Raw genomic sequence first — 57155 nt, 5'->3', positions numbered from 1 at the left:
AGGACGCCCGCGCGGCGATGCAGGACATCGTCGCGCGCGTCGACCAGGTGCGCGCGATCATCGCCGAGATCAGCGCGGCGTCGCGCGAGCAGTCGAGCGGCATCGAGCAGGTGAATCTCGCGGTCACGCAGATCGGCGCGGCGACGCAGCAGAACGCGACGCTGATCGCCGACGCCGAGCGCGCGGCCGCCGCGCTGCGCGACGAGGCCGCGCAGCTCGCGCATGCGGTCAGCGTGTTCAAGCTCGCGGCGGAAGAACGCGCGCATGCGCGAGACGAAACGCGCGCGGCATCGGCCCGCGTCGCCGCGCATTGAGCGCGTACGCCGTTCGTAAGCTTTCGGGCGCATCGTCAGGCATCCGAAAGCTCGCGCATCCGTCTCATGGATAACGCCGACTGACAGACGGCGCGCGGCTCCCTTACCTTGTGCTCGCGGCATGGATGCACGGCCAGATGCGATCGCACCGGAGGGAACCGATGACCTCGCTCGACAAGATGTGGCAATTCCTGTTCGGCAAGCCGCTCGATCCGCTCGACCCGCGCACGCGGCACGCGATCGCGGTCACGCCGATTCTCGCGTGGGTCGGGCTCGGCGCGGACGGCCTGTCGTCGTCGTGCTACGGCCCGGAAGAGGCGTTCCTCGCGCTCGGCCAGCACACGCCGCTCGCGCTCTTTCTCGCGCTCGCGACCGCCGCGACCGTGTTCATCATCGCGCTCGGCTACAACCAGGTGATCGAGCTGTTCCCGACGGGCGGCGGCGGCTACCGCGTGTCGACCGCGCTGCTCGGGCCGAAGCCCGGGCTCGTGTCCGGCGCGGCGCTCCTCGTCGACTACGTGCTGACCGTCGCGACGTCGCTCGCGAGCGGCGTCGACGCATTCTTCAGCCTGCTGCCCGTCGGCGCGCAGGCGTTCAAGCTCACGACCGAGCTCACGCTGATCGTGCTGATGACGGGCCTGAACTTCCGCGGGATGAAGGAATCGATCATGGTGCTGCTGCCGATTTTCGTCGGCTTCGTCGTGCTGCACTTCGGCCTCATCGTCTACGGCGTCGCGGCGCACGGCAGCAACCTCGCGAACGTCGTGCCCGACGCGTTCGGCGAGGCGCGCGGGATGTCGCACACGCTCGGCCCGCTCGTGATGATCGCGCTGCTGATGCGCGCGTTCTCGCTCGGCGGCGGCACGTACACGGGCCTCGAAGCGGTGTCGAACAACGTCAACATGCTCGCCGAGCCGCGCGTGCCGAGCGGCAAGGTGACGATGTTCTACATGGCGACGTCGCTCGCGTTCACCGCCGGCGGCATCATTCTGCTCTACATGCTGTGGCACGCGAAGCCCGTCGAGGGGCAGACGCTCAACGCGGTCGTGTTCGGCAGCGTGATCGACCACCTCGGGCTCGGCTCGTCGTTCGCGCGCCACGCGCTGCTGGCCGCCGTGCTCGCATTCGAGGCGGGGCTCTTGCTGGTCGGCGCGCAGACGGGCTTTCTCGACGGGCCGGCCGTGCTGTCGAACATGGCCTCCGATTCGTGGGTGCCGCGCCATTTCCGCGATCTGTCGACGCGGCTCGTGCGGCAGAACGGGATCGTCGTGATGGGCGTCGCGAGCTTTCTGATCCTGCTCTGGACGCACGGCAACGTCGACGTGCTCGTCGTGCTGTACAGCATCAACGTGTTCCTGACGTTCAGCATGTCACTGCTCGGCCTCTGCACGTACTGGTGGCGGCGCCGCCGCGACGACGCCGGCTGGCTCAGGCATTTCGCGCTGTCGGCGCTCGGGCTGTCGGTGACGAGCGTCGTGCTCGTGATCACGCTTGTCGAGAAGTTCACGGCGGGCGGCTGGCTGACGGTGCTCGTGACGAGCGCGGTGATCGCCGCGTGCCTGCTGATCCACCGCCACTACTCGGACACGCGCGCGCAGCTCGCGAAAGAAGACGCGCTGTTCGCCGGCGAGCCGCCCGCCGTCGACGAGGGCGCCGCGCCCGGCAAGCCCGATCCGGCGCAGCCGACCGCGGTGCTGCTCGTCGGCAAGCATCGCGGCGCGAGCATGCACGCGCTCTTGTGGGTGAACCGGCTCTTCCCCGGGCACTTTCGCAACGTGATTTTTCTGGCGGTCGGCGAAGTCGACGCGAAGAGCTACGACGGCGAGGAGCATCTGGAACGGCTGCGGCACGCGATCACGTCGTCGCTCGACTACTACGTCGCGCACTGCCGGCGCCACGGGATCGCGGCCGACTACCGGATCGCGTTCGGCACGCATCCGATCGTGGAATTCATGCGCCTCGCCGACGAGACGATGGACGAGTTTCCGAACAGCGTCTGCTTCGCGAGCAAGCTGATCTTCCGGCGCGTGAATTTCCTGACCGCGTGGCTGCACAACCAGACGCCCGTCGAATTGCAGGCGCGGCTGCATCAGCAGGGGCGGCAGATGGTGTTGTTGCCGATGAATGTCGGGTAAGCGGCGCGCCCGGGAGCGTCGCCGCGCCGCGCGTCAGGGCTTCTTGCCGGCGCTCCCCGCCAGATCGATCGCCGAGCTCGAGCCGACCTGCGCGCGCAACTGGAACTTCTGGATCTTCCCGGTCGACGTCTTCGGCAGCTCGCCGAACCGCACCGCCTTCGGGATCTTGAACGCGGCGAGCAGCAGCCGGCAGTGCGCGATGATCTCCTCCTCGGTCGCGCTCATCCCTTCGCGCAGCTCGACGAACGCGCACGGCACCTCGCCCCACTTCGGGTCCGGCAGCGCGACGACCGCCGCGACCGCGACGGCCGGATGCCGGTACAGCGCGTCCTCGACCTCGATGCTCGAAATGTTCTCGCCGCCCGAGATGATGATGTCCTTGCGGCGGTCCCTGATCCGGATGTAGCCGTCGGGCGTGAGCACGCCCAGGTCGCCCGTGTGGAACCAGCCGCCCGCGAACGCCTCGTCGGTCGCGTGCGGGTTCTTCAGATAGCCCTTCATGCAGATGTTGCCGCGGAACATGATCTCGCCGAGCGTCTCGCCGTCCGCCGGCACGGGCGCCATCGTGTCGGGATCGAGCACCGTCGCGCCCGCCTGCAGGTGGTAGCGCACGCCCTGCCGCGCGTTCAGCTGCGCGAGCTCCTCGTCGGGCAGCGATTCCCAGTGCGACTGCTTCGCGCAGACCGTCGCCGGGCCGTACACCTCGGTGAGCCCGTAGACGTGCGTGAGATCGAAGCCGATCTCCTTCATCTTCGCGATCACCGCGGGCGCGGGCGCCGCGCCCGCGACGAACGCATGCACCTTGTGCGCGATCCCCTCGCGCCATTGCGCGGGCGCGTTCGCGATCGCGCCCTGCACGATCGGCGCGCCGCTGTAGTGCGTGACGCGCTCGCGCCGGATCAGGTCGAGCACGAGCTTCGCGTCGAACTTGCGCAGGCACACGTTCACGCCCGCGCGCGCCGCGACCGCCCACGGAAAGCACCAGCCGTTGCAGTGGAACATCGGCAGCGTCCACAGGTAGACCGCGTGCTTCGGCATGTCCCATTCGAGGATGTTGCTGATCGCGGCCAGGTACGCGCCTCGGTGGTGATAGACGACGCCCTTCGGATCGCCCGTCGTCCCCGACGTGTAGTTCAGCGCGATCGCCTCCCATTCGTCGGACGGCGGCTTCCATGCGTACGCGGGATCGCCGCCCGCGAGGAACGCCTCGTAGTCGGTCGCGCCACGGAAACGGGCCGGATCGGCGGGCATCGCGTCGGCGACGCTGACAATCGCGAGCCCCGGCACCTCGAGCGCCGCGCGGTGCGCGAACTCCGCGTACTCGGTATCGACGATCAGCACCTTCGCCTCGCCGTGGCGCAGCATGAACAGCATCGACGGGATATCGAGCCGCGTGTTCAGCGCGTTGAGGACGGCGCCTGCCATCGGCACGCCGAAGTGCGCCTCGATCATCTGCGGAATGTTCGGCAGCAGCGCGGCGACCGTGTCGCCCCGCCCGACGCCCGCGCGCTCGAGCGCGCTCGCGAGCCGCCGTGCGCGCGCGTAGGTTTCGCTCCATGTGCGGCGCACGTCGCCGTGCACGACGGCGAGGCGAGCGCCGTACACCTCGGCCGCGCGCGCGATGAAATCGATCGGCGTGAGCGGCACGTAATTGGCGTCGCGCTTGCCGAGTCCCTCCTCGAACCTCTGCGTCATGATGTCGTCTCCTGCAAGGCTCGCGCCTCGATATCGTTGGTTTGTGGTCCAATTGGACAAGCCTACTCGCGGCCATTGTGAGCCGTCTGTCACCCAAGCGACAGACTCCCCGCCGGCGACCGCGCGTATTCCCTATCCTCGCAAACCCTGTGTGATGCAAGACGACGCTCGAGCCGAGGTTCAAGCCGACGCTCAAACGATTCGCCGCGCGCCGCCGCTCGACGCGCCGCCAGCCGATACGGCCGGCGCGACCGGGCCCGGCGATCTTCGCGCGCTCTTCTCCCACTGCGGCTGGTTCAACGCGCTCGGGCCCGAGCACCAGGCGCTCGTCGTCGCGCAGTCGCACGCCGAGCATCGCGACGCGGGCGAGTGGGTCGCGCGCCGGCAGGCGCCCACCGAATACTGGATCGGCGTGCATCGCGGGCTCGTGAAGCTCGCGATCTACAACGCGTCCGGGCGCGGCTGCACGTTCTCCGGCGTGCCGTCGGGCGGCTGGTTCGGCGAAGGCAGCGTGATCAAGCGCGAGCTGCGCAAGTACGACGTGATCGCGGTCCAGCGCTCGCTCGTGCTGTTCGTGCCGACCGCGACGTTCCATGCGCTCCTCGACAGCAGCCTGCCGTTCACGGGCTTCGTGATCCGCCAGTTGAACAACCGGATGGGCGAGTTCATCGCGTCGATCCAGAACAGCCGGCTGCTCGACGTGAACGCGCGCGTCGCGCAATCGCTCGCGCAGCTCTTCAATCCCGACTTGTATCCGGACACCGGCGCGACGCTCGCGATCTCGCAGGAGGAACTCGGGATGCTCGTCGGCGTGTCGCGGCAGCGGATCAATCAGGCGCTCCGGCACCTCGAGCGGCTCGGCGCGCTGCGTGTCGCGTACAACCAGATCGACGTGCTCGATCTGCCGAGGCTCGCGGCGTTCGGGATGGAGCAGATCTGACGAAGGGCCGCCGCGACGCTCGGGCGGCCTGTGGGCGGCCCGAGGGCGGCTGAGCCGTGCGTCGACGGGCGTCGCACGCACGCGCTGCCGCTCGACGACATCTATCTGTGCGGCGGCCGGGTTGTCGCCGTCATATCTGGTCCGCGCGTTCGACGCGCGATACGGGATGAATCCGCATGCGTCTCTCGCGAACCGGCGCATTCGATACGGCGGTGCGCGGTTGAAGCTCGGCCGGCCGATCGCCGACGTCGCGCTCGATGCCGGCTTCGCCGATCAGGCGCATGTTCAGCGGGCGTTCTGGAAAGTGGTCGCGGCGATGCCGGGGCAGTATCGGGGGTGATGCGGGATGTTCGGTGGTGTTTGAACGGAAGCCGCTTTCTCAATCACGTTCGTTTTCGGGCTCACCGAGTAGACGCGCTTTCAGTGATATTTCAGGATTTCCGAGCCCTGCCATTGAAATGTCATGGCACCGCGCAGCGAAGACGAAATAACTTGCCGATTGCCGCTGAGCGGCCATCAAGCATCGTCGCGATCCAGCGTGAAACCGCCGCTGCCGCACTCACAGCCGGACACGTGGAAGCCCGAACGCGGCACGACCCTGTCTGGTGGCCGACGCGAAATCGATCCAGCATCGAGTGAGCGGGCGGCACGTACGACGATCGATTTGCCGGCGCTCCCTAACGCCCCGCTAGAACAGTTTCGGCCGAGGCGTCTCCCGCTTGATTCGCGCGCGCTGTCTGGACACAGCACTTGCCATTTTCCGCTTGCGCTCGGCGGTCGGCTTCTCGTAGAAGCAACGGGCGCGCAACTCCTGAATCAGTCCGGCTTTCTGGATTTCCCTGCGGAACCGCCGAAGCGCGACATCGACGGGTTCATTGAGCTTCAAAACGATTTTGGTCATATCTGCCTTGTGGAAAGTCGCGCGGGGGGCTTGCGGCGCGAACCGTCGCCCGGTATCGCAACGCGCTTCGCCCGCGAAATCAAATGTTCGACCCGGCTCCTCACGCGGGAGGAATATGCGCGGCGCGTTCATCATCGATGCGCCGCGTATCACGCAAGCGCGCTGTCGATCGATAGCTGCTACGGCAGCATCCAGTTCTCGCCGCCGTGCCGATCGATGAGGCCTTTGGCGTATTCGAGCGACGCGCGTCGCGCGGCACCGGCGGTCGAAAACGGTGGGCTCTCGTCCAGCTTGTACGTATCGCTGCACGTCAATGCCGTATCGGTGTCGCGCAGGCAGATCTTCACGGCCGCGTCGAAACCGTCGTCGTAATTGCGGCTCGCGCCGTCCGTCGTTTGCGTGTGAGCGTAGATCAATGGATAGATTTCGAAGCCGCGATACAGGTGCATGCTCATGTCCGACTCCTGACGATCATTTCGGAATGTTGTCGCTGATGGTGACGGACCGCCGTTGCACGCCATGCGCATGGCAGTTCGGAATGGGAGGGAGGTCGAACGATCGACGGCGGGAACGGGCGTACGAAGAACGTAGCGATCGATATGGCCTGTCGTCGGGGAGCGCGGTGTTCCGGCCCGACGTGCGAACCATGATACGCCAATTGCACAGCGAGCCTGCAATTTATATTTCATTTCGGCCGTCGACTCCGTCAGCGCCCGGCATCGCGAGCCGAGCGCGGGAACCGGGCGCACCGCGCATCGAATCGATGCGGCATAAGCGTTCGCGCACCGCCCCTCAATTCGTCGGCGGATGGTCAAGGCTGCGCTGCCTGAGTCTCGCCAGTAAAATCGCTTGACCGAATCAGCAACAGCACGTACAGTCCGCCCCAGAAGTCTTCAAGAAGCGCGATTGCTGCTCATCATTAACCGCACACTGCGGTATTCGTTGTCCTCTCCCTCCTTGATTCTTTTTCGTGCCCAAGTCGAGGTGCGCGTCTTCGTTCGTCTACATCAAAGGATTTTCATGGATACCGGTATCGTCAAGTGGTTCAACGACAGCAAGGGATTCGGTTTTATTACGCCCGACAGCGGCAAGGACGACTTGTTCGCCCACTTCTCCGAAATTCGCGGTGATGGCTTCCGCACGCTCGTCGAAGGCCAGCACGTGAGCTTCGAAACGAAGCAGGGCCCGAAGGGTCTGCAGGCATCCAACATCAAGCCGCTCTGATTCGCATCGGTACGTACCTGCCTGCCGTGCAGGAAACCATTCCCCGCGGCGCACGGCCTTGACCGGCTTGGCCGGTGCGGTCGGACGCCTCCGGCCTTTGCGCATGCGGCCTCCCGCGATTCATCAGCCATTGCCGCACGTGACGGACATCGCCTGTCGGCGCTCAGGCCCGATGGGCAGGCCAATCGCATCGTGCACGATGCCTGCCGATTCATCGTGATGCCGCGGTCGAAACACTGGAGCGACATGAGCCGGCAACGTTCGCGCAACACCAAGGCGGCGAAGCGAGCCAGGACGACACCGGCGCTCGGTGCCACCCTCAATTGGGGGCCGCCGAAAGCGGCGACACCCGTTACGTCGCGCACGGACGCGCCCCCGACCACGAAACGCTAGCAGTCGACGTCGGAAGCCGGCACGTAGCATCGCATCCGCGCGACGCGCGTGTTTGCGCGCCGTCTCAACGTCAAGCCCGTATCCCCGTATCCCCGTTGCCCGTTGCCGTTACCCGGCAGCCCGCAACGCGGCCGCACCAGTGAATTCGGTGAGTTATTGGAGACATCAATTTGGCAAAGGAAGATCTACTGGAACTGGACGGCGTCGTCGACGAGGTCCTGCCCGACAGCCGTTATCGTGTGATACTGGACAATGGGGTAGTCGTCGCCGCTTACGCGTCCGGGCGCCTGCGAAAGAACCGTATCCGCATTCTCGCGGGCGACCGCGTCAGACTCGAGTTGTCACTTTACGACTTGACGAAAGGCCGCATCAATTATCGACACAAGGACGAACGCGCTGCGGTCGGCGCATCGCGATCGCGAATTCACCGACGCTGATAACGGCGTCAATGACGCTTCTGTCCAAACAGACGGCCGCACGGAGCTTCCGCGCGGCCGCGACAATGTGTAGCGCGTAACGGCGTCGACGACGCCGATCACCGGCAATCGAATGCAAGCGACTCGCACACGCGCATTCGCCGTCACATGCACGAAAGCGAGCGTGACGCTACGTCCCGCGCGCCCTGTCAATTTGTCTCGCCCCATCCTTCCGTCCTTCGTTCCGTATCGGGCATGCCGGCACCATTCGTGGCACCGCGACGGCCGGGTTCAGGGGAGCGCACCCAGCATGCATGCTGGAACAGCACTACACGCGACCATGCTATCCAACACATCAATTTGTTATGCGAAGTTCAATCATCAAACATTACCGCGGTTACGCGATCTCGCCATCCGCTCACCGCTTGCCTGACGGATGCTTTTCGTCCAATCTCACGCTCCGTCGATCCGACGTGAGTAACGGGGCGACATCCTATGAGTTCTACTCGCTAGAGTACTTTGGCAGTGAAGAGGCCGCGCTCCGCCATTCGGATCGCTGGGCCCGCGAATGGATCGACAACAGGGGTTGATCCTCCTCGCGTCGCGCGCCATCTCCTTTATTCGGCTTGCCGCCCCTTCAGCCCGGCCGCATTGCACTCATCATCCGTCCGCCGGCGCGCATATCGTCAGCCGAAGTGCGCAAGCAACCATTGCTGCGCCCAGCGCTGCGCATAGCCGACCGCATCCTCGCGCAGGTCGAAGCCGGCAAGATCGCCGCTCAGATGAACATCGTATTCGTCTCCGTTCGCACGATTCGCACTGATGCGCGCATGAGCGATATACTCGCCGTCGGCGCGGCGCGGCGTCGGATCGATACGGAATCTCGTGGTCGTGAATTGCATAAACGCTCCTTCTTCGTCACGCCCGAATCGCACCACATCCAGGACGCAGCAGGGTTGTATCGAGCCCGTCAATCGCTTTCCGTGCTCAGAAGCACCATGATTTCGCCGGCTTCGCGGGCCGTCTCTCCGTCTTCCGCACCGCCCTCGCTCAATCTTGCGCGAATCGATGCGAACATCCGGAATGCACTCGCGTCGACTTCATAGCGCCGTTCGTCGATCAGGCGTTCCAGTTCCACTTACGCGTCGGCCGGCAGGTACCGCTCGACAAAACGGGCACCGTCGCCCCGGATCGAGCGCAACAGGTCAAATCTCTTCATATCGCCACTCCGGTGTCACCGGCATGTCGCAGGCATGAAACTGAAAATATGTCGCCGCTATCGTGTGACACCGGTTTCGCAGGGCGGGCAGCGGTGAGCGTAGTTGAGTAGAAGCGCAGGACCGAAGGAACGACCGGAAACACGTGATGTGGCCGATCTGACGCGGATCGCCCACGTCGAATGTACTTGCCACGGGCCCGCTCCATAGCACCGCCCTGTCAGCGAATTTCAGATTGCACGGCCACGCCGACATCGGACGTACATTGTCGATGCAGCCTTATGCTACGCGCATCGCCACGCATGTACAGCGAAATCTATGGGGCGGGCACAGGTTGGGAATCGATGCGCGCGGCCGCTAAACCTCAAGCCAATACGCCCCCGCCCCGCCCAGCTCGCCACCGACAGAGAACAAATCGCCAGTTAGATCGCCGCGAAGCGCCAGACGAGCGCGGCGTCGCCGTCCGCCGAATAGCCCCCCATCCCCGCGACGGACGCGAGCCACGCCTTCGTGTTGAGCCGCTGCATCGCCGCGCCGCGCTCGGCCAAAGGCCTGCCCGCGCCGCTCGTTGTTTCGCCGGCGTCGATGCGCCCATCATCGATCGCGAGCCGATACGCGAGATACAGCAGAAACGCCGCGACGCCGCACTGAATCGCCTCCGCGACGAACGGCCCTCGTTCGAGCATCGCGTGCATGCCGCGGCCGATCGCGACGAAGCCGAGCGCCGCGCCCGCCACGTGGCGCAGACTGGCCGCGACGCCGTAACGCGCGCCCGCGCTCAGCGCGACGCGATTGACGGGGTCGGGTCGGAGGTGATCGACGCGGCCAGCGCGAAGGCTGCCATCGAAAGCGGAACGCCCATGTGGATTCATCGAATGCACTCGTTCATCGATAGGGACGGCACGAACGCGCGTATTGAGCGGAACCGCCCATGCGCCGGCGAAGCGGCCGACTTGGTGACTTGGTGACTGTGCGCCGAAGCCCGAGCCAAAACCAACGTCGACGCCGACAAAAAAAACAGAAAAACGGCACGGCGAATGGACGTGCCTTCACGACGCGCGACCTGCGATGCCGAGCCCGCAACCACAGTTGGCATCGGCAATCGCCGTGAGCGGCGAGCCGGAGACCGGCGAGCGACGACCGACCACCAGCGACCAGCGATCGCAACGCGACAAACCCGCCGCAATCGCCATCGATCAGAACGAGCATCGATCGCAACCTGCAACTCGTCCCCATGCCGCACCCAAGCCCGCCAATCATCGGCCGGATGCCACACCCCGATCCGGCCGGTCCGGCAAAGCCTGCGCGCCGACGCCCGCCCCGCCCGATTCCTCCGACGATCCCTTCCTGACAAATCCGCCATCTTCGCGTCAGCGACACGTCCGGCGCGCTTTTTTATCATGCGATCCCGACCACCGACGCAACACCCGCCCGTCTGAGCACCCGCCCTCCATGTGGATCGTCAATCTCGCGCTCAAGCGCCCGTACACGTTCATCGTGATGGCCATCATGATCCTGCTGGCCACGCCTCTCGCGCTGATGCGCACGCCGACCGACGTGCTGCCGTCGATCGACATTCCGGTCATCAGCGTGATCTGGAATTACAACGGCCTGTCCGCGCGGGAGATGACCGACCGGATCACGTCCGTCCACGAGCGCACGCTGACGACGACCGTCAGCAACATCCAGCACATCGAATCGCAGACGCTGCCCGGCATCGCGATCATCAAGATCTTCCTGCAGCCCGGCGCGAGCACGCAGACGGCGATCGCGCAGACGGTGTCGGCCGCGCAGGCGATCGTGCGGCAGATGCCGCAGGGCGCGACGCCGCCCCTCATCATCAGTTACTCGGCGTCGAGCATTCCGGTGATCCAGCTCGGGCTGTCGAGCCAGTCGATGAGCGAGCAGCAGCTCGCCGACGTCGCGATGAACTTCCTGCGCCCGCAACTGATCACGATTCCCGGCGCGCAGGTGCCCTACCCGTACGGCGGCCGCACGCGCGTGATCTCCGTCGATCTCGACACGCAGGCGCTGCTCGCGAAGGGCATGACGCCCGCCGACATCGTCAATGCAGTCAACGCTCAGAACCTCGTGCTGCCGACCGGCACCGCGAAAATCGGCCAGACCGAATACCGCGTCGGCACGAACGCGTCGCCGGACACGCTCGCCGAGCTGAACCGGCTGCCCGTGCGGACGACGGGCGGCGCGACGATCTATCTGTCAGACGTCGCGCACGTGCGCGACGGCTTCACGCCGCAGACGAACGTCGTGCGCAAGGACGGCGAGCGCGGCGTGCTCGTGTCGGTGCTCAAGAGCGGCGACGCGTCGACGCTCGCCGTCGTCAACACGCTGAAGGCGCTGCTGCCGTCGGTCGAGAACACGCTGCCCGAGGATCTGAAAATCACGCCGCTCTTCGATCAGTCGGTGTTCGTCGACGCGGCGATCCAGGGCGTGATTCACGAGGCGCTGATCGCCGCCGCGCTGACCGCGATGATGATCCTGCTGTTCCTCGGCAACTGGCGCAGCACGCTCATCATCGCGATCTCGATTCCGCTGTCGATCTTCACGTCGCTGCTCGCGCTCGCCGCGCTCGGCGAAACGATCAACATCATGACGCTCGGCGGCCTCGCGCTCGCGGTCGGCATTCTCGTCGACGACGCGACGGTCACGATCGAGAACATCGAACGCCATCTGCATCTGGGCTCCGACCTGCGCACGGCGATCCTCGAGGGCGCGGGCGAGATCGCAGTGCCCGCGCTCGTGTCGACGCTCTGCATCTGCGTCGTGTTCGTGCCGATATTCTTCCTCACGGGCGTCGCGCGCTATCTGTTCGTGCCGCTCGCCGAGGCGGTGGTGTTCGCGATGCTCGCGTCGTACGTGCTGTCGCGCACGCTCGTGCCGACGCTCGCGATGCTGCTGTTCGGCAAGCACCGCCCGGGCATCGGCCCAGCCGCGCCCGCCGCGCGGCCGTCGCGCTTCGCGCGCTTTCATCATGCGTTCGAGCGCGCGTTCGAGCGGCTGCGCGCGGGCTACATCGTGCTGCTGAGCGTGCTGCTCGTGCGCCGCCGCTTCCATGCGTCGCTCTTTCTCGGCTTCTGCGTGCTGTCGACGGGCCTCGTGTTCGCGCTCGGCCGCGACTTCTTCCCGAGCGTCGACGCGGGCAACCTCCGCCTGCACATGCGCGCGCCGACCGGCTACCGGATCGAGGAAACCGCGCGGCTCGCCGACCAGGTCGAGCAGACGATCCGCGAAGCGGTGCCGGCCGCCGAGCTCGGCACGATCGTCGACAATCTCGGGCTGCCGGTGAGCGGCATCAACCTGTCGTACAGCAACGCGGGCACGATCGGCACGCTCGACGGCGAGATCCTGATCGCGCTCAAGCCCGGCCACGCGAGCGCGCAGCGCTACGTCGAGCAGTTGCGCGGCCTCTTGCCCGCGCGCTTTCCGGGCGTCGAGTTCTTCTTCCAGCCGTCGGACATCGTCACGCAGATCCTGAACTTCGGGCAGCCGGCCGCGATCGACGTGCAGGTGCAAGGCGCCGACCTCGCGTCGAACATGGCGATCGCGAGCCGGCTGATGAAGCGCGTGCGCGCGATTCCCGGCGCCGTCGACGCGCACGTCCTGCAACGCAACGACGAGCCGAGCCTCACGGCCGACATGGACCGCACGCGCATGCAACAGCTCGACCTGTCCGCGCAGAACGTCGCGCAGAACCTGCTGATCTCGCTCGCCGGCACGTCGCAGACCGCGCCGTCGTTCTGGGTGAATCCGAAGACGGGCGTGCAATATCCGCTGACCATCCAGACGCCGCAATACCAGGTCGGCTCGGTCGGCGACCTGCTCGCGACGCCCGTGTCGGCGAGCGGCCGCGCGGGCGCGCCGTACCAGCTGCTCGGCAATCTCGTCGACATCGTGCCGGGCGTGTCGCCCGCCGTCGTCACGCATTACAACATCCGCCCGGTGATCGACCTGCTCGTGAGCGTCGAGGGCCGCGACCTCGGCTCGGTCGCGACCGAGATCGGCCGGGCGATCGACGACGCGCGCGCGACGCTGCCGCGCGGCACGACGATCACGATGCGCGGCCAGGTGGAGACGATGCGCACGTCGTATCTCGGCCTCGGCGCGGGCGTCGCGATGGCGATCGTGCTCGTCTATCTGCTGATCGTCGTGAACTTCCAGTCGTGGCTCGATCCGCTCATCATCGTGAGCGCGATGCCCGCCGCGCTCGCCGGCATCGCGTGGATGCTGTTCATCACCGGCACACACCTGTCGGTGCCGGCGCTCACGGGCGCGATCATGACGGTCGGCGTGGCGACCGCGAACAGCATTCTCGTCGTCGCGTTCGCGCGGCAGCGGCTCGAGGCCGGCGCGCCGCCGCTCACGGCCGCGCTCGAGGCGGGCGCGACGCGAATCCGCCCGGTGCTGATGACCGCGCTCGCGATGATCATCGGCATGATCCCGATGGCGCTCGGCCTGGGCGTCGGCGCCGAGCAGAACGCGCCGCTCGGCCGCGCGGTGATCGGCGGCCTGCTGCTCGCGACCGTCTCGACGCTGCTGTTCGTGCCGCTCGTGTTCGCGGGCGTCCACCAGCGGCTCGCGAAGCGCCGCGCGCGCCGCGCCGCGGCCGAGCGTGCCGGCGACGCCGCGCCCCGCTCCGTTGACCCGAATTGAGAACCGGTTGAATCCATGGAAGAGAAACATCACAGCTCCGTCGGCATACACGTAGACGAATCCGGTCTCGATCTGCCCGCGCGCGCGCAAATGTGGAAGCGCGCGCAATGGGCGCTCGCCGCCGTCGGGCTGCTGCTCGCGGCGGGCGGGCTCCGCACGCTCGTCGCCGACTGGAGCCGCGCGAACCGGCTCGACGCGCTCGCCGCGCAGAACGCGCGCCAGTACGTGAGCGTCGTGCAGCCGAGCGCGGCGACGGGCGCGAGCCGCCTCACGCTGCCCGGCACGCTGCGCGGCTACGTCGAGGCGCCGATCTACGCGCGCGCGAGCGGCTACGTGCTGCGCTGGCGCGCGGACATCGGCGCGCGCGTGAAACAGGGCGAGCTGCTCGCCGAGCTCGACACGCCCGAGCTCGATCAGGAGCTTGCGCAGGCGGTCGCGCAGCGGCAGCAGGCCGAATCGACGCTCGCGCTCGCGAAAACGTCGCTCGATCGCGCGAGGCAGCTGCGCGAGCGCGATGCGGTGTCGCAGCAGGAGCTCGACGATCGGCAAGGCGCGTACACCCAGGGCGTCGCGAACGTCGCCGCCGCCGCGGCGAACATGCGGCGCCTCACCGAGCTGAAATCGTTCCAGAAGATCGTCGCGCCGGTCGACGGGATCGTCACCCAGCGCAACATCGACGTCGGCGATCTCGTCAACGCGGGCAACAGCGGCGCGGGCCGCGCGCTCTTCACGGTCGTGCAGGCGGACCGGCTGCGCCTCTACGTGCAGGTGCCGCAGGCATATGCACAACAGGTGCGGCTCGGCCAGCACGTGGGCGTCGCGCAGCCCGAGCTGCCGGGGCAGACGTTCGACGGCACGATCACGCACACCGCGCAGGCGATCGACGTTGCAACGCGCACGCTGCAAATCGAGATCACGCTGCCGAACGGCGACGGCAAGCTGATGCCGGGCGCCTACGTGAAGGCGACGCTGCCGATGGCGCCGGCCGGCAACCTGACGATTCCGGCGAACACGCTGCTGTTCCGCGCGGAGGGGCCGAGCGTCGCGGTGGTCGAGGCGAACGGGCAGATCCGGCTGCATCGCGTGACGATCGCGCGTACGCTCGGGCAGACGCTCGAAATCGACGGCGGCCTCGCGCCGGCCGACCGGATCGTGCTGAATCCGAGCGATTCGCTCGCGAACGGCGACGCGGTGATCATCGCGCAGCCGCCGAAGAGCGGGCGGGCCGCGCCGATGCCCGCGCAGGCGGCCGGAGCGCGGACGTGAGCACGCGCATCGCGTTCGGCGCGCGCGGTCCGCGCGGGGGGCTTCGGCCGTTCGCGTCGTCGGGATCGATTCGGGCGGTTCGGGCGGTTCGGGCGGTTCGGGCGGTTCGGGCGGTTCGGGCGGTTCGGGCGGTTCGGGCGATGATCCGGGCGGTCCACTCGATCAGGACGGCAATCCGGGTGGTCCCGGTGATCCCGGTGATCCCGGTGATCCCGGTAATCTCGCCGATCTCGCCGATCGGTGCGGTCGACGCGGTCGATGTGATCGATACGATCGGCGCGGTCGGCGCGGTCGGCGCGGTCGATGTAATCGATACGGTTAATACGTCTGTCGCGATCAAGCCGCACGGATCGACCGGCGCGCGAAAACCGTCGCGAGCGCCGGACTTCGCCCTTTCGTCGGCTTGCACCGATTCGTCCGCCTTTGCCAATTCGTTCACCCTCACCGGTTCGCCCACCTTCGCCAATTCGTCCACCCTCGCCGGTTCGTCCGCCTTCGCCAATTCGTCCACCCTCGCCGGTTCGCCCACCTTCGCCAATTCGTCCACCCTTGCCGATTCGCCCACCCTCGCCAGTTCGCACACCTTCGCCGATTCGGCCGCGCTCACCCGTTCGCGCACCTCCGCCGATTCAGCCACCTCCGCCAGTTCGCCCGAAATTCGCTGCTCGCTTCAATCGCCGTATACAAGCGGCGCGCCGAATTCGCCGAATTCTCCCGATCTGCCGCCGCCCAAATCGCGTTCACGCCGGCCGCACCGCCCGCTCGCGTTGCTCGCGCTAGCCGCGTTCGCGCTCGCCGGCTGCACGGTTGGCCCGGACTACCGCCGCCCGCCCGTCGACACGCCCGCCGCCTGGTCCATCGACCCGGCCGATTCGTACTGGCGGCCCGCCGCGCCCGCGCGCGCGTCGCTCGCGCCCGACTGGTGGCGCGCGTTCGGCGATCCGCTCCTCGACGAGCTCGAAACCCGCGCGCTCGCGCACAACCCGAGCGTGCAGGCGATCGCCGCGCGCTACGACCAGGCGCAGGCGACGCTCGCGTCGGTCGCGTCCGCGCAATGGCCGAGCGCGGGCCTCGCCGCCGGCGCGTCGCGCGCGCGGATCTCGGCCGACCGCCCGCTCACGAACTACGCGCAGGCGAATCATTCGACCGTGCAGAACGACATGCAGATCGGCGCGACGGTCAGCTACGAGCCGGACCTGTTCGGCCGGATTCGCCGCTCGGTCGAGTCCGCGCAGGCGTCGACGGACCAGGCGCGCGACGACCTCGCGAACGCACGCCTCGTGATGACGGCGAACCTCGCGACAAGCTACCTCGCACTGCGCGAGACCGACGCGGAGATCGACGTGCTGAACCGCTCGGTCGCGCTGCAGCGCAAAGCGCTCGACTTCGTGTCCGCGCAGCATGACCTGGGCGCCGTGTCCGGCCTCAATCTGATGCAGCAGAAGGCGCAGCTCGACGCGACGCGCACGCAGACGCAACTGCTGCTCAATCAGCGCGCGCAGCTCGAGCACGCGATCGCGACGCTCGCCGGCACGCCCGCGCCGGCGTTCTCGATCCCGCCGCGCGTACAGACGCTCACCGCGCCGACGCTGCCCGCCGGGCTGCCGAGCGAGCTGCTGCAGCGCCGGCCGGATGTCGCTTCGGCCGAGCGCGCGATGGCGGCCGCCAATGCCGAAATCGGCGTCGCGCGCGCCGCGTATTTCCCGCGCATCACGCTCTCGCCCGCGCTCGGCTGGGACGCGACCCGCTTCGCGAGCCTCTTCACGGCGCCGAGCCTGCTGTGGTCGGTCGGCGCGTCGCTCGCGCAGCCGCTGTTCGAGGGCGGCCGGCTCGCGGCAGGCGTCGCGTACGCGCAGGCGGGCTACGCGGCCGCGCAGGCGAACTACCGGCAAACCGTGCTGACCGCGTTCGAGGAAGTGCAAAACGCGGTAACCGGGCTGTCGGTGCTCGACGAGGCCGAGCGCCGCGCGCGGGCGGCCGTCGACGATGCGCAGCGGCTCGTCGGCCTCGCGCAGGACCGCTACGCGGGCGGCCTGACCGCGTACATCGACGTGATCGGCGCGCAGCAGCAGTTGCTCGCGAGCGAGCGGCAGGAAGTGCAGATTCGCGGGCAGCGCGCGGCGCTCGTCGTGTATCTGGCGAAGGCGCTCGGCGGCGGGTGGAGCGCGGTGGAGACGGAAGAGGCGCAGCGGCCGGCAGGCGGCGCTCCGATGCCGGCCGCTGCGTCGCGGGATGCCGCGACGCGCGCGGCGGCGAACGGAGCCGGAGCCGGGGCCGGGGCCGGGGCCGGGGCCGGGAACGAGGCTGGAACAGGCGAAGCCGCCGCGTCGACCGCCTACGTGCCGGCTACTGCCGCGTCGGCCACTGCGACATCGGCCGTTTCCGTGTCGGCCGCATCCACGTCGGCCGCGTCCACGTCGGCCGCATCCGCATGGCTCGCCGTCACGCCAGCCGAATCCGCACGATCCGCCGGGATGGGCGCACAATCTACGGCGAACGCCGGGGCGACGCCGGCCGCCGCCCCGCCCCGGCGGCCGGCCGGCGCGGCATAGCGGCACGCGACCGGCACAACGGGACAGAACATGAAAGTACTGATCGTCGAAGACGAAGCGAAAGTGGTCGATTACTTGAAGAGCGGCCTCGCCGACGAGGGCTGGGTCGTCGATGCCGCGACCGACGGCGAGGAAGGCGCATGGATGGCGCTCGAGTACGACTACGACGTCGTCGTCCTCGACGTGATGCTGCCGAAACTCGACGGCTTCGGCGTGCTCGGGGCGCTGCGCGCGCACAAGGACACGCCCGTCATCATGCTGACCGCGCGCGACCGCGTCGACGACCGCGTACGCGGCCTGCGCGGCGGCGCCGACGACTACCTGACGAAGCCGTTCTCGTTCCTCGAGCTCGTCGAGCGGCTGCGCGCGCTCACGCGCCGCGCGCGCGTGCAGGAATCGACGCTGATCTCGATCGGCGATCTGCGCGTCGACCTGATCAGCCGCCGCGCGACGCGCAACGGCGTGCGGCTCGACCTCACCGCGCAGGAATTCCAGTTGCTCGGCGTGCTCGCGCGCCGGCGCGGCGAGGTGCTGTCGAAGACGACGATCACCGAGCTCGTCTGGGACGTGAACTTCGACAGCAACGCGAACGTCGTCGAGACCGCGATCAAGCGGCTGCGCGCAAAGCTCGACGGCCCGTTCGCGGACAAGCTGCTGCACACGATCCGCGGAATGGGCTACGTGCTCGAGGAACGCGCGGAAGAGGACGCGGAGGCCAAACGCTCATGACGCGCTCGATTTCCAGGCGGCTGTCGGTGCTGTTCGGCGTCGCGTCGCTGTTCGTGTTCACGCTCGTCGGCGTCGGCCTGTTCGCGATGATGGAGCGGCAACTGTTCGCCGAGCTGCGCGCGACGCTCGACACGCGCACGAAGATCGCCGCGATGATCGTGTCGCACGGCACGACGGCCGCGCGCTTCAAGATCACGCAGGACAAGCTCGCCGATCTCGAGCCGCCCGACGGCTCGACCCGCTATCACGTCGACAGCGCCGATCCGGCGTTCCGCTTCGGCAAGCCGGTCGAAGGCGAGCCCGACGGGCCCGCCGCGGACGGCTTCCTGCGGCTGCGCCCGCCCGGCAGCGAATACGACGTGATGACGAAGACCGTCGCGCTGCCCGCGAGCGGCGAGCGCCCGGCGCTCACGCTCGTCGTGTCGACCGCGTGCGAGCGCACGCAGAAGATGCTGCGGCACATCATGCTGACGCTCGCCGCGCTGATCGCGGCGGCGACGCTCGCGACGCTGCTGCTGAGCCGCGCGGTCACGCGCGTCGGGCTCGCGCCGCTCGCGCGGCTGTCGCGCGAGGCCGCGTCGCTCGGCCCCGCGAACCGGCGCCGGCGGCTGCACACCGACGCGCTGCCGCGCGAGCTGCACGATCTCGCGAGCTCGTTCAACGGCGCGCTCGAACGGATCGAGCACGCGCACGAGCGGCTCGAATCGTTCAATGCGGACGTCGCGCACGAATTGCGCACGCCCGTGAGCATCCTGATCGGCCAGACGCAGGTCGCGCTCGCGCGCGAGCGCTCGGCCGAGCGGCTGCGCGAGACGCTCGAATCGAATCTCGAGGAGTTCGAGCGGCTGCGGATCATCGTCAACGACATGCTGTTCCTCGCGCGCCGCGACCGCGGCGAGCGCGCGACCGATCTCGCCGACGTGTCGCTCGCGGCCGAGGTCACGCGCATGCTCGCGTTTCTCGACATGTCGTTCGACGACGCGCAACTGCGCGCCGAGCTCGCCGGCGACGCGCGCGCGAGCGTCGATCCGTCGCTGTTCGGCCGCGCGATGACGAACCTGCTGATCAACGCGATCCAGCACACGCGGCCGGACAACACGATCCGCGTGACGATCGCGGCGCGCGGCGAAACCGTCGAGATCGCGGTGTCGAACCCGGGCGAGCCGATCGACGCGACCGCGCGCGCGCATCTGTTCGAGCGCTTCTACCGGATCGAGGAAGCGCGCGCGAACAGCAACGAGAATCACGGCCTCGGGCTGTCGATCGTGAAGGCCGTCGCCGAGATGCACGGCGGCGCCGTGTTCGTGTCGTGCGAACGCGGCTGGAACACGATCGGGTTCTCGGTCGCCGCGCGGCCCGCCGACGCCGCGCCGCAGGCGCACGACGCGCGCACGGCGGCAGCCGGGCCGCGGCCTACACTGAAGACGACTTGAGCGGCCGGCGGCCGGCGCGTTCGATGTCGCCGACGCCGCGCCGCCCATGCCGCCCCGCGCGCGTCGATGCGCGCGGCGCCCGCGGCCCCCGTCGCCGAAAGCCGCCGCCCCGCCCCATCGCCGAGCGCATGCGAGCGCGCATGCGGCTCAGCGCACCGCGACGCGCCTCGCCTCCTCGTCGTCCGTCTCGCGCAGCGGCACCGCGTCCTGCCAGCGCCGCACGTAATCGGGCACGCCCGCCGGCGCGGCGTCGGTGATCGGCGCGAAGTGCGCGTCGCGCATCGGCAGCACGCCCGCCCACACCGGCAAGCCGAGATCCGCCTCGTCGTCCTTCGGGCCGCCTGCGCGGATCTTCGTCGCGGCTTCGTCGAGCGCGATGCGCAGCACGGTCGTCGCCGCGAGCTCGTTCGCGTCGCCCGGCCGGGCGTCGCGGCTTCGGCCCGGCGCGATCCGCTCGACGAACGCATCGAGCACGGCCGCCTTCCGCGCATCCGGCACGACCTCGAACTCGCCGTAGATCACCGCCGACCGGTAGTTCATCGAGTGATTGAACGCCGAGCGCGCGAGCACGAGGCCGTCGAGATGCGTGACCGTCACGCACACCTGCGCGCCCGCCGCCGCGAGCTTCAGCATCCGGCTGCCGTTCGAGCCGTGGATGTACAGATGATCGCCCTCGCGCCAGCACGCGGTCGGAATGCAGTGCACGCCCGACTCGTCGGCGAACGCGACGTGGCATACGTACGCGTCGTCGAGAATCGCTTCGAGGGTCGCGCGATCATAGCGGCCGCGGTTGGCGACGCGGCGCACGCGGGTGCGCGAGCTCGGCGCGGTCGGGGGCCGAGCGGATTCGGCTGCGGTCGAGGTCATTCGGCGTGGCTCCTGGATGGACATGATCGTTTCGACAGGCTCGACGATAGAAAATCTGTGGCACCATGAATAGATCCATGAGATCGATCATTTTTGGAGCCACGATGGATTACGGCGTGCTGCTGTCGAACTTCGAGCGGGACAACGCGCACGACGCGCTCGCGCGCGCGTCGCAGCAGCATCGCCTTTATGCCTGCCTGCGCGCGGCGATTCTGAGCGGCACGCTCGAGCCCGGCACCTGCCTGATGTCGTCGCGCGCGCTCGCCGAGACGCTGCGGATCGCGCGCAACACGGTGCTTTATGCGTACGAGCGCCTCGCCGCCGAGGGCTTCGTCGTCGCGCGGCGGCAAGGCACGATGGTCGCGCGCGTCGGCCTGCCGGCGGCGTGCGCGGCCGCATCGCCCGCGCACGCGCGGCCCGTGCTGTCGCGACGCACCGCGGATCTGCCGGACACCGATGTCGACGACGAGCGCGAGCCGCTGTCGTTCCTGCCGGGCATGCCCGCGCTCGACCAGTTTCCGCTCGCATCGTGGCGCCGCGCGACCGAGCGCGCGTGGCGGCGCATCGGCCCCGCGCAGCTCGGCCATGCGCCGCTCGGCGGCAACCTGCGGCTGCGGCAGGCGATCGCCGAATATCTGCGCGTGTCGCGCGGAATCGGCTGCGAAGCGGAGCAGGTGTTCGTCACCGACGGCACGCAGCACGGGCTCGACCTGTGCGCGCGCACGCTCGCCGACGCGGGCGACACCGCATGGATCGAGAATCCCGGCTACGTCGGCGCGCGCTCGGCGCTCCAGGCGGCCGACCTGCGGCTCGTGCCGATCCCCGTCGACGCCGACGGCCTCGCGCCGAGCGCCGAGCACTGGCGCGCGGCTCCGCCGCGGCTCGTCTACATCACGCCGTCGCATCAGTATCCGCTCGGCGCGGTGATGAGCGTCGAGCGGCGCATCGCGCTCGTCGCGAACGCGCGCGCGGCCGGCGCATGGATCATCGAGGACGACTACGACAGCGAGTTCCGCCACTTCGGCGCGCCGCTCGCCGCGCTGCAAAGCCTCGGCGACGACGCGCCCGTCGTCTATCTCGGCACATTCAGCAAGACGATGTTTCCGACGCTGCGGATCGGCTTCGTTGTCGCGTCGGCGGCGCTCGCGCCGGAGCTGCGCCGCACGATCGGCGCGCTCGCGCCGCGCGGCCGGCTCGCCGAGCAGCTCGCGCTCGCCGATTTCATCGAGGCCGGGCATTTCACGCGGCATCTGCGCCGCATGCGCCGGCTCTACGAAGAGCGGCGCGACGTGCTGCAAGCCGCGCTCGCGCGCCATCTCGGCGGCGCGCTAACGGTGTCGGGCGGCGCGGGCGGCATGCACCTGTCCGCGCGGCTCGACGCGCCCGTCGCGGACGTCGACGTCGCGCGCGCGGCGCTCGCCCGCGCGATCACGGTGCGGCCGCTGTCGCGCTTCTGCCTGCCGGGCACCGATCGCGCCGCGTACAACGGCCTCGTGCTCGGCTACGGCGCGGTGCCGACCGAGCAGATCGACGCATGCGCGCGGCGGCTCGGCCTCGCGATCGACGATGCGCGGCGCGGCGCGCGAAAACCGGCGCGAGACGCCGCGAGATGAGCCGGATGGCGCGCGGGCGCGAGCCCGCTCGCCATCGGCTCCGGGCTACGAAGCATCGGGCGCGTTCTGGCCGCTGCGGTAGGTTTCATTCAGGTAGAACTGCACCCCCTGCGTATTCTTGCTGCGCAACTGCACGATGCGATAGGCGGCATCCGACGCATTGTCGACGGCCAGGAAGCTGCACGCGATGGGCGACGTGGGCGCCGCCACCGCGACCGAAGTCGCGCCGCTCGTGACTGGCACGGTCGCTTCGCATCCGGCCTTGTTCTGGTCCTCGCTCTGAACGTTGATCTTGCCGAGCGTCAATTGCGCCGGGTTCGGCGAAGGCGAAGGCGGCGGCGTGAAGTCCACGTTCAACGCGGCTTGCGCGCCGGCGTACGCGCCCGTGGCCGACAGGAAACCCGCAGCCACGTCGGCGCCCAGCCCCGGCCAGGCGCCTTGCGGATGGGCCGCGTCGTTGCCCTGCCCGTAGGCGTTGAGCCCCGCCTGCGCATCGATGAGCGGCGTCGGATTGAACACGCTGTAAGTGCCGAGCGCCGCGCCCGTCGCGTCGTACAGCGTGAACGTGTAAGCGCCGTACAACGGCAGCGAGCCGTCGAGCTTGCCGGTGCTCCAGAAGCCCTTGGCGGGCGGCGTGAACGCGCCGCCCGGCAGCGTGGCCCACGACCAGCGATATTCGTTGGTATTGCTGCCCGTCGTGGTTCCGGGCGCCGGCTGCGACGACGGCTGCTTCGCCATGATCGCCAGCGAACCGTCCCCCGTGACCGTCGAATGCACGAGCCACAATCCGGCGCTCGGCAGGCCGGGCCCCGTCACGTGGGCGGCATCGATGTTGCGACCGCCGGGGCCGCCCAGGTTCACGCCCAACGTGACGCCCGCATCGAAGAAGCTCGCATCGTGGCTTCCCGTGGAATTGACGAAGCTGTCGTGGAAATTGCGATAGGTCGCGCGCGACGTCGCCGAAATATCGAAGGGCAGCTGGTTGCCGACGATGTCCCAGCCATAGCGGGTTCGAACCGACGGTTGCACCGTCGTGTAGAGCGTGTACGGATACGCCTGCGGTTGCCCTTGCGCGGGCGCGCTCAACGCATAAGGAATGCCGATCAACGCGCCGGTGGCGCCTTGCCCCCCGGTCGCATTCGGAATGCCGACCGTCTCGACGATCGACGGCGTGCCGAACACGACGGTGGCGCTTTGCAGATTCGCATCGTATCGGGAAATGCGCGCATAGCCGTTGTCCATGTAGCCGGGATCGACCACGTTGCAGGCGGCCCCCGTGCCGCCCGCGGCCACGCATGCCTGCATGTCGGCGACTAGGCTCGCAAGGCCGGCGTTCAGCGAGGCAACCGTCGCGGCGGCCTCGGGGACGGGCGGTTGCGGCACGCTGCCCGGCGACTGCTGCGCGTTGAGCGTCAGGTCGACGTTTCCTTGCGCCGACGTCGCGCCGATGAAGGTCAGATACGTCGCGGAACCTTGAGCGACGATCCGGAACATGTCGATCACGGCGTCGGCGCCGGCATGGTTTGCCGAGAACGGCGCGCCGATCGGATCGAATGCGGCGGGGTTCGACACGCCGGCAGCGCTCAGAAAGTGCGTGAGATACGTGTCGAGCACCTGCGTGGCAGATTGCACCTTGGCCGGCGTGACCTCGGCGCTCAAATTGGCCGGTATCGCAAGCTCCAGCGGATTGCCCCCGGGCGTGAGGAGCGCGCTGACGGCCGTCGTCAGCGTGGTGACGTTGGCCGTCGCGCTTTGTCCGGCGGCGGGCGTGCTCGCGAGCACCGAGACGAACGGGCCGACCTGGCCCCCCGGATCGGTCGCGACGAGCGCGACGGGCTGCGCGAGCCCGGTCACGTCGAGCGTATACGCGCCGCTCCCCCCCGCCTGGGTGGTCACGGTCTTGCCGTTCACGTCGACGGCGGTGACGACCGCGTTCGGCACCGGACTGCCGCTTGCGACCGTGCCGCTCACGGTCGCGCCCTGCGCCGCGCCGCCCGGGCCCGAATTGGCGTTTGCGCCGCCCACCGAATTTCCGTCTGCGCCGCAACCCGCCAGCATCGACGAAATGGCCGTCGCGACACCCATCGCGGCAAGCCGTAGCCTGATCTGATTTTTCATCATCGTCCCCTTAGCCGTGCGTATCATTTTCAGGAAGAGCCACCGAGTGGCGCCTGGACCGAATCGCGTCGACGCCGCGCTTCGATCCGGCACCCATCGTGGTCGGAATGCGATCGCGGCGCATCACCCGTTCGAGGTATCGATCGAGCGCGGCGGCATGTCATGATCGAGGCTCGAGGCGGCGCCGCGTCGAGGGGGGCGGGATGAACGAACGCACTGAATTTCCGGCCGGGCCGCTGTCGAGCCTGATTGGTCTGATTTATGAGACGGCGAACGACGACGACCTGTGGCCGCATCTGCTGCAGGCGATGGCGGATTTCCTGTCGGACGCCCGCGTTCACGACGCGCTGCCGATTCCGCGGCACGAGACTGACCGCATGGTCGCGAGCTGGTTCGACGGCATGGGCAACCCGCTGCCGACGAGCGCGACGGCGGCCGAACGCCAGATCTTCACGCTTCTCGCGCCGCACTTCGTCCGGGCTTGCGACATGCGCCAGCGGCTGACCGATTCCGACGGGCAGCGATGCCTGAGCGAAAGCGTGCTCGATCGGCTGCCGGTCGGCATCGCGCTGGTGGCGCGCAACGGCGCGATCGTCCACATGAACCGGGCGACGCGATCGATCCTGAATGGCCACGGCGGCCTGGCGATCGTCGCCGGCCGCCTGGAATCGCGGCCCCGGCGGCTTCTCGACGACGCGTTGCGCGACGCGCCCGAGCATGCGCAAACGCAGGCCGCATTCCGGCTCGACGGCGGGCAAGCGGCGCTGTCCGTGCTCGTGAGCCGCGTCGCACGGGAAGCGGGAACGAACGCGCACGCGATGGTCTGGGTCGCCAGCTCGGATGCGCCGCTCGTGCCGGAAGCCGGCCTGAGCGCGCTCTTCGACCTGAGCGCGGCGGAAGCGCGGCTCACCCAGCGGCTCGTGCGCGGGATGACGCTGGAGGACGCCGCGCAGGATCTCGGCACGAGCGTGAACACGGTCAAGACCCAACTGAAATCGGTGTTCGCGAAGATCGGCGTGCGGCGCCAACCGGAACTGGTTCAGGCGATCTGGTCGACGCCTCTCTGGCTCGATCAAACCGGAACGGCGCAACCATGGTCTCGCCTGCGCCGGCCACCCGCGGCCGCCGCGCGTTCGCCCGCGCAAGAGGACGGGCGCCTGCGCCTGCCCGACGGCCGGTGGCTAGCGTGGTCCGACAGCGGCGATCCGGACGGCCTTCCCCTGATCCTGATGCACGGCCTGTCGTGCTCGCGGCACCTGCGGCATCCGGACGACGCCTTGCTTCGCGAGGCATCCATCCGGCTCATCATTCCCGAGCGTCCGGGCACGGGCGATTCCGATCCGATGCCGGGGCGGCGAGTGTCGGACTGGCCGGCGGACGTCGCGGCCCTGGCGAATCATCTCGATCTGACGCGCTTCGCCGTGCTCGGCTATTCGGCGGGCACGCCCTACGCGCTCGCCACCGCGCGAGCGATGGCGGACCGCGTGGATGCGCTGTTCGTCGTGGGCGCGACGCCTCCCGTCGAGCGCTTCGAGGATATCCGCGCATACTCGGCCCATTTCCGCATGGCGCTGATGGTGGCGCGCTACACGCCCAACCTGCTGCCGCCGCTACTGCAAGTCGTGATACGCAGCATTCGCAAGGACGTGTACGGCTATATCGAATCCATCCTGCAATCGATGCCGGAAGTGGATCGCCGGGTGTTCGAGCATGCGGAATTTCGCGAAAACTACGCGCGCGAATTGCTGGCCGGCGTGAGGCACGGCACGCGGCACTTCGTCGCCGAAACGCTGCTGAACGTCCATGGCTGGCAAATCGACGGCGAGCGCTTCGCGATGCCCGTCGAGCTCTTTCACGGCAGCCTGGACTGGCACATCTCGATCGACGCCGTGCGTCGGCTGACGGCGCGCATTCCGGGCGCCCGTCTGCATGAAATCGCGGATGGCGGGCACTTTCTGATCTATTCGCACTGGCGGGACATTCTGAGTTCGATCCGGCAATCCGTCGCGCGTCATGCGTGCGCGGACGAATAGGTCCGCCAGTAGGTCCACCGCAAGAGCCGCCCGCCGCGCCCGGACGCCGCGCCGGTCAGCGAACGGCGGAGCCGCGCAGCAAGCCGCCGCGGTCGGCTTCCGAGCAGGTCGCGAAGCCGTGCCGCGAGACGACGCCGCGCCGATCGAACACGACGTAGTACGGACGATGGTCGTTGCCGTGGCGTAAATCGTAGTTGTAGCAGACGCCCGAGCCGTTGCGCACCATCCAGACGCTCGCCGGATTGCCGCCCGCCGCCACGATCTGCGTCTGCGTCGCGCCCGGCTGCGCGGCCGCCTTCGGCAGCGGCAGCCTCGCGTACGAGAACGAATCGAACCAGCCGCTGAACCACGAACAGCCGCTCAACAGCAGCGCGGCGGCGAGCGGAAAAGCGAGGGCGGGAACGGTGCGGTTCGTCGTCTGGAATGGCATGCGGCTCAACCGTGCGGCGCGATGCCGTCGCAGTGGAAAACTGCATGCTAATCGACGTTTCGCTGTCTTTTTGTTGAATTTTCTTAAAACAGTCGGAAAAACAACGCACCGTTCGTTCGACGTGCGCCGTCAATCGACCCACTCCGCCCACAGCACGGTCAGCACCGTCATCAGCGCCGGGCCGACGAACAGGCCGAGCAGCCCGAACGTCTCCGCGCCGCCGAGAATGCCGAACAGCACGAGCAGAAACGGCAGCCGCGCCGAGCTGCCGATCAGCACCGGCCGCACGAAGTGCTCGGCGACGAACACGACGACGAAGCCGAACGCCGCGATCCCGATCGCCCAGCCGGCCGCTCCTTGCACGAACAGCCACAGCGCGGCGCCGCAGAACACGAGCGGCGCGCAGAACGGCAGCATCGCGGCCACGGCCGTGACGAGGCCGAGGAGCGCCGCATGCGGCAAGCCGGCGAACGCATACGCGATGCCGAGCAGCACGCCCTCGCCGAAGCCGACGACGACAAGCCCCGTGACCGTCCCGTGCACCGCGGCCGCCATTCGCTGCAGCAGCGCCGCGCCGTTGTCGCCGAACGCGCGCCGCACGCCGGTCAGCAGCGCGCCCGACAGGCGCGGGCCGGCCTGGAAGATCACGAACAGCGTGACGAGCATGAAGCCGAACAGCACCGCCGCGTGCGCGACGCGCGAACCGAAGTGGCGGCCGAACGTGACGACCGTCCCGCTATCGACGCCCTTCACCGCCGCCGGATGCAGCGGCTTCGCGAGATTCGCCTGCCACCACGCGCTCGCCTGCTGCGAGCCGAACGGCAGACGCGACAGCGCGTCGGGCGCGGGAATGCCCGCCTGCTCGGCGCGATGCAGCCAGCCGAGCAACTCGTGGCTCTGGTCGACCGCCTCGACGAGCCCCGCCGCGATCGGCACGACGACGAGCAGCGCGATCGCCGTCGTCAACGCGGCGGCGACGAGCGTCGCTCGGCCGTGAAAGGCGGGATGCGCGTCGATGCGGCGCAACGCCGGCCACAGCGCGATCGCGACGACGCATGCCCATGCGATCGCGGGAATGAAATCGCGAATCACCCACAACGCGAGCGCGACGAGCGCCGCATACAGCGCGCCGAGCGCGATCGACTGGGCCTTCGGGCGGCCGGACGGCTCCGGCGAGACAGGTGCGTTCTGAACCATGAGGACTCTTGGCGAATTGGGAAAGCGCGGCGCGCCGCGACATCGCCATCTTAATGGACGCGCACGACGATGCCGGTGCGGCGGCCGACCGTCGCGCGCGCCTGCTCAGCGCAGCGTTTTCGTCATGAACACGCGGCTCGTGCCGGGCGGATCGCACGGCACTTCGCCGAAGCGGCGCCAGCCGAGCTTCTCGTAGAACGCGGGCGCCTGAAAGCTGATCGTGTACAGCACGGCCGCGCCGCAGCCGCGCCCGCGCCCTTCCTCCTCGGCGAGCCGCAGGATCGCGCGGCCGATGCCGTCGCCGCGCAGCGCGTCGGCGAGATAGAACAGATCGACGAACATCAGGCCGAGCGACGTGCGGCCCGTCAGGCCGCCGAGCAGCGCGCCCGTGTCCGGGTCCTTCGCGAACACCGCGAGCGCACGCTCGTCGTTCACGCCGGCGCGCTCGACGTTGTACGCGGCGAGGCCCGCATCGATGAAATCGATCTGGGCGGGTTCGGGGCGATCGGTGACGACGAGCGTGACGGGCGGCATGGCAGTCCTTCGAGCGTGGCGGATGGCGAGCGGAATGGCGAGTCGAATCGAATCGAATTGAGACGGCCATCTTATCGCGCAGGCGCGACGCGCTCAAACACCGTCGAACATGCTCGAATACGTGCAAACGCGCGCGAGCGCCCGCCGCGCACGCCCGTTACGCAGTTGCCCGTTACGCAGTTGCCCGTTACGCAGCTGCCCGCTGCAAGTTGCGCGCCGCGCCGTCAGCCGACGACGTGATAGCCGCCGTCGACATATTCGACGTTGCCTGTCAGCGCAGTTGCATCGTCGCTCGCGAGGAACGCGGCGACATGGCCGACATCGTCGATGTCGACGAGGCGATGCCCGGGCGTGCGCTCGCGCACGCGTTCGAGCAGCGCGTCGAAGCGGTCGATGCCGGACGCGGCGCGCGTCTTCAGCGGCCCCGGCGACAACGCGTGCACGCGAATGCGCCGCGGCCCGAGTTCCGCGGCGAGGTAGCGCACCGAGCTTTCGAGCGCCGCCTTCACGGGCCCCATCAGGTTGTAGTCCTCGACTGCCCGTTCTGCGCCGTAGAACGTGACCGTCAGCAGGCAGCCGCCGTTCGCCATCAGCGGCTCGGCGAGATGCGCGACGCGAATGAACGAATGGCACGACACGTCCATCGCCATCGCGAAGCCCGCCTGCGAGCAGTCCGTCACGCGGCGATGCAGGTCCTCCTTCGGCGCGTACGCGATCGAATGCAGCACGAAGTCGAGCCGCCCCCATTCGCGCTCGATGCGTGCGAACACGCTTTCGAGCTGGCCGGGCTCGCGCACGTCGCACGGCACGACGAGCCCGCTTCCGAGACGCTCCGCGAGCGGCCGGACATAAGGCTCGGCCTTGTCGTTCAGGTAGGTGATCGCGAGCTCGGCGCCCTGCTCGCGCATGACGCGCGCGCAGCCGAACGCGATGCTGCTTTCGTTTGCAATGCCGATGATCAAGCCACGCTTGTTCGGAAGACGCATAGGGATCTCCTTCGACGGTCGAGCATGAGCCGCCGAGCGACGGGCCGGATCGCGCCGCGCGAAGCGGTATGCCGGCGGCGCGGGCGCGTCGGCGGCCGGTGGATGCGGGCCGGCGTATTCGCGCCGCGAATGCCCGGCCGCCTTCGATGCTGGCCGAGCGGGCGGATGCGCGTCGCTCCGCCCGTCGACTGTCGGGGATCGATGCGGTTCGCGTGTTGATCGATGTCAACAGGATGCGGGAGCGCAAATCGCATTGCGCCTGTTGAAATCGGCGCGCGCTTCATCGCGGGACGGCCATGCGCGGCGCATGATGAACGCCGCGCGACGAGTGCGCACACGATGGGCGATGGGCGAGCGATGAATGGCGAATGGCAAGCGGCGAGCAGCCGGGGGTGCGGGGTGCGTGATGAGCAGCGTGCGGCGAATGGCGAATGGCGAATGGCGACGCCAAGTGACGCCCGCCGATCCGAAGCCGTCCATTCCTGCCTCAAAAAACAACGCGCGTTTCGTCGAAGGAAGCTATCGCGCGACACATGACGAACGCCGCGCCGCGCGCGCAGACGCGCCGCGCAAGCGTCGACGCTGAACGCCTCCCGCCGACCGAGGCGGCGTGAAAACGCAAATCCACTCGGTTGTCGAGTGTCGCTTTACCCTTCCCGCGCTGTCACGCAGCCAATACCGCGCGATCTGGACGGTGGACTCTCTCGACTGGCGCGTTCGGCGTGCGTTTTCATTTTCACGCAGCCTCGACCCGATGCCGATCGCGAGCGCCGAACGAAAAACGGGCGGACGACATCTCGCCGTCCGCCCGCGATCGGGTCATCCGCGCCGTGACGATGTCGCGCGGCGAAAGCTCGTTCGCGCGAGCCCGCTTCGCGAGCGAACACGCATTCAAGCACGCGACATCGAGGCACCGACCGATCGAGGCCGCATCCGCCGCCCCGAACGCCGCGCAAAACGCCGCCCCGCATGCCGCCCCGCATGCCGCCCCGAACGCCTCGCCGCCCGTCCCGGCGCGCCCGCGCCCCGCCCGGTAGCGCGGCGCGGCACGCCGCGCCGCGTCGCGCCGTCAGGCCGCGCGATAACGCTCGAGCCAATGCGCATACGGCGCGGGCAGCGTCCACGACGCGCGCTCGACGCCGAGCTCGAGCGCCGCGCGATACGGCCAGTGCGGATCGGCGAGATGCGCGCGGCCGACCATCACGAGATCGAGCTGCCCGTCCTTCACGACGCGCTCGGCGAGCGCCGGCGTATCGATCCCCCACGCGGACGCGACGGGCAGTTGCGCTTCGCGGCGCACGCGCTCGGCCACCGGCGCGAGAAACGCGGGGCCCCACGGAATGCGCGCGTCGGGCGTCGAGAAGCCGACCGTCACGCTCAACAGATCCAGCCCTTCCTGCTTGAAGCGCTTCGCGAGCCCGATCGATTCGGCGAGCGTCTCCTCGTCGCGGCCGTCGTATTCGATCACGCCGAAGCGCGCGGTGAGCGGCAGGCGCTCCGGCCACACCTCGCGCACGGCCGCGAGCGTCTCGACGAGAAAGCGCCCGCGATTCTCCGCGGAGCCGCCGTATGCGTCGGTGCGGCGATTCGAATGCACTGAGAAGAAGCTCTGTGCGAGATAGCCGTGCGCGAAATGCAGTTCGAGCCATTCGAAGCCCGCGTCGCGCGCGCGCTTCGCGGCCGCGACGTAATCGGCCTTCACACGCGCGATGTCGTCCGGCGTCATTTCGTGCGGCACCTTCGACAGATGCGCGCCGTACGGCACCGCGGACGGCGCGATCGTCTGCCAGCCGCGCGCGTCGCCCGCGGCGATGTGATCGTCGCCTTCCCACGGCCGGTTCGCGCTCGCCTTGCGGCCCGCATGCGCGAGCTGGATGCCGGGCACCGCGCCCGCCGCCTTGATCGCATCGACCGAGCGCTCGAACGCGGCGGCCTGCTCGTCGTTCCAGAGCCCGGTGCAGCCCGGCGTGATGCGGCCTTCCGGCGACACCGCGGTCGCCTCGGCGATCACGAGCCCCGCGCCGCCGCGCGCGACGCCCGCGAGATGCACGTGATGCCACTCGTTGGGCACGCCTTCCTCGGCGACGTACTGGCACATCGGCGGTACCGCGATGCGGTTGCGTAGCTTGACGTCCTTCAGTTGAAACGGTTCGAACAATGCAGCCATCTACTACTCCTTCGATGTTCGTGTTTAGGGTCGGTGAGGTGACTCGAGTGACTCGGGTGACTCCACTCGGGTGATTCGGGTGATTCGGGTGATTCGGGTGATTCGGGTGATTCGGTGACGCGGTAACGCGGTAACGCGGTGATTCCGTGATTCCGTGACGCAGGTGATGCCGGTGATGCGGCGCGACGACCTCGCCCGGCGATGCGCACGCACCGCGATGCAAATCGACGCGACTCGATCCGGCTCGATGCCTCGACGCGAGTTGAATCGACTCGACGAAAACGCCGCGGGCGACGCGCAACGCGGCCGCCCGCGCCGCGTATTACTGCTCGAGCAGCTCGAGCAGCGCCTCGGCGACGGGCTCCGACGACGCCGGGTTCTGCCCGGTGACGAGCAGCCCGTCGACGACCACGTGCGGCGCCCAGTCGGCCGCGCGCGAGTAATGGCCGCCGCTCGACTTCAGCATGTCTTCGACGAGGAACGGCACGACCTCGGTGAGCTCGACGGCCGCCTCCTCGCTGTTCGAGAAGCCCGTGACGTTGCGGCCCTTCACGAGCGACGCGCCCGACGGGCCCTTCACGTTGCGCAGCACGCCGGGCGCGTGGCAAACGGCCGCGACCGGCTTGTCCGTCGCGATCGCGCGCTCGATCAGCGCGATCGAATGACGGTCCTCGGCGAGATCCCACAACGGGCCGTGGCCGCCCGGGTAGAACACGGCGTCGTAATCGTCGATCGACACGTCGGCGAGCTTGCGCGTCGACGCAAGCGCGGCCTGCGCTTCGGCGTCCTTGTCGAAACGGCGCGTCGCGTCGGACTGCGACGCCGGATCGCTGCTCTTCGGATCGACGGGCGGCAGCCCGCCGCGCGGCGACGCGAGCGTCAGCTCGGCGCCCGCGTCCTTCAGCGCGTAGTACGGCGCGGCCAGCTCCTCGAGCCAGAAGCCGGTTTTCTTGCCGGTCGCGCCGAGCTCGTCGTGCGAAGTCAGGACTACGAGAATCTTCATTTGGATGCCCTCCTTGATGTCTTGAGAATCAGGCGGCGCGGCCCGGACGGGCCCGCCGGCCATGCGCCGCCGAGGCGGCCGGCCGCCTGCTTGCCCGCGCCGCGAGATAGCGTGGGCTTCGCCGCGGCGTGCATCGAGTGCCGCCCCGCTGCCGGGCCACGTCGCGTTGCGCGGCTCGCGTGATGTCGTGCGTCATGTCGTGCGCCGCATCGCTTCAGTCCGTATCGGAGCAATCGGGCCTCGACGCGGCGTGCGCGCATCGCACGCCGGCACCGTGCGCGCTTCCCACCGCCCGAATGTCCCGCAGCACGGCTTCGTCGACGCGCCCGCGGGCGCATTCCTCGGCGCGTTCATCGGCGCGTTCGTCGCCCCGCCTGCCATCGTCGAACGGACGCGGCTTCGCGTCGGGCGCTTTCGGCGCTCGGCAAGCGTGGATCGATCGTGCATCGATCCGTTTGTCGAACCGGATTCGGATCGCGTTGCGATCGTCGAACTGTCGCATGTTGCATGCCCTCTAATAGACCAGTCGTCTATAAAATGACCGCAAAAAACGCGGCGGCGCGATTTCGACTTTCATCGTACGCGCCGCCGCGCATCGCAATTCGCGTTCAGTGCGCTCCCGGCAAACCGAGGATGCGCCGGGTGGTCGCCATCGCGATCGCGAGCGGCTCGCCGCTGCGCCAGATCTTTTCGATCAGCGTCGCGCCGACCCACAGCTCGTACAGCATCGCGGCCGTCTGCCGCGGGTCGAGATCGACCTTCAGCGAACCGTCTTCGAACGCCGCCGCGATGCACGCGGCGAGCCGCGCGACGATCTGCGACGTGCCGCGCTCGAGCGCCACGCGCATCGCTTCGGACAGATCGCAGACTTCCGCGCCGAGCTTCACGACGAGGCACTTGCCTTCGGGGTCGTTGCCCGCCTGCATCTGCTGCCACTGGCCCCAGTAGCGCATCAGCCGGTCTGCCGCGGGGCCGGAGCCGCGCACGAGCAACGCGTCGAGGTGCGCGAGGTAGTCGGCGAAGTAGGACTCGAGGATCGCCTCGCCGAATGCCTCTTTCGACCCGAAATAATGGTAGAACGACCCCTTCGGGACGCCGGCCGCCGCCAGAATCTCGTTCAGGCCGACGCCCGTGAAGCCCTTGCAGAGCATGATGGGCTTGGCGGTGTCGAGGATGTGCTGCCGGACGTCGGCGGTGGTGGCTGCTGCGTTCATGAGGGTGGATGATAGCGCGAGATTAGACCAGTCGTCTAGCAACCGGAAATTGGCCCTGAGGCCGGCGCGGGATGCGCTTGGCCGCACGGCTGAAAACGGCGGGACAAATCGGCGACGTCGGCGCGGTCCGGGCTTCGCGTTCTTGATCGCGCCGTCGCCCGTTGGCTGCTCGCCTATCGCGCGGCGGGCGCAACTTTGTCGTGTCGTGCGGTGCGTTGTCCGAGATCGGCCAGTTTCCGTCGTTAGCCATGGTCGGCGCACGATCAATCAAGCGGCTGCCTCGCTCAAGCAGCGGACCGTCTGCTGATTTTGCATGAACGACCGAGGCTCATGCGTTGCGCCGATCAACTATGGCGCAACCGATCCAAGCCCGTGCTCGCCGGTTGCCATGTAGCCTTGCCGTTCCCGACGGTATTGGACCGGCGAGACGCCGCGCGCCAACTTGAATGCGCGGCTGAAAGAAAATTCCGACCCGTAACCAACGCGCGACGCGATTTCACCCAGCCGTAGCTCGGTTTCCTCCAGCAGCTGTGCAGCAATGCCCATGCGCCAACGCGTCAGATATTGATGAGGCGGTTCGCCCACCAAGGCGCAAAATTTGCGGGCGAATGCAGCACGCGACAACGTGGCTTCTTTGGCAAGTTCCGCCAGTGTCCAAGCACGTTCGGGTGATTCGTGTATCCGCGCAAGGACCCTCGTCAATTGAGGCGATCGCAAGGCCGAAAACCAATCGTTATCTGCCGGGGAAGCAGCATCCGCCCATTCACGGATCAAGTAGACGAACAGGGAGGAGGGCAGATTTCGCACCACGATCTGGTTGCCGAAGTTCGGTGTCTCAACCTCGTTACGCAGCATGCGCAAGCGCACTGCGATCGACGGTGACCTCGCTTTCATTCACGTGCGCTATTTGGACTGGGGCGGCAAGGAAACTGCGGGCGTCGACATCTTCCGTTTCGATGCCGATGGAAAGATCGTCGAGCACTGGGATGTTTTGCAGCCGGTGCCGGAAACAGCCAACAACACGAATACGATGTTTTGAGCGCGTGGCGGAAGATGGGATCGAATGAAACAGAGCGCCCCCTTCAGAGCAACATCGGATGCAAGGATCTGACATGACTGAACCGCCAGGCGCGTCGGAGCGCGGAGCGCATCGAAATCGATGGCTTGAAGATCTGCCTCCGACACAACCGGGACGGGACGGGAATTCTCTTGGCGCTCGGAGGTATCCGGAATTCCGTGTGTGAGGCGGGTTGAGATTCAGACTCCAATGTTGAATCGTTCCGGGTAAAGCAGTGCGAACTGCGTCATCGCGCTCTTCCAATCGTGCCGGGAGCCGGTCCACTTGGCAACGACGTTGCGCAGCGCCAGCCAGATCAGTTTGAGCGCGGCCTCGTCCGACGGGAAGTGGCCGCGCGCCTTGATGATCTTCCGAAGCTGCATGTGCAGCGACTCGATCGCGTTGGTCGTATATACAATTTTCCGGATGTCAGGCGCGAAGGCGTAGAACGGAATCACCTGATCCCAGGCTCGGCGCCAGAGCGCGGCAATCGGAGGGTATTTCGTACCCCACGGGCTCGTATCGAACGCGTCCAGCGCCACGGCGGCCGCTTCGGCCGACGGTGCCCGATAGACCTCCTTGAGCGCCGCTGCGACCGATTTCCTGTCTTTCCAGCTGGCGAAGTCCAGTGAGTTCCGGATCAGATGCACGATGCAGGTCTGGACCGTCGTTTCCGGGAACACCGTGTTGATCGCTTCCGGGAAGCCCTTCAGGCCGTCGACCACGGCGATCAGGATATCCTGCACGCCGCGCAGCTTAAGGTCGTTCACCACCCGCAGCCAGAACTTGGCCCCCTCGGTCTGCTCGATCCAAAGGCCCAACACGTCACGTGTGCCGTCGCGGCGCACGCCCAGCGCCAGGTAGATCGCTTTGTTGCGCACGACGCCTTCGTCGCGGATCTTGACTCGCAAGGCGTCGAAGAACACGACCGGGTACATCGGCTCGAGCGGCCGCTGTTGCCACTCGCGCACTTCATCGATCACCGCGTCGGTGACCGTGCTGATGAAGTCTGGTGACACCTCGATGCCGTACATCTCTTGCAGGAAGCCCTGAATCTCCCGCACGCTCATGCCGCGTGCGTACATCGCGATGATCTTGTCGTCGAAGCCGGTGAAGCGTCGCTCGCCCTTGGCGATCAGCACCGGATCGAAGGTGCCTTCGCGGTCGCGCGGAATCTCGACGTCGAGCAGGTCGTCGTCGGTCGTGATGCGCTTGCGGCTGGTGCCGTTGCGATGGTTCGTGCGGCCTGCCGGCTTGGCAATGCCCTTCTCGTAGCCGAGGTGGTGGGTCAGTTCGCCGCCCAGCGCGCGTTCGAAGATTGCCTTCTTGAGCGCCGCAAGCTGCTCGTTGATCGTCGCCCGATCCAGCGTGCCGGGTACCAGTTGCTTGATCAGTTCCGGGTCAAGGTTCAAGCCCTTACCCGGTTCTATCGTCACTTCTTCCTTGCGTTTGCGTGGCATAAAGTGGCTCCTTGGCCATCAGTTTATGCCTCACACACAAACACTCGGATAGGCTCTGGCGCTCGCGAGTCCATGGCCGGAAAGTTTGTACGCCTGTCAGCGAATCCGGTCGAGCCTCGGTACACAAGCGTCTCTGATCGCAGTCGACGTTCCACGCTTTGGGCAATCGGGAAGCAGGCCGGCATTGATGTCGCCGCGAACAATGGGGCGTTCATTCCGAAGATGCTCACTGCGCTCGGCCTTGACCGTGCGCACGCCATGCCTCGCGCACCAGGTTTCGAATAGGTTCCTTTCGGCCAGTTGCCCAAGGTCACGACCGGCTGCCGCCGGCCGGAAACAACCCTCCGCGACAATCACGCGAGCGCCTGCCTCGCCGGTGTTCAGCGAACGTCCGCAGATCTCCCACAACGAATCAACGCCAGCGCTCGCCCACACTCATGCAGTTATGCAGTTGCACCTTTGCGCCGCCGTAACGCTCCAGTCGAAACGAAACGCACCGAACTCAGTGCGACGACACATAGGTCGCATCGGCGAATGATTCCGGAACGGCGAAGCTCTCGCGCATACGTTTCGCTTCCGCCGCCAGCGTCAAGCCGCCGTCATTGCAGCGGATCGCCCGCCCGCGCATCTCTTGCTCGGCGGCGATGCGCTCGGGCTCGTGCGAGACAAAATGGCGGCATTGGAGGATGAAATCGGTGCGTGGGAGGCTGTTACGGTCTCGACGGACGGCTGAAGACCGGTGAAACGGAGAACTTGTCGAGAACCGAGTCTCGCGCCGTCAGGCCGGCCCGAAAGATGCGACAGGCCGTTACCGACGCGAAGCGGACTTTCGAGCTTTCCTCGTGAGCGGCCGAGATGGCTCGGCAAGCGTCGGTCGCACCGCCCGAGGTCAGTCGTCCGTGGACGCACGCACCTTCGCTTGACCCAGCCGCGCTGTCCCATGCCATGATCGCGCTCGTTGAATAGTCGGATGGCGCGCCGTCTCGCGCGCGCGGCGAGGCCGGGATGATCCGCTACGCCGGCAGACCGCTCATTCAGCGTGTTCTTCTCCCCTTGCCGTTGCGAGAAAAGCGCCCTCTTGCCGAATGGAGACAAGAGGCAACGAGAAACCTATCCGGTCAGCACGATATCATTCACGGCCGCGAGCACCAGGCTGCGAGTCCGCCGGCGGTGATCCGCGCGTCGAAGCCCGATGCCGCGACGCCTCACGAACTTCGCCCAGGTATTCCAACCCGCGAGCCAGGCGCATATCATTCGCGCATCGCGCATTTGCAGGGCCGCCGGCGCGCCACCTCCAACGGACGGGGCGGCGCGCTCGCCCGCGCGGCGCAGCACACAGGAATCCTCGATGAACAACAAGCGTTACCGGACGGAACTCGTCGCCGCGCTGCTCTGGGCGGCGCTGTATCTCGCGACCGGCTACATCTCGCACGCGTTCAACGGCCCCGTGCGGCAGACGGGCTACATCTGGCTGCCGGCCGGCGTCACGATCGGCGCGTTCATGCTGCGCCCCGTGCGCGAATGGCCGACGCTGGCCGCCGCGTTCCTGGCCGCGCAGCTCGCGCTGACGGGCATCGAGCACGGCAACCTGTTCAACGCGGCGCTGTTCACGATCGACGAGGTCGGCGCGGCCGCGCTCGCGGTAGGGTTCGTGCGGCGCATCCGTTTCTCGCTCGAAGGCCTGTATTTCCTGCGCTCGGTGATCCTGGCCGGCGTGATCGCGGGCGTGCTCGGCGCGATCGGCGGAGCGGCCTGGTACGCGCTCGTCAACGGCGCGTCGTTCATCGACGTCGGCCTCGTGTGGGCCGCGTCCGATTTCGTCGGCGTGCTGCTCGTCACGCCGGTGCTCGCGTCGTGGTCGCGCTTCCGCGCGCATCGCTCGGGCGATCACGAACGCTTCGACCTGATGCTCGGCTTCGTCGCGTTCGCGCTGGTCGTGATCGGCGCCTTCGCGATCTTCGATGGCGACAGCGCGTCGAAATTCGGCATCGGCGCCGGCTTCGCGATGACCTACATCCCGCTGTTCCTGACCGTCGCGGTGGCGCTGCTGCTGGGCGGCCGCGCAGGCTCATCGTCGGTGCTCGTGCTCGCGCTGATCGTGATCATGCAGACCGCGCAGGGCGACGGCCCGTTCGCGTCGCTCGACGCGCATCACGGCCGTTCGCTGCTCGAGGCGCAGCTCTATCTCGCGGTTGCGTCGCTGCTGGTGCTGACGGTGAGTACGCTGAAAACGACCCGAGAACGCGTGCACGAACACGCGGCGGTACTGCAGAACAACATGGAGCTCGCGCTCGCGAGCGCCGGCCAGATCGCGTACGTGCTCGATCCGCAATCCGGGCGAATCGACTGGAGCGGCGACGTCGAGCGCGTATTCGGCGTCGGCGTCGGCGCCTCGCAGATCGCAAGCGTATCGCGCGTGCTCGAACGCGTGCACCCCGGCGACCGCGACGCGCTGCGCGACTACTGGCGCGCCGAGATCGCGGGCGAGGAGCGCGCGTCGCTGTCGCTGCGCGTTGTGCGGCGCGACGGCGGCACGCAGACGATCACCGATCACGGCGCGCCGCTGCTCGACTCGAACGTCGACGTGACGGTCGTCGCGGGCGTCTGGCAAATCGAGCGCGTGTGGCCGGCGGACGAATGAGCGAGCGGGCGACATGACCGGCCAGACAGGCATTCTGCTGATCCACGGGCTCGGCGGGACGCAGTACGATCTCGGCTCGCTGCACAAGGCGATGCGCCGGGCGGGCGGCGACACGCACATGATCACGCTGCCGGGGCACGGCACGCGCCCCGAGGATCTCGTCGGCGTGCGCGCGGAAGCGTGGCTCGACGCGGTCGCCGAGCAGTATCGCGCGCTCGAGGGCGAGTACGAGACCCTGCATGTCGCGGGCATGTGCATGGGCGCGCTCGTCGCGCTGCTGCTGTGCCAGCGCGTGCGGCATGCGCGCGGGCGGCTCGCGTTGCTGGCTACGCCGATGTTCATCGACGGCTGGTCGACGCCCTGGTATCGATCGCTCAGACATCTGCTGTATCGCGTGCCGGGCGTGTCGGAGCGGCTACGCGTCGACGAGGGCGAGCCGTTCGGCATCAAGAATCCGACGATTCGCGCGATCGTGAAGAAGAAGTTCGAGCGTCAGGACAATTTCCACTACCCATGGGTGCCGCTTGCGTGCATTCGCCAGGTCGACCGGATGCGCAACTGGGCGCACGCGGCCGCAGCCGACACGCAATGCCCGACGCTCGTGCTGCACGCGCGCGAGGACGAGCTAACGAGCCTGCGCTCGGCCGACTTCCTGCTGAAGCACTTGCCCGACGCGCGCGGGATCGTGCTGGAGAACAGCTACCACATGATCTGCGCGGACAACGATCGCGATGAAGTCGCCCGGCAGGTTCTGACGTTTTTCGGCTTCGATCCGTCGCACGCGGCGAGCCCGGCGATGGCGCGCAGGATGCGGCGGGTCGAACCGTGAACGTGAGCGCGAACGTGCCCTCTCCTCGGCACGTGCCGGTCGGGCCGCGGCGCCGCGTCGAGCCCCCTTGCGCGCCTGAACCCGGCGGCACGCAGTCGCTCGACGCCGCAAGCCGGATCGTCGGCAATTCACCGCTCGCCATCCAGGAAAACGATCGATGGACTTTCGCTCGCTGTTCCGGGCGCCCGGCTCGCAACAAGCTGCGCGGCGCTCAAACGCCGCCGTTCATCGAACCGTCGGTTGCAAACAGTTCGGCCATCCGGAATTCCGGATTCAGGTTGACGACCGCGCGATCCCGGCTCAGGACGTCAATTGGCTGCTACGCCATTTCGAGCATCGCGTCGCCGAAGGCGAGCGGTTCCGCGCCGGAGAAACGCGGCAAATCGGCTGGATGCTGACCATGATCGAGGCCGGGGCGTGCGGCTTTCTGCGCGTCATGGAACCCGACATGAAGGCGATTCCGATCAAGTTCGTCGATTCGGCCGACAACACGCTGAAGCACCTGCGCAGTCAGAAAGACGTCGCCGAAAGCATCGCCGCGGATCGGCAACCGGACTTTGCGTCGCTACGACAAAGCGCCGTGGCGCACGTCGAATACAAGCGTGCAGGCCGCGCGCTGATGACGCGCGCCGCTGCTTGCGATACGGACTCGGGCTGGTCGCTCACGGATCTGGCCGACGAAGCCGGTTCGCAAGATCCCGCGCGGTTCGTCAGGATTTCGCTCTATCAATTGGGTATCGACAGAGCCGACCTGATCAGATTCCTTGCGTTGCCGCCCGGCCTCCAAGTGGTCGCCGGCGATCCGACGATCCATGTGATGGGACCTGAAGGCGAGATTCGACCTGCACCCGGCTCGTATCTGGATGCGTTGAACAAGCTCCGTGCGCGACGTCACGTCGAATGACCGCGACCGAAAGCCGCTTCGCCTGCCGCAAGCCGATTTCCGTCATCCCGATCGCTCGATGCGTTTACCCATCGGGTCTGCCGCCTGCCGGCACGCGTGATCCGCTGATGGCCCGACGTCGCCGCGTTGGAACGGCTTGCATACGACAGCGCATCGGCTACGCTTGATTTGCCCTATCCCTACCACGATCGACACCATGCGAAAAAACGCCGAATCCATGCGCCGTTCCGGCCGGTGCGCAACGCGCGAGGCCAACTGGAAAATCCGGAACCGCATCGCTCGTCGAATGACGACGGCGCTGCTGACATTGGCGCCCCTGGCCGCCCACGCGGCCCCGCCTCCATCGAACCTCATTCCCCAGGACGCCGCCCAAGCCCAGACCACAACCGCCGCCGGCGTTCAGATCTACGCCTGCGAGTACGACGCCAACCACCGTCTGGCATGGACCTTCCAGCACCCCGAAGCCACGCTCTACGACGCCTCCGGCACTGCCGCGATCCGGCACGGCGCGGGCCCGTCATGGGAAGCGCGCGACGGCAGCCGCATCGTCGGCGAGAAGATCGCCGATGCGCCCAGCCCAAACGCGGACAGCATTCCGCAGTTGCTGCTGTCGACGCACGCGACCGCGAGCGGCTCGCTCGCGTCCGTGCGCTACGTGCAGCGTCTCGACACGAAAGGCGGCGCCGCACCCGCCACGCCGTGCACGGCCGAGCATCAACTCGGCAGTTCGCCGTACTACGCGCGATACGTCTTCTGGAAGTGACGCGAGCGAAGCGGCGAGCAAGCGGACGCCCGCTTCACGCGATATCGGCATCGGCGCACATGCGAGCGACGCGCATGTGATGGGAGGACGTGCGCGCTCGATGCACGCGCGGTTGACGGACACGCGATCGAAGACGGGCACGCGATCGAAACGCGATCGATCGGCGCCACCGCACGCGCCCCGCACGCGGGCGCACGCCCGGATCGCCGCGCCGCCCGCCGAAGCGTCAGGCGCGACTCTCGAGCCAATGCACGCTGAACAAGCGCGCGTCGTCGATCCACACCGTCCCCGGCGTGAACCCCGCCCCCCGCGCGAGCGCGCGGAACCCGTCGACCGTGAACTTGTGCGAGTTCTCGGTATGCAGCGTCTCGCCCGCCTCGAACCGGAACGCGTACCCGGCGACGCGCACCGTCTGCGTGCGCCGGCTCACGAGATGCATCTCGATGCGCTGATGCTCGACGTCGTAGAACGCGCGATGCGCCCACGCGTCGAGCGCGAAGTCGGCGCCGAGCTCGGCGTTCGCGCGCTCGAGCAGATTGAGATTGAACGCGGCCGTCACGCCCGCCGCGTCGTTGTATGCGCGGTGGAGGATCGACACGTCCTTCACGAGATCGACGCCGATCAACAGCCCCCCGCCCTTCAGCAGCGAAGCCGCGCGCCGCAGGAACGCCTGCGCCTCGTCCGGCGAGAAGTTGCCGATCGTGGAGCCGAGAAAGCACCCGACGCGCCGCCCTTTCGCGCACTCGATCGCGTGCATTTGCTCGGACTGCAGATAATCGGCGACGACGGGCTGCACGTCGAGCCACGGATATGCGTCGCGCAGCGCGGCGGCCGATTGCGCGAGATGCTCGGCCGAGATGTCGACGGGCAGATAGCGCGCCGGAGGATTCGACGCCGCGCACGCATCGAGCAGCACGCGAATCTTCGACAGCGAACCCGCGCCGAATTCGATCAGGTTCGCGTCGCGGCCGATCTGCGCGGCGATCTCGTGCGCGCGGCGCTTCAGGATCGCGAGCTCGGTGCGCGTCGGATAGTACTCGGGCAGCTCGCAGATCCGGTCGAACAACGCGGAGCCCGCCGCGTCGTAGAAGTACTTCGGCGCGATGCTACGCGGCGAGCGGCGCAGGCCGGCGAGCAGGTCGCGGCCGAACGCGCTGTCGCACATCGCCTCGATCGCCACGCCCGCGGCGGCTTCCTTCATGCCTTCAGATATCTCTCGCAAGACGCACTCCCGTGAATTGCCAGCGCGCGGCCGGCGGAAAGAAGTTGCGATACGTCGCGCGCGCGTGCCCCGGCGGCGTCGCGACGCTGCCGCCGCGAAGCACCTGCTGCCCGACCATGAACTTGCCGTTGTATTCGGCTGCGACGCCCGCCATCGGTCGGAAGCCCGGATACGGGTCATACGACGAGCGCGTCCACTGCCACGCGCAGCCCATCATCTGCGCGATGCCCGGCGCGTCGAACGCGGCCTCCCATTCGGCTTCGGTCGGCAAGCGCGCGCGCGCCCACTCGGCATACGCGGCCGCTTCGTAGAAGCTCACGTGCGACACGGGCGCATCGCGCACGAGCGGCTGCAGGCCGTCGAGCCCGAACTCGCGCCAGCCGAGCCCTTCGCCGCCGTCGGACGCGATCCAGTAGAGCGGCGCCTTCCAGCCGTCGCGCAGGACGATCGCCCAGCCGTCGGACAGCCAGAACTCCGGGCGCGCGTAGCCGCCGTCGTCGATGAACGCCGCGAATTCGCCGTTCGTCACGAGCCGCTCGGCGATGTCGTACGGCCGCAGAATCGTCTGATGGCGCGGCCGCTCGTTGTCGAACGAAAAGCCGCGCCCGTCGTGGCCGATCTCGACGACGCCGCCCGGCCGCGACAGCCAGCGCGCGGCGCCGCGCGCGAGCGGCGCGTCGTCGCCCGGCGGCGCGGCATCGCTTCGATACGCGGGCAACAGCGGATTCAGCGAGAACGCGTGCAGGATGTCGGTCAGCAGCAATTCCTGATGCTGCTGCTCGTGATGCAGGCCGAGCGTGATCTCCGGCTCCATCGCGACGAGCGACGGCAGATCGGCCGTGCGCAGCAGCTCGAGCAGCGCGTCGTCGACGTGGCGTCGATAGCGATGCACGTCGTCAAGCGACGGGCGCGACAGCATTCCGCGCTGCGGCCGCGCATGGCGCGGGCCGAGCGCTTCGTAATACGAATTGAACAGGTACGGATAGCGCGAATCGAACAGCTTGTAGCCGCGCGCGTGCCGCGCGAGGATCACGGTCTCGAAGAACCAGGTCGTGTGCGCGAGATGCCATTTCGTCGGGCTCGCGTCCGGCATCGACTGCAACGCCTGATCCTCCGCGGACAGCGGCTTCGCGAGCGCGACGCTGCCACTGCGCACGTGCGCAAAGCCGCGCGCGAGATCCGACGCGAGACCGCGCGTCGCTTCTTCGTTTTTCGTCATGTGCACCGTCCCGACTGGATGGTTCGGCGGCGCGCGCCACGCGCCGCCCGCGAACCCATGCAACAAAGAATAGGACACGCGCGCGGCGTCGCGATCCGAATCGCGACGCCGCGCGCGACAAACAAGCGCCGTCTGCGCGGCTCGCCCCGTTCGTATGGATGGATGCTTCGATGTCAGCCGATCGTGATCGAATCGATGCGATCGGGATAGAACGCGAGATGGCCGGCGATCTGCTTCACCGCGTCGTGCGGCGTTTCGTACGACCAAACCGCGTTGACGCCGCGCTCGCCGGCGCCCTTGATGCTGTAGTACGACGCATCGCCCTTGTACGGGCAATGGGTCGTGTGCGCGGTGCGCTCGAGCCGCGACAGGTCGACGTCCTTGCGCGGCACGTATTGCACGGGCGGATACGACGCCTCGCGCAGCGTGAGCGCATCGCGCGTGTCGGCGAGCGGATGGCCGGCCGCCCGGACGACGACGCGCTCGCGCGTCGCGTCGATCGTGATCGGATGGTCCGGGCCAGGAATCCTGACGGGGTGACTTGACTGGGTCATGAAAGCGCCTCCGGTGGCGAAACACGTCGGACTTCGGCGACATCGTACGCCGCCGCGGCGCGGGAAGCGACGCGCGAGCCGCGAATTCTGAAGTTGGGGCGAACGAACAATCACCGTTGCATGCGCCGTTAATTGCGCGTCGCGGGACGATCGAAGCGCGACGCGCACGGCTCGCTCGGGTTCGCGTCTTCGCAGATTCCGTTCCCGCATGACCGCAGACATGCGGCCGGCTCCGGCTATCGATGCACATCGCCCTTTTCAGGCCGTCCGCCGCGCTCGACGAGGCCCGGCCGTCAGCCGCCGCGCGCAACGAACCGTTCGCGCGCGACGGTGCGCGCCGCACGCTTGCAGCATCCGTCAGTTTTTACTGAAATTGCGACAAATACATTAAATAAAACCATCAATCTGCAAATACCATAGCGGCCAACACTGGCAACGGCGTCTCGCACGATGAATATGCACCGAACGAGCGCCTCCGATCGACCCTCGCGGCGCGCCGCGCACGAGCGCCCGCCGCCTTGACTTCGCAGAGAAATTCATGCCCCGCCCCATCGTCGCCCGCATTCATCCGGAAGCCGTCGCGCACAATCTTGCGATCGTCCGGCAACAAGCGCCCGCCTCGCGCGTCTGGTCGGTCGTCAAGGCGAACGCTTACGGCCACGGCATCGAGCGCATCTATCCGGCGCTCGCCGGCGCGGACGGCATCGCGCTCCTCGACCTCGACGAAGCGGTGCGCGTGCGCGAGCTCGGCTGGACGAAGCCCGTGCTGCTGCTCGAGGGCATCTTCGATGCGGCGGACGTCGAGATCGCCGAGCGCCATCGGCTCACGGTCGCCGTGCACGGCGACGAGCAGTTGCAGTTGCTGACGTCTGCGAGGACGACGCGGCCGATCGACATCCAGTTGAAGATGAACGCCGGGATGAACCGGCTCGGCTATCGGCCGGGCGCGTTTCGCGCCGCGTGGGAGCGTGCGGCCGCCGCGCCGTCGATCGGCGGCATCGCGCTGATGATGCACTTCGCGAACGCCGACGAAGGCGAGATCGACTGGCAGATGAGCGAGTTCGACACCGCGACGGACGGCCTGCCCGGCGAGCGCACGCTGTCGAACTCGGCGGCCGTGCTGTGGCATCCGCGCGCGCATCGCGACTGGGTGCGGCCCGGCACGATCCTGTACGGTGCGTCGCCGACGGGCGCCGCGCGGCACATCGCCGACGTGCCGCTGCGCCCGGCGATGACCGTCACGAGCCGGATCATCGGCGTGCAGACGCTATCGCCTGGCGAGACGGTCGGCTACGGGCGGCGCTTCACGGCCGAGCGCGAAATGCGCATCGGCGTGGTCGCGTGCGGCTACGCGGACGGCTATCCGCGCCACGCGCCGACCGGCACGCCGATCGCGGTCGACGGCGTGCGCACGCAGCTCGTCGGGCGCGTGTCGATGGACATGCTGACCGTCGATCTCACGCCGTGCCCGAACGCGGGCGTCGGCTCGACGGTCGAGCTGTGGGGCGAGCGGGTGCGCGTCGACGACGTCGCCGAAGCCGCGGGCACGATCGGCTACGAGCTGATGTGCGCGCTCGCGCGGCGAGTGCCGGTCGCGGTCGATCCGTATCCCGCGGCGGCCGCGCGGATCGAGCCCGCGCGCACCGGCAGCTACGGGCGCTGAGCGAAACGGCGGCCAACGGCGCGGGGGCGGCGCGCCGCGCCGGCGGTTCTGCGTTCGAAGTCGCGCAGGCGATTCGCGCATCCGGATACCGTCCCGCCGTCGGCCGGCTTCGTGCGATCTCGTGACTTCGTGACTTCATGCGACTTCGTGACTTCGCGCAACCTCGCGCGCCCTCGGCCGATCGAACGCATCACGTCCGCGCGCGCGAAACGATTCGCGCGGCATGCGAAGCGCACGATCGGCCGCGCGCGCGGCGGCGCAAACGCCGCCGCGCTCAGGTCCGCCAGCGCGGCGGCCGCTTTTCGAGAAACGCGTCGATGCCCTCGCACGCATCCTCTTCCATCATGTTGCGCGCCATCACGTCGGACGCATACGCGTACGCGTCGTCGAGCGGCATCTGCCGCTGCCGGTAGAACATCGCCTTGCCGTAGCGCACCGCGGCGGGGCTCTTCGACACGATTTCCGCGACCGTGCGCGCAACGGCCGCGTCGAGCGCATCCTCCGGCACCGCCTCGTTGACGAGGCCCCAGTCGACGGCCGTCGCCGCGTCGACGAAGCGGCCGGTGACGAGCATGTCGAACGCGCGCTTCGTCGACACGTTGCGCGACAGCGCGACCGCGGGCGTCGAGCAGAACAGCCCGACGTCGATGCCGGACACCGCGAAGCGGGCCGTGTCGGCGGCGATCGCGAGATCGCACGACGCGACGAGCTGGCAGCCCGCCGCCGTCGCGATTCCCTGCACGCGCGCGACGACGGGCACGGGCAGCGCGTGAATCGCCTGCATCACGCGGCTGCATCGGCCGAACAGGTCACGGTAGTACGCGAGATCGGGCGTGCCGCGCATCTCGCGCAGATCGTGGCCCGCGCAGAACGCGCGGCCCTCGGCGGCGAGCACGACGCAGCGCACGCGCGGGTCGCCCGCGAGCGCGGCGAGCTCGCGCTGCAACGCGCCGAGCAGCGCCTCCGACAGCGCGTTGAACTGCGACGGCCGGTTCAGGCGCAGCGTCGCGACGCCGTCGCGATCGTCGCGCAGGAGCGGCGGCACCGCCGCCTGGCTGGATGGTTCCATGTCGTCCTCCTCGATGGGCACGTGCTCGCGCCGGTGCGGACGGCGACATCGCCCGGCGCGTGTCGAACCAAGGTACACCGTATCCCGTCCGGATCAAGCCGCGTTGCGTCAAGCGATGCGCGCAGGCGAATCCGTCGATGCGGCGAAAAACCGACACCGTCCGCCGAAGAGCGCCGCGGCGGTGGACATCGCCGCAAAAAGCTGTATATTCATACAGTGCTCGCCATCGGCGATCCATGCGAGAATCGCGTGCCGCCGGACGGTCCGACGAGCCGCCTGCGCTTCGGCGCGCGGCCGAGGTCGATCGGGTATCGCGAGACGGGCCACGGAGAAGACATAGTGAAACTGGTTGGATGCGGGTTGCTGTTGTTGGCTTTCGCTTTCTCGGCGTTCGCGAGCGAACGCTACGTCGAGATCTGGAATCCGCCCGAAGCGCGCGCCGGCCAAAGCAACGGCGTGCGCCACGATCCGTCCGCCCGCAAACCGGCCGCACCTGCCGCGAAGCGCAAGCGCGTCGCGCCGCACGTCGTCGAGGCGCGGATGCATCATCCGCCCACCGCCGTGAAGATCGCGCCGAAGCCGCGCGCGATCGATGACGACGCGCCGCGCACGACGCCCGCGCTGCCGTCGCCCGCCGCCCCCGACATTCCCCGCCTGTTCACGCCGGACGGCAACGTGCTGCGCGTCGGCACGCGCGGCTACGGCGTCGACATCGAGCGCTGACGGCGCGTCAAGCGCGGCCCGACATCGGCGCAACGCCGAACGCGCGGATGCGTCGAAACCGATCGATCGTTCCGCTGCGCGCCGCCGAGCAATGTGGAGCGCCGATGGCCCGATTGACGAATGCCGGCTTCTTCCGCGCAATACGCTCGACATTCCACGGCACGCGAAACTCCGCATCGCCTGACGGCCAACGCCGAACGAACCGCGCGTCGGTCACTCAACGAACGCCGCGCGCGGCGCGCCGTCGCGCGCGTGATGCCGGGACGAAGAGCGCATGCGATTCACGATTGACGCCTCTCGGGGGATGTCCGTTCGAGCGGCGCGTTCCTGCGGAGCGCAACGTCATGCACGCTGACGGACGGCGGACGAGCAGAGATGGCAAGAACGAGGTGCCCGGCTAACGGCAACGGCTCGACGGACGTCGCTCGGGTGCCCGAATCGATTCTTCCTCTGACCAAGCGGTCGACACGCGGCGTCCGCTCCGTGCTTACACGCCCGCCGGACCTTGCGCGCCGGCCGGGCGGGGATCATCGGGATGCGGCATTTCCCACGGGATCGCCAAGAAGTCGCCGGAAGGGAATTCCGGAACGAGGGCAGCGGCGGCAAGCGGCACCGACCGCCCTCACGCATCTGCGGCGTACGCTTCGATCCGCTTCGGATCGGCCAGACTTTTGCCTCCGGTGAATATGAGACGGATGGCTTGGCGTGACGCGCGGGACATCTTTCGAGACGACGGCGCGTCGTTGCCGTTGACGATCGCGGCCGCCATCGGAAGGCGCCGGAACAACGCCGCGCGGCGCGCGAACGCCGAAGAACCCTCGCCCTCGTACGCGACGCCATCACCATACGCCGCGCCGACGCGCGCGCCCGAACCGCGCGCGCGCATGCTTTGCGCAAGTACAAAAAAACAGCCGGCCCGAAGGCCGGCTGCTCGTGCGGCTGCCCGCGCGACGCCGAGCGTCGCGCCGACGCTTGGCGCTTAGAAGCGGTGAATCAGGCCGACGCCGAGGCCCACCTGGCTGCGCGACGACGACGGCGACGTGTTGAAGCCGTCGCCGATCGACGCGGTCGCGTCGATGATCTTGCCGCCCGCGAGCGTCTTGCCGTTCGCGCGCTGATACGCCTCGACCGCGAAGAGGCCCGTGCGCTTCGACAGGCTGTAGTACTGCGACAGCGTGAACTGGTGGTACTGCGCCGAGCTCGTGATGCCATTCGATTGCGTCGCGCGCGTGTACGCGTAGCCGCCCGCGAAATCCCACTGAGCAGAAGGCTTGAAGTGCAGCACCGCGCCCGCCGTGTTGAAGATCGCGGTGTTGCGGAACGCCGAGTTGACGCCCGGGATGTACTGCACGTTCGAGTACGACACCGAGACGTCCCACGCGGACGAGAACTGATAGCCGGCCGTCACCGCGACGCGCTGCTGCGCTTGCGCGGTCTTGTAGCCGTTGTTGATCGCCGACACGGCCGTTTGCGCGCCGCCGTTGGACGTCGCCGAGTTCGCGCCCCAGTCGCCACCGCCCGACGTCGAGTTGTTCACGCGCTGGAACGCCGCGGCGATGCCGAGCGGACCGTTCATGTACTGGATGCCCGCGCTCCACGTCGAACCGGCGTTCACGCTGCCCGGCTGGCCGCCGAACGCATACGAGCCGCCGAACGTGAAGCCGTAGAACTTCGGCGACATGTAGACGAGCGAGTTGTTCGTGCGGTAGCTGGTGTCGAGCGAGTCGATGTCGCCCGGGTGCGCGCCGAAGTAGCCGGTGAGCCAGGTCGTCGGGCTGTACGGCGACAGCAGCGAGTAGTACGCGGTGTATTGACGGCCGGCCGTCAGCGTACCGTACGTCGGATTGGTCAGGCCGACCCACGCCTGACGCGTGAAGATGCCGCCCGCGAATTGCGACGTGCCGTTGGCGGTGCTGAAGCCCGATTCGAGCTGGAAGATCGCCTTCGAGCCGCCGCCCAGGTCCTCGCTGCCCTTCAGGCCGAAGCGGCTGCCCGCCCACACGCCCGTCGACATCTTCACCGCCGAGCGGCCGCCCGTCGTCGAGCCGAGCGACGTGCTGCTGCTCTGATACGCGATGCCGTTATCGACGATACCGTAAAGCGTCACGCTGCTCTGAGCGTGTGCCGTGGCGACTGCCGCCAATCCGGCGGCCGTCATCGCGGCCGCTGCGCGCTTTTTCATTGATTCTCCGTCCTCAAGAAATTTTTGTGGTGTGTGTCACGCACATGGCCTGTCCATGCGGTCGCCATTCTCACCGATTCGTCCGTGCAGCAAAACGAAGAATAAAGATCCGTCGGCTCCGCGCAACGCGGGGATTCACTAACTAGTTAGTTTCAACGCTGCACGGACAAGGGTTTCGCGGGTGTGCGCGGCGATTGCTGGAACCGGTTCCCTCGTCCCCGGATTTACCCGAATTTACATTCACACAGTCCTTCCAGACGGCTTCCAACCTGCTTTCGTGTGATGATTCGGAAATTCGTCGGCCGGCGCAGGCGCGGCGGAAAAACTCGATGGGTCAATGGCTTGCGGCGAAATCCGGGTGGCCGGTGCGGGGTGTGCTACCGGTTCATGCGGGTAGTCGACGGCGGGTACGTCTGTGCGTTTTTTTCAAGCCTTGGGCTTCGCATTCGGAACTTGGAACCAGGCGCTCGAAGGTCGAAGGTCGAAGGTCGAAGGTCGAAGGTCGAAGGTCGAAGGTCGAAGGTCGAAGCTCGAAGCTCGAAGCTCGAAGCTCGAAGCTCGAAGCTCGAAGCTCGAAGCTCGAAGCTCGACGCTCGACGCTCGACGCTCGACGCTCGACGCTCGACGCGAGGAACGCACAGATCACACCCGCGCACGATATCCCAGCCCACGGCCACGCGCGCTGAGCAAAGCCGATCGACCGCCACAAGCGTCGCCCTCGCTCGCCGCCATGCCGAATGCGATCGCGCGATCTCGCGCCGAAGAGCATCACGCGCTATCGAGCCGCTTATCGTCTCCCCGCCTTCGCCGCTCTCTGCGCTCGACGCAACCGCCCCCGCATCGGAGCCCGTTCGGCTCACGATACGCGCGACGCGCGCTCAAAGTGCCCCGAGCACCTCGAATCGATGCGTGCCGTCGCGTCCAAGCTGCTCGACGAGGCCGAACTCCCAATCGAGGTACGCTTGCATCGCTTCCGCTGCGTTGCCGGTACCCTCGTACGGACGCCGGTAGCGATCGATGCGCGGCGACGCCAGCCGCGTCTCGCCGCTCTCGACCGGCAGGCCCGCGGCGAGCCACGCGAGCGTGCCGCCGTCGAGCAGGTGGACGGACGCTTCTTCCGGCAGCAGCGCGCGCAGGTCCGCCGCCGCGAACGCCGCCAACTGCCCCGACCCGCAAGTCACGACATAGCGACGCGCACGCGGAATGCGCGTGAGCGCGTCGCCCAGTTGGGCGCGCACCGCGTACCACGCGCCGGGAATGTGCCGCTTCACGTAGTTCGCGCTCGCCGTGACGTCGATGACCGCCACGTCGAGCGGCGCGTCGTGCGGCGGCACGACGCGTTCGGCAAGCGATCCTCGTTGCGCGTCGTCCAGTCGCGCGTCGGCTCGGCGATCCGCCGCCCCGCCGCTCCCTCCGCGCGCGAATTCGTCTGCGCGCACGTCTCGCTCGTCTCGCTCGTCTCGCTCGTCTCGTATGTCTCGTATGTCTCGTATGTCTCGTATGTCATGCGCATCACGCGCATCCGTCGCGTCCAGCGCATTCCGCCCGTCTTGCGTGCGCTGCGCGATCGCGCCGGTCCGCGGTGAAGCAAGCGCTTCCGCCCGCCCGTTCACCGCCTCGCGCTCCACCGCTTTCAAGCCGAGCCACTCGGCTAGCGTGCCGACCGACACCGTCGCGCTTTCCGCAGGCTGCGGCGCGCGCGCCGCCGGCTGCCCGCGCTCGCTGCGCTCATGCGCGTCGAGCGGCTCGACGACGCGCACGTCCCAGCCCATCTGCGCGAGCCACGACGCGGTCATGTCGGCGCGCACGCCGTCGTCGTCCGCGAGCGCGATCCGCGCGCCGCGCACGGGCGCATGATGATCGGTCTCCTGCACCAGCTGGCCGCCCGGCGCGCTCGCGAAGCCCGGCAGGTGGCCGGCCGCGTATTCGTCCGGCGTGCGCACGTCGAAGCGATAGAGCGTGAGATCGTCGGACTCGAGCATGTGCAGATCGCGCAGCGCGATGCGCGTTGCGCCCGCGCGACGTGCGAGGCCGCGCGCCGCCTGCCGCGCGGCCTCGCGCCGATCCGCGTCGACGCGCTCGGGAAAGCGCCTCGACGCGCCGTGTTCGAGCGTTTGCCCCGCGAGCGTCCAGCCGATCGTCCCGTTGCGCAGCGCCGCAACCGGGTTCGGCAGCCCCGCGTTGATCAGCGACTGCGTGCCGATGATGCTGCGCGTGCGTCCCGCGCAGTTCACGATCACGCGCGTCGCCGGATCGTGCGCGAGCTCGCGCACGCGCAGCACGAGCTCCGCGCCCGGCACGCTCGTCGCGGTCGGAATGCTCATCGTCTGGTATTCGTCGAAGCGGCGCGCGTCGACGATCACGACGTCGGCCCGCGCGTCGATCAACTGCCGCACCTCTTGCGCGGACAGCGACGGCGTGTGCCGCTTCGCCTCGACGAGCTCGCCGAACGCCTTGCTCGGCACGTTCACGTCGATGAAGAGCTCGCCGCCCGCCGCCCGCCAGCCGTCGAGCCCGCCTTCGAGCCGATGTACGCGCGTGTAGCCGAGCGCCGCGAGCACGGCGGCCGCGCGCGGCGCGAGATCTTCGCCGAGCGCTTCGCCGTAGACCGCGATCGTCGTGTCGCGGCGCGGAATGCGCGTCCACGCTTCGAGTTCGAGCTTCGACAGCGGAAAGTTCGCGGCCCACAGCGGATGGCCGTGCGCGTACGGGTCTTCCTCGCGCACGTCGATCAGCGCGATCTCCGCGCCGGCGAGCAGCGCGGCGCGCACGTCGGCGGCGGATAAGGTCGGGAAGCTCGCGGGCGCCGAATCGCCCCCGGGAGCGGGCGCGGGAGCGGTGTCGCGGAGCGACGAGGAAGAAGGATCGGTCACGGAATCGAGGCTCATCGGATCAGGGCAGCCGGAAGTTTGGATGGTGGAGAACTACGTTGCGCCGCGTCGATGCATATCGACGCGCGGCACGAGAGAAGACGTGGTCGAGCAAATGCGCGCGTTGCCGCCGAATCGAATCCACATGCGGCAGGCGCTGCGACGTTGCTTCCGAACGGAAACCGTCGCGCCGCTGAACTTCGCGATCCGCCGCGAACACGAGTGGCCGCGGAACTTGCAAAGCATGCGAGACACACGAAGCGCGCGGAATGCCCGAAGCAGGCAAAGCGAACGATGCCGGCAAGCGACACGCGGAACACGGAAAGCTCACGATACGGACGGATCGCATGCGAGTCCGCTGCATACGCGCGAGCGACCGATTGAGCGAGCGGTCGGGCGCGCAGGCGGCGACCGCCGCGCATCGACGCGCAACGCGCGACGCACGACACGCAACGCCCGATGCGCTGCGCCGAATCGAATCGAATCGACAGTCGACAGTCGGCGCTCGGCGCTCGGCGCTCGGCGCTCGGCGCTCGGCGCTCGGTACTCGGTACTCGGTACTCGGTACTCGGTACTCGGTACTCGGTACTCGGTACTCGGTACTCGGTACTCGGTGCTTGGCGCTCGACACTCGACACTCGGCACGCAACGCGGCACCGGCGCACGCCGACGCCCATTGCATATCGCGCGCCGCGCGATCGACGCGACACGGCGCACCGTCCGTCCGCCGCGCGAAGCCGGCAGCGACGCCGAATCGACCGACATGCCCGCGGCAACGCAGCCGCCCGAAGCGCACGCTCAACCGACACGCGAATACCCGGAAACGAACGGCTTGCGCGTGCCGTCCTCGCGGTAGACCGTGCGCTCGACCGCGCCGATGTCCGCGCCGTAGACATGGATGCTGATCGACACGCGATCGGCGAACGCATTGCTCACGCGATGAATATCGCCGACCGACGGCGACACCGCCTCGACGCGCCCCGGCTCGAGCCGCACCGCGTCGCCCGCGGGCAGCGGCCGGCCGTCGGGCGCGAGCGCGTACGGCTGCGAATACTCGGCGCCGCGCAGCATGCCGATCAGCCCCCAGACGGTGTGATCGTGGATCGGCGTTGTCTGCCCCGGCCCCCACACGAAGCTCACGACCGAAAAGCGCGCGGCCGGATCGAGATGCAGCAGGAACTGCTGGTAGCGCTCGGGATCGCAACGGGCATACGCGGCGGGCAGCCAGTCGTCGCGTGCGACGAGATCCGCGAGCAGCGCCGCGCCGTCGCGCAGGATGCGCGGCTCGTCCGGGCGCGTGTCGACGAGCCGCTCGAACGCGGCGACGAACGCGCGCAACGGCACGCTCGCGCGCAACGCAGCCGCAGAGGATTCGTTATGCAAAGAATGCGCGCTCATCGGCAGCCTCTTCGAATATGATTGTTCGACATGATGCACCTTAAACTCCATGCAAGACAAACATGAAAATCAGTGACATCGACGCATACGCCGCCGTGGTCCGCTGCCAGTCGCTGAGCCTGGCGGCGGCCGAGCTCGGCATCACGCAGCCGGCGATCACGCGCCGCGTGCAGAATCTCGAGGAAGCGCTCGGCGTCGAGCTGCTCGACCGCAACACGAAGCCGCCGCGCCCGACCGAGATGGGCTGGCGCGTGCACGACCAGTGCCGCACGGTGCTGCGCGAGATGCGCGCGCTGCGCGAGCTCGTCGCCGAGCCGCTGCCGCCGGCGGGCGAGTTCCGGCTCGGGCTCACGCACGGCATCGGCGAGCTGCTGCTGCTCGATCTGCTCGCGATGCTGCGCGACCGCTGGCCCGCGCTCGCGCCGCAAGTCGCGACCGGCTGGGGCGGCGCGTTGCTCGACCAGCTCGGCCATGACGCGCTCGACGCGGCGCTCGTGTTCCTCGCGCGCGAGATCGCGCTGCCGGCGCATGTCGCGGGCGAGCGGCTCATCGGCACGCGGCTCGTCGTGGTCGCGCGCAAGGGCGACTTTCCGCGCCGCGGCTACCGGCTCGCCGACTGCCATGAGGCCGGCTGGGTGCTGAACCCGGACGGTTGCGGATTCCGCGCGGGCCTGAAGCGCGCGCTCGACGCGCAGCGGCTGCCGCTGCGCGTCACGCTCGACACATACGGGCGCGAGCTGCAATTGCAGAGCGTCGCGAACGGGCTCGGCCTCGGCCTCATGCCGCTGCCGCTCGTCGAGATGAGCCCGCTGCGCGACGCGCTCGACATCGTGCCGATCGCCGATTTCAAGCCGCAGATCGATCTGTGGGCGCTGCGGCGGGAGCACGCTTCGCGCCTCGCCGCGCCTGCCGGCGCGATCGGCCAGCTCGCGCGGACGCGATTGCGCGCGCTCGGCGATGCGCGCGAGCCGCATGCGGCTCGCGATACGCGATCGCCGCGCGGGCGAATCGACGGCGCCGCGAAACGGGCGCGCGATTCGATTTGAGCGCGAGCGCGGCCGCGCCGGCCGATGCGGCGCGGCACGCCACGCGCCAGGCGTTGCAGGCCGCATCGCGGCGCGCGGCGCGGTTCATCGCGCCGTTCACGCCGTTCGCTTCGCACGTCGTCGCACGCCCCTCGGAACGCGTCACCGCCCATCGCCATGCGCAGCGAACGCCGCGCGTCCCGCCGCGACGAGAATCGAATCGTCCTGCGGCGTGTGAATCCGGCTGCACAGCGCGTCGCGATGATGGCGCTCGAGCGGGTTGTGGCGGCTCAGCCCGTGATTGCCCGATAGCTGCAACGCCAGCTCCGTCACGCGGATCGCGTGGCTCGTCACCGTGAATTTGACAAGCCCGCTCGCGTCGACGTCGAGCGGCGCGCCGGCATCCGCGCGCGCGGCCGCATCGTCGAGCAGCACGCGGTTCACCTGCAGCAGCGCGTCGATCTCGCCGACGATTTCCTGCACGCGCGGCAGCGTCGCGAGCGGCGCGCCGAGGCTCGCGGGCGCGCGCGCCTTCGCGAACCCGACGACCCAGTCGCGCGCCGCCCGCGCGAGCGCGTCGTACAGGCTGCCGAGCAGCACGATCATCCACGCTTGCTGGTCGGCGTGCGCATCGACGTCGGCCTGGCTCGCGCCCGTCGGCGCCCACGCGTCGGGCGCGCGCAGATCGACGGCGTGATCGAGCGGAATCCGCACGTCGTCGAACACCACCTCGTGACTGCCCGACGCTCGCAGCCCGAGGTGATTCCAGCTTTCGATCACGCGGATGCCGTCGCCGCCCGCCTGCCCCCGCGCCGCGTCGCGCGGCACGAGAAACACGCCGACGCGCGGCCGCGCTTCGTCCGTGCGCGCCCACACCGCGAGCCAGCGCAGCGCCGGGATGCCGGTGCTGTACAGCTTGTGGCCGCTGATGCGCCAGCCGTCGCCGTCGCGGCGCGCGACGCTCGCCGGGAGCCCGCCGCGCGCGGGCGAGCCGAGCTCGGGCTCGACGCGCAATGCGTTGATCAACGCGCCGTCGGCGACCGCGCTCGCGAACACCGCGCGCCGCGCGGCCGCCGGCCAGCGGCTGTCCGCGCGGCCGAGCGCGCGGTGCTGCAAATAAGTCATCGTCAGCACGAGCGCGGTCGCGGCGTCCGCGCGGGCGATCGCGCCGACGATCCGGCGCGCGCGGGCGAGCGTCGCGCCGCCTCCGCCGTACTCGCGCGGCACGGCCTGCGCGATCAGGCCGTGCGCGTGCAGCCATTCGAAATGCGCGTGCGGGAAGCTGCCGTCAGCGTCGTGCCGCGCCGCGCCCTCCGCGATGCGCGGCGCGAGCTCGGCGAGGCTCGCGTCGAGCCGGGCGTCGTCGCTCGCGGTGCTCGCGAACTCGGGCGGCACGAGGGCGGGCGAAGTAGTCGGCGGGGTCGATGCTGTTGATGCTGTTGATGCTGTTGATGCTGTTGATGCTGTTGATGCTGTTGATGCTGTTGATGCTGTTGATGCTGTTGATGCTGTTGATGCTGTTGATGCC

At 68.3% G+C, this 57155-nt stretch carries 50 protein-coding genes and 3 pseudogenes (1 of these 53 running past the window's edge); 24 read left to right on the top strand and 29 right to left on the bottom strand.

Features of this window, described 5'->3' with window-relative positions; translation table 11 throughout:
• Positions 1-314, top strand: the 3' end of a protein-coding gene (locus X946_RS12170) for a methyl-accepting chemotaxis protein (protein ID WP_052145069.1). Its footprint begins 1741 nt before the window's first position; the window shows 314 of its 2055 coding nt (coding positions 1742-2055); its start codon lies off the left edge, out of view; it ends in the stop codon at positions 312-314.
• A 161-nt stretch (positions 315-475) separates the two neighbouring features.
• Positions 476-2449, top strand: a complete 1974-nt coding sequence (locus X946_RS12165; protein WP_038747700.1) for an APC family permease — start codon at positions 476-478, stop codon at positions 2447-2449.
• 33 nt (positions 2450-2482) lie between these two features.
• On the opposite strand, the gene X946_RS12160 is transcribed toward X946_RS12165, so the two are convergent.
• Positions 2483-4144: an acyl-CoA synthetase gene (locus X946_RS12160; RefSeq protein ID WP_038747697.1), complete on the bottom strand. Its 1662-nt coding sequence runs from the start codon at positions 4142-4144 to the stop codon at positions 2483-2485.
• 154 nt (positions 4145-4298) lie between these two features.
• Here X946_RS12160 and X946_RS12155 point away from each other — a divergent pair, with 154 nt between their 5' ends.
• Both X946_RS12155 and X946_RS36180 read left to right on the top strand, forming a co-directional pair.
• Positions 4299-5084: a Crp/Fnr family transcriptional regulator gene (locus tag X946_RS12155; RefSeq protein WP_052145068.1), complete on the top strand. Its 786-nt coding sequence runs from the start codon at positions 4299-4301 to the stop codon at positions 5082-5084.
• A 46-nt stretch (positions 5085-5130) separates the two neighbouring features.
• A pseudogene (locus X946_RS36180) lies at positions 5131-5424 on the top strand (helix-turn-helix domain-containing protein); the annotation flags it as partial.
• A 348-nt stretch (positions 5425-5772) separates the two neighbouring features.
• Here X946_RS36180 and rpsU read toward each other — a convergent pair.
• Positions 5773-5985 (bottom strand): 30S ribosomal protein S21, encoded by a 213-nt coding sequence (gene rpsU, locus X946_RS12145; RefSeq protein ID WP_038747769.1) that lies wholly within the window; start codon positions 5983-5985, stop codon positions 5773-5775.
• A 179-nt stretch (positions 5986-6164) separates the two neighbouring features.
• Positions 6165-6440: a hypothetical protein gene (locus tag X946_RS12140; protein ID WP_038747694.1), complete on the bottom strand. Its 276-nt coding sequence runs from the start codon at positions 6438-6440 to the stop codon at positions 6165-6167.
• A gap of 565 nt (positions 6441-7005) precedes the next feature.
• On the opposite strand from X946_RS12140, the gene X946_RS12135 reads away from it, so the two are divergent.
• The 3 genes from X946_RS12135 to X946_RS36175 all read left to right on the top strand — a co-directional run bounded on the left by X946_RS12135 (position 7006) and on the right by X946_RS36175 (position 8608).
• Positions 7006-7209 carry a cold-shock protein gene (locus X946_RS12135; protein WP_038747692.1) on the top strand — a complete coding sequence of 68 codons (204 nt, stop codon included), beginning with the start codon at positions 7006-7008 and terminating at the stop codon, positions 7207-7209.
• 563 nt (positions 7210-7772) lie between these two features.
• Positions 7773-8039, top strand: coding sequence for a translation initiation factor IF-1 (infA, locus tag X946_RS12130; RefSeq protein ID WP_038747689.1), 267 nt, complete (start codon positions 7773-7775; stop codon positions 8037-8039).
• Between the two features lie 344 nt (positions 8040-8383).
• A complete protein-coding gene (locus X946_RS36175) occupies positions 8384-8608 on the top strand; it encodes a hypothetical protein (RefSeq protein ID WP_038747687.1) in 225 nt (74 codons plus the stop codon).
• Positions 8609-8704: 96 nt separating this feature from the next.
• Here X946_RS36175 and X946_RS12120 read toward each other — a convergent pair whose 3' ends face one another.
• From X946_RS12120 to X946_RS12110, 3 genes are all read right to left on the bottom strand, one after another.
• A complete protein-coding gene (locus X946_RS12120) occupies positions 8705-8920 on the bottom strand; it encodes a hypothetical protein (protein WP_038747684.1) in 216 nt (71 codons plus the stop codon).
• A gap of 68 nt (positions 8921-8988) precedes the next feature.
• Positions 8989-9156 carry a hypothetical protein gene (locus X946_RS12115; RefSeq protein WP_235364020.1) on the bottom strand — a complete coding sequence of 56 codons (168 nt, stop codon included), beginning with the start codon at positions 9154-9156 and terminating at the stop codon, positions 8989-8991.
• 501 nt (positions 9157-9657) lie between these two features.
• Positions 9658-10107 (bottom strand): LysE family transporter, encoded by a 450-nt coding sequence (locus X946_RS12110; RefSeq protein WP_235364019.1) that lies wholly within the window; start codon positions 10105-10107, stop codon positions 9658-9660.
• A gap of 580 nt (positions 10108-10687) precedes the next feature.
• Here X946_RS12110 and X946_RS12105 point away from each other — a divergent pair.
• The gene (locus X946_RS12105; protein WP_038747681.1) at positions 10688-13906 is read left to right on the top strand and encodes an efflux RND transporter permease subunit; all 3219 of its coding nucleotides are present in this window, start codon (positions 10688-10690) and stop codon (positions 13904-13906) included.
• A 15-nt stretch (positions 13907-13921) separates the two neighbouring features.
• On the top strand, positions 13922-15172 hold the full coding sequence (locus X946_RS12100; protein WP_038747678.1) for an efflux RND transporter periplasmic adaptor subunit: 1251 nt from the start codon (positions 13922-13924) through the stop codon (positions 15170-15172).
• On the opposite strand, the gene X946_RS35460 is transcribed toward X946_RS12100, so the two are convergent.
• Entirely contained in the window at positions 15102-15809 is a 708-nt protein-coding gene (locus X946_RS35460; protein WP_162483264.1) for a hypothetical protein, read from the bottom strand. The genes X946_RS12100 and X946_RS35460 overlap by 71 nt on opposite strands.
• A 130-nt stretch (positions 15810-15939) precedes the next feature.
• On the opposite strand from X946_RS35460, the gene X946_RS12095 reads away from it, so the two are divergent.
• Genes X946_RS12095 through X946_RS12080 form a run of 3 tightly spaced genes read left to right on the top strand, consistent with a single transcriptional unit; the run spans position 15940 to position 19886 of the window.
• A complete protein-coding gene (locus X946_RS12095) occupies positions 15940-17724 on the top strand; it encodes an efflux transporter outer membrane subunit (RefSeq protein ID WP_235364018.1) in 1785 nt (594 codons plus the stop codon).
• 30 nt (positions 17725-17754) lie between these two features.
• On the top strand, positions 17755-18453 hold the full coding sequence (locus tag X946_RS12085; RefSeq protein WP_038747675.1) for a heavy metal response regulator transcription factor: 699 nt from the start codon (positions 17755-17757) through the stop codon (positions 18451-18453).
• Entirely contained in the window at positions 18450-19886 is a 1437-nt protein-coding gene (locus X946_RS12080; protein WP_038747672.1) for a heavy metal sensor histidine kinase, read from the top strand. The genes X946_RS12085 and X946_RS12080 overlap by 4 nt, the downstream gene beginning before the upstream one ends.
• A 147-nt stretch (positions 19887-20033) precedes the next feature.
• On the opposite strand, the gene X946_RS12075 is transcribed toward X946_RS12080, so the two are convergent.
• Positions 20034-20753 carry a pyridoxamine 5'-phosphate oxidase family protein gene (locus X946_RS12075; RefSeq protein WP_038747670.1) on the bottom strand — a complete coding sequence of 240 codons (720 nt, stop codon included), beginning with the start codon at positions 20751-20753 and terminating at the stop codon, positions 20034-20036.
• Between the two features lie 104 nt (positions 20754-20857).
• Here X946_RS12075 and pdxR point away from each other — a divergent pair, with 104 nt between their 5' ends.
• Positions 20858-22366 (top strand): MocR-like pyridoxine biosynthesis transcription factor PdxR, encoded by a 1509-nt coding sequence (pdxR, locus tag X946_RS12070; RefSeq protein WP_038747667.1) that lies wholly within the window; start codon positions 20858-20860, stop codon positions 22364-22366.
• Between the two features lie 45 nt (positions 22367-22411).
• Here pdxR and X946_RS12065 read toward each other — a convergent pair whose 3' ends face one another.
• A complete protein-coding gene (locus X946_RS12065; RefSeq protein WP_161788660.1) occupies positions 22412-24487 on the bottom strand; it encodes a carboxypeptidase-like regulatory domain-containing protein in 2076 nt (691 codons plus the stop codon).
• Positions 24488-24687: 200 nt separating this feature from the next.
• Here X946_RS12065 and X946_RS29520 point away from each other — a divergent pair, with 200 nt between their 5' ends.
• Positions 24688-26517, top strand: a complete 1830-nt coding sequence (locus tag X946_RS29520; protein ID WP_052145066.1) for an alpha/beta fold hydrolase — start codon at positions 24688-24690, stop codon at positions 26515-26517.
• A gap of 55 nt (positions 26518-26572) precedes the next feature.
• Here X946_RS29520 and X946_RS12055 read toward each other — a convergent pair whose 3' ends face one another.
• The 4 genes from X946_RS12055 to fabI all read right to left on the bottom strand — a co-directional run bounded on the left by X946_RS12055 (position 26573) and on the right by fabI (position 29664).
• Positions 26573-26947 carry an outer membrane protein assembly factor BamE gene (locus X946_RS12055; protein WP_038747662.1) on the bottom strand — a complete coding sequence of 125 codons (375 nt, stop codon included), beginning with the start codon at positions 26945-26947 and terminating at the stop codon, positions 26573-26575.
• Positions 26948-27076: 129 nt separating this feature from the next.
• Positions 27077-28144 (bottom strand): AI-2E family transporter, encoded by a 1068-nt coding sequence (locus tag X946_RS12050; protein WP_038747659.1) that lies wholly within the window; start codon positions 28142-28144, stop codon positions 27077-27079.
• 105 nt (positions 28145-28249) lie between these two features.
• Positions 28250-28678 (bottom strand): GNAT family N-acetyltransferase, encoded by a 429-nt coding sequence (locus X946_RS12045; protein WP_038747657.1) that lies wholly within the window; start codon positions 28676-28678, stop codon positions 28250-28252.
• Between the two features lie 224 nt (positions 28679-28902).
• Positions 28903-29664 (bottom strand): enoyl-ACP reductase FabI, encoded by a 762-nt coding sequence (fabI, locus tag X946_RS12040; RefSeq protein ID WP_038747654.1) that lies wholly within the window; start codon positions 29662-29664, stop codon positions 28903-28905.
• A gap of 361 nt (positions 29665-30025) precedes the next feature.
• Here fabI and X946_RS35090 point away from each other — a divergent pair, with 361 nt between their 5' ends.
• Positions 30026-30250: a hypothetical protein gene (locus X946_RS35090; protein ID WP_161788659.1), complete on the top strand. Its 225-nt coding sequence runs from the start codon at positions 30026-30028 to the stop codon at positions 30248-30250.
• A 483-nt stretch (positions 30251-30733) separates the two neighbouring features.
• Here X946_RS35090 and X946_RS12035 read toward each other — a convergent pair whose 3' ends face one another.
• The 5 genes from X946_RS12035 to X946_RS30960 form a co-directional block, all read right to left on the bottom strand.
• Positions 30734-31831 carry an NADH:flavin oxidoreductase/NADH oxidase gene (locus X946_RS12035; protein ID WP_038747652.1) on the bottom strand — a complete coding sequence of 366 codons (1098 nt, stop codon included), beginning with the start codon at positions 31829-31831 and terminating at the stop codon, positions 30734-30736.
• Between the two features lie 322 nt (positions 31832-32153).
• Entirely contained in the window at positions 32154-32834 is a 681-nt protein-coding gene (locus X946_RS12030) for a type 1 glutamine amidotransferase domain-containing protein (RefSeq protein ID WP_038747649.1), read from the bottom strand.
• Between the two features lie 214 nt (positions 32835-33048).
• Entirely contained in the window at positions 33049-33336 is a 288-nt protein-coding gene (locus X946_RS35085) for a hypothetical protein (RefSeq protein ID WP_038747646.1), read from the bottom strand.
• Positions 33337-33442: 106 nt separating this feature from the next.
• Positions 33443-34048: a TetR/AcrR family transcriptional regulator gene (locus tag X946_RS12020; protein WP_038747643.1), complete on the bottom strand. Its 606-nt coding sequence runs from the start codon at positions 34046-34048 to the stop codon at positions 33443-33445.
• Between the two features lie 348 nt (positions 34049-34396).
• Complete coding sequence (locus X946_RS30960) at positions 34397-34903, bottom strand: helix-turn-helix transcriptional regulator (RefSeq protein WP_231753810.1); 507 nt, start codon at positions 34901-34903, stop codon at positions 34397-34399.
• On the opposite strand from X946_RS30960, the gene X946_RS12015 reads away from it, so the two are divergent.
• On the top strand, positions 34902-35087 hold the full coding sequence (locus X946_RS12015) for a nuclear transport factor 2 family protein (RefSeq protein ID WP_231753811.1): 186 nt from the start codon (positions 34902-34904) through the stop codon (positions 35085-35087). The genes X946_RS30960 and X946_RS12015 overlap by 2 nt on opposite strands.
• Positions 35088-35305: 218 nt before the next feature.
• Here X946_RS12015 and X946_RS12010 read toward each other — a convergent pair whose 3' ends face one another.
• Together X946_RS12010 and X946_RS36170 are read right to left on the bottom strand one after the other, a co-directional pair.
• Positions 35306-36565 (bottom strand): IS256 family transposase, encoded by a 1260-nt coding sequence (locus X946_RS12010; RefSeq protein WP_038747641.1) that lies wholly within the window; start codon positions 36563-36565, stop codon positions 35306-35308.
• A gap of 502 nt (positions 36566-37067) precedes the next feature.
• Positions 37068-37160, bottom strand: a pseudogene (locus X946_RS36170) (AraC family transcriptional regulator); the annotation flags it as partial.
• Between X946_RS36170 and X946_RS36165 the strand changes: the two are divergent.
• The 5 genes and pseudogenes from X946_RS36165 to X946_RS11990 form a co-directional block, all read left to right on the top strand.
• A pseudogene (locus X946_RS36165) lies at positions 37161-37298 on the top strand (short-chain dehydrogenase/reductase); the annotation flags it as partial.
• Positions 37299-37913: 615 nt separating this feature from the next.
• Complete coding sequence (locus X946_RS12005; RefSeq protein WP_038747638.1) at positions 37914-39206, top strand: MASE1 domain-containing protein; 1293 nt, start codon at positions 37914-37916, stop codon at positions 39204-39206.
• A gap of 13 nt (positions 39207-39219) precedes the next feature.
• Positions 39220-40035 (top strand): alpha/beta hydrolase, encoded by an 816-nt coding sequence (locus tag X946_RS12000; protein WP_038747636.1) that lies wholly within the window; start codon positions 39220-39222, stop codon positions 40033-40035.
• Positions 40036-40192: 157 nt separating this feature from the next.
• Positions 40193-40939: an immunity protein Imm33 domain-containing protein gene (locus X946_RS11995; RefSeq protein WP_038747633.1), complete on the top strand. Its 747-nt coding sequence runs from the start codon at positions 40193-40195 to the stop codon at positions 40937-40939.
• 286 nt (positions 40940-41225) lie between these two features.
• Positions 41226-41702 (top strand): DUF3455 domain-containing protein, encoded by a 477-nt coding sequence (locus X946_RS11990; RefSeq protein ID WP_038747630.1) that lies wholly within the window; start codon positions 41226-41228, stop codon positions 41700-41702.
• A gap of 226 nt (positions 41703-41928) precedes the next feature.
• Here X946_RS11990 and egtD read toward each other — a convergent pair whose 3' ends face one another.
• From egtD to X946_RS11975, 3 genes are all read right to left on the bottom strand, one after another.
• Entirely contained in the window at positions 41929-42903 is a 975-nt protein-coding gene (egtD, locus tag X946_RS11985; protein WP_038747627.1) for an L-histidine N(alpha)-methyltransferase, read from the bottom strand.
• Between the two features lie 4 nt (positions 42904-42907).
• Positions 42908-44143 (bottom strand): ergothioneine biosynthesis protein EgtB, encoded by a 1236-nt coding sequence (gene egtB, locus X946_RS11980; protein ID WP_038747755.1) that lies wholly within the window; start codon positions 44141-44143, stop codon positions 42908-42910.
• Between the two features lie 173 nt (positions 44144-44316).
• Positions 44317-44697, bottom strand: a complete 381-nt coding sequence (locus X946_RS11975) for a DUF427 domain-containing protein (protein WP_038747624.1) — start codon at positions 44695-44697, stop codon at positions 44317-44319.
• A gap of 538 nt (positions 44698-45235) precedes the next feature.
• Between X946_RS11975 and alr the strand changes: the two genes are divergently transcribed.
• A complete protein-coding gene (gene alr / locus X946_RS11970) occupies positions 45236-46360 on the top strand; it encodes an alanine racemase (protein ID WP_038747621.1) in 1125 nt (374 codons plus the stop codon).
• Positions 46361-46634: 274 nt separating this feature from the next.
• Here alr and X946_RS11960 read toward each other — a convergent pair whose 3' ends face one another.
• Positions 46635-47429 (bottom strand): enoyl-CoA hydratase, encoded by a 795-nt coding sequence (locus X946_RS11960; protein WP_038747616.1) that lies wholly within the window; start codon positions 47427-47429, stop codon positions 46635-46637.
• 369 nt (positions 47430-47798) lie between these two features.
• On the opposite strand from X946_RS11960, the gene X946_RS11955 reads away from it, so the two are divergent.
• On the top strand, positions 47799-48152 hold the full coding sequence (locus tag X946_RS11955) for a hypothetical protein (protein ID WP_038747752.1): 354 nt from the start codon (positions 47799-47801) through the stop codon (positions 48150-48152).
• 622 nt (positions 48153-48774) lie between these two features.
• Here X946_RS11955 and X946_RS11950 read toward each other — a convergent pair.
• The 4 genes from X946_RS11950 to X946_RS11930 form a co-directional block, all read right to left on the bottom strand.
• Positions 48775-49038 carry a hypothetical protein gene (locus X946_RS11950; RefSeq protein ID WP_038747613.1) on the bottom strand — a complete coding sequence of 88 codons (264 nt, stop codon included), beginning with the start codon at positions 49036-49038 and terminating at the stop codon, positions 48775-48777.
• Between the two features lie 93 nt (positions 49039-49131).
• On the bottom strand, positions 49132-50334 hold the full coding sequence (locus X946_RS11945; RefSeq protein WP_038747611.1) for a porin: 1203 nt from the start codon (positions 50332-50334) through the stop codon (positions 49132-49134).
• An 878-nt stretch (positions 50335-51212) separates the two neighbouring features.
• Positions 51213-53222, bottom strand: coding sequence for a rhodanese homology domain-containing protein (locus X946_RS11940; RefSeq protein WP_152611694.1), 2010 nt, complete (start codon positions 53220-53222; stop codon positions 51213-51215).
• A gap of 780 nt (positions 53223-54002) precedes the next feature.
• Positions 54003-54602 carry a cysteine dioxygenase gene (locus X946_RS11930; protein ID WP_038747747.1) on the bottom strand — a complete coding sequence of 200 codons (600 nt, stop codon included), beginning with the start codon at positions 54600-54602 and terminating at the stop codon, positions 54003-54005.
• Positions 54603-54664: 62 nt separating this feature from the next.
• Here X946_RS11930 and X946_RS11925 point away from each other — a divergent pair, with 62 nt between their 5' ends.
• Positions 54665-55648 (top strand): LysR family transcriptional regulator, encoded by a 984-nt coding sequence (locus X946_RS11925; protein WP_038747606.1) that lies wholly within the window; start codon positions 54665-54667, stop codon positions 55646-55648.
• 141 nt (positions 55649-55789) lie between these two features.
• Here X946_RS11925 and X946_RS11920 read toward each other — a convergent pair whose 3' ends face one another.
• A complete protein-coding gene (locus X946_RS11920) occupies positions 55790-57022 on the bottom strand; it encodes an acyl-CoA dehydrogenase family protein (RefSeq protein WP_038747603.1) in 1233 nt (410 codons plus the stop codon).
• Between the last annotated feature and the right edge of the window lie 133 nt (positions 57023-57155).

This window comes from Burkholderia sp. ABCPW 111 (assembly GCF_000773065.1).
Classification (GTDB): Bacteria; Pseudomonadota; Gammaproteobacteria; order Burkholderiales; family Burkholderiaceae; genus Burkholderia; species Burkholderia savannae.
Note: the sequence above shows the minus strand (reverse complement) of the source record. Positions and strands in the feature narration are given on the sequence as shown.

Coding starts and splice junctions, on each gene's coding strand:
- X946_RS11930 (WP_038747747.1), bottom strand. CDS start 54,602: ATGAGCGCGCATTCTTTGCATAACGAATCCTCTGCGGCTGCGTTGCGC.
- pdxR (WP_038747667.1), top strand. CDS start 20,858: ATGGATTACGGCGTGCTGCTGTCGAACTTCGAGCGGGACAACGCGCAC.
- X946_RS12100 (WP_038747678.1), top strand. CDS start 13,922: ATGGAAGAGAAACATCACAGCTCCGTCGGCATACACGTAGACGAATCC.
- X946_RS11990 (WP_038747630.1), top strand. CDS start 41,226: ATGACGACGGCGCTGCTGACATTGGCGCCCCTGGCCGCCCACGCGGCC.
- X946_RS12160 (WP_038747697.1), bottom strand. CDS start 4,144: ATGACGCAGAGGTTCGAGGAGGGACTCGGCAAGCGCGACGCCAATTAC.
- X946_RS12055 (WP_038747662.1), bottom strand. CDS start 26,947: ATGCCATTCCAGACGACGAACCGCACCGTTCCCGCCCTCGCTTTTCCG.
- X946_RS12000 (WP_038747636.1), top strand. CDS start 39,220: ATGACCGGCCAGACAGGCATTCTGCTGATCCACGGGCTCGGCGGGACG.
- X946_RS12045 (WP_038747657.1), bottom strand. CDS start 28,678: ATGCCGCCCGTCACGCTCGTCGTCACCGATCGCCCCGAACCCGCCCAG.
- X946_RS35085 (WP_038747646.1), bottom strand. CDS start 33,336: ATGCGACAGTTCGACGATCGCAACGCGATCCGAATCCGGTTCGACAAA.
- X946_RS29520 (WP_052145066.1), top strand. CDS start 24,688: ATGAACGAACGCACTGAATTTCCGGCCGGGCCGCTGTCGAGCCTGATT.
- egtD (WP_038747627.1), bottom strand. CDS start 42,903: ATGAAGGAAGCCGCCGCGGGCGTGGCGATCGAGGCGATGTGCGACAGC.
- X946_RS12030 (WP_038747649.1), bottom strand. CDS start 32,834: ATGAAGATTCTCGTAGTCCTGACTTCGCACGACGAGCTCGGCGCGACC.
- egtB (WP_038747755.1), bottom strand. CDS start 44,143: ATGACGAAAAACGAAGAAGCGACGCGCGGTCTCGCGTCGGATCTCGCG.
- X946_RS12140 (WP_038747694.1), bottom strand. CDS start 6,440: ATGAGCATGCACCTGTATCGCGGCTTCGAAATCTATCCATTGATCTAC.
- X946_RS12120 (WP_038747684.1), bottom strand. CDS start 8,920: ATGCAATTCACGACCACGAGATTCCGTATCGATCCGACGCCGCGCCGC.
- alr (WP_038747621.1), top strand. CDS start 45,236: ATGCCCCGCCCCATCGTCGCCCGCATTCATCCGGAAGCCGTCGCGCAC.
- X946_RS11950 (WP_038747613.1), bottom strand. CDS start 49,038: ATGCGCGCGCGCGGTTCGGGCGCGCGCGTCGGCGCGGCGTATGGTGAT.
- X946_RS11925 (WP_038747606.1), top strand. CDS start 54,665: ATGAAAATCAGTGACATCGACGCATACGCCGCCGTGGTCCGCTGCCAG.
- X946_RS11945 (WP_038747611.1), bottom strand. CDS start 50,334: ATGAAAAAGCGCGCAGCGGCCGCGATGACGGCCGCCGGATTGGCGGCA.
- X946_RS11960 (WP_038747616.1), bottom strand. CDS start 47,429: ATGGAACCATCCAGCCAGGCGGCGGTGCCGCCGCTCCTGCGCGACGAT.
- X946_RS12035 (WP_038747652.1), bottom strand. CDS start 31,831: ATGGCTGCATTGTTCGAACCGTTTCAACTGAAGGACGTCAAGCTACGC.
- X946_RS35090 (WP_161788659.1), top strand. CDS start 30,026: ATGGCGAATGGCAAGCGGCGAGCAGCCGGGGGTGCGGGGTGCGTGATG.
- rpsU (WP_038747769.1), bottom strand. CDS start 5,985: ATGACCAAAATCGTTTTGAAGCTCAATGAACCCGTCGATGTCGCGCTT.
- X946_RS36175 (WP_038747687.1), top strand. CDS start 8,384: ATGCGAAGTTCAATCATCAAACATTACCGCGGTTACGCGATCTCGCCA.
- X946_RS12015 (WP_231753811.1), top strand. CDS start 34,902: ATGCGCAAGCGCACTGCGATCGACGGTGACCTCGCTTTCATTCACGTG.
- X946_RS11940 (WP_152611694.1), bottom strand. CDS start 53,222: ATGAGCCTCGATTCCGTGACCGATCCTTCTTCCTCGTCGCTCCGCGAC.
- X946_RS12020 (WP_038747643.1), bottom strand. CDS start 34,048: ATGAACGCAGCAGCCACCACCGCCGACGTCCGGCAGCACATCCTCGAC.
- X946_RS12165 (WP_038747700.1), top strand. CDS start 476: ATGACCTCGCTCGACAAGATGTGGCAATTCCTGTTCGGCAAGCCGCTC.
- X946_RS12075 (WP_038747670.1), bottom strand. CDS start 20,753: ATGACCTCGACCGCAGCCGAATCCGCTCGGCCCCCGACCGCGCCGAGC.
- X946_RS30960 (WP_231753810.1), bottom strand. CDS start 34,903: ATGCTGCGTAACGAGGTTGAGACACCGAACTTCGGCAACCAGATCGTG.
- X946_RS12005 (WP_038747638.1), top strand. CDS start 37,914: ATGAACAACAAGCGTTACCGGACGGAACTCGTCGCCGCGCTGCTCTGG.
- X946_RS12065 (WP_161788660.1), bottom strand. CDS start 24,487: ATGATGAAAAATCAGATCAGGCTACGGCTTGCCGCGATGGGTGTCGCG.
- X946_RS12105 (WP_038747681.1), top strand. CDS start 10,688: ATGTGGATCGTCAATCTCGCGCTCAAGCGCCCGTACACGTTCATCGTG.
- X946_RS12155 (WP_052145068.1), top strand. CDS start 4,299: ATGCAAGACGACGCTCGAGCCGAGGTTCAAGCCGACGCTCAAACGATT.
- X946_RS11995 (WP_038747633.1), top strand. CDS start 40,193: ATGGACTTTCGCTCGCTGTTCCGGGCGCCCGGCTCGCAACAAGCTGCG.
- fabI (WP_038747654.1), bottom strand. CDS start 29,664: ATGCGTCTTCCGAACAAGCGTGGCTTGATCATCGGCATTGCAAACGAA.
- X946_RS12110 (WP_235364019.1), bottom strand. CDS start 10,107: ATGAATCCACATGGGCGTTCCGCTTTCGATGGCAGCCTTCGCGCTGGC.
- X946_RS12010 (WP_038747641.1), bottom strand. CDS start 36,565: ATGCCACGCAAACGCAAGGAAGAAGTGACGATAGAACCGGGTAAGGGC.
- X946_RS12135 (WP_038747692.1), top strand. CDS start 7,006: ATGGATACCGGTATCGTCAAGTGGTTCAACGACAGCAAGGGATTCGGT.
- X946_RS12080 (WP_038747672.1), top strand. CDS start 18,450: ATGACGCGCTCGATTTCCAGGCGGCTGTCGGTGCTGTTCGGCGTCGCG.
- X946_RS12085 (WP_038747675.1), top strand. CDS start 17,755: ATGAAAGTACTGATCGTCGAAGACGAAGCGAAAGTGGTCGATTACTTG.
- X946_RS11975 (WP_038747624.1), bottom strand. CDS start 44,697: ATGACCCAGTCAAGTCACCCCGTCAGGATTCCTGGCCCGGACCATCCG.
- X946_RS12050 (WP_038747659.1), bottom strand. CDS start 28,144: ATGGTTCAGAACGCACCTGTCTCGCCGGAGCCGTCCGGCCGCCCGAAG.